Origin of the sequence: Cryobacterium shii (genome assembly GCF_004402595.1) — a bacterium.
GTDB classification, from domain to species: Bacteria; Actinomycetota; Actinomycetes; order Actinomycetales; family Microbacteriaceae; genus Cryobacterium; species Cryobacterium shii.
Map to the genome: position 1 here is coordinate 1 of NZ_SOFY01000060.1, position 56,478 is coordinate 56,478.

Below are 56,478 nucleotides of genomic sequence, written 5' to 3' on the forward strand. Positions count from 1 at the left end.
TATAAAGTTTCTTTCCTTGACAGTCAGAAACCTAGACAGGAAGCGGCGTGCGGCCGTTAAGGCGCTCCGAAAGACCCACAGATGCAGCAGGAGAGCCAGAATCTCCGTCGAATTGGTTAGGAGAGGGTGAGGAAGAGCTTCTCCAGCTCGTCGACCGTGAGGGAGTTCTGCCCATCCGGGTTGTCGAGGCATTCCCGCATCGCCGTCGACACGATCACGAACCCGGCCCGGTCGAGCGCGCTCGATACGGCGGCGAGCTGGGTGACGACGTCCTTGCAGCTGCCGCCGGCCTCGACCGCGGTGATGACCGCCCCGAGCTGGCCCTGGGCCCGGCGCAGCCGGTTGACGATCTTCTTCTGGTTCTGGTCGGGTTCCATGATCAGGCCTTTCGGGCGAAGGTGGCGGGGGTGAGGGTGGAGACGCCGGCCGTCCAGGTGCGGTAGCCGCCGTCGAGGTTCAGCACGTCCCGGCCGTTCTGGCTGAGGATGCGGGCCGCGGTGTGTCCGCGCTGCCCCACCTGGCAGTGCACGACCAGGGTTCCGGCGGGCAGTTCGCCGAGGCGCTCGCGCAGCTCGTCCAGGGGCACGTTGACGGCGCCCGGGATGCTGCCGGCGGCGAATTCGCCGGCCGTACGCACGTCCACCAGGGTGGCGCCGGCCGCCTGGGCGGCCTCCAGCTCGTGCCACTGCAGATTGCGGGTCGTTCCGGCGGCGAGGTTCGCGGCGACGTAGCCGAGCTGGTTGATCGGGTCCTTCGCCGAGCCGTACTGCGGCGCGTAGGCGAGTTCGAGGCGGGTCAGGGCGGATGCCGTCAGCCCGCCCGTCATCGCCGTCGCCAGGATGTCGATGCGCTTGTCGACGCCGCTGCCGCCGATGATCTGGGCGCCCAGGATGGCATCCGACTCCGGGTCCACCAGGAGCTTCATCGACATGGTCTCGGCACCCGGGTAATAGGTGGCGTGCGAGGCCGGGTGGGTGTGCACGACCCGGTGCGCGCGGCCCTGGGCGACGAGGCGTTTCTCGCTCCAGCCGACCATGGCCGCCGTGAGGCCGAAGACGCCGACGATGGCGGTGCCGAGGGCCGGCGACGCCGGCTCCGGCGTTCCGGCGATGCTGTCGGCGGTCGCCCGGCCGTGCCGGTTCGCGAGCCCGGCCATGGTGATCAGGGTGCCCTGGCCGCTGATGGCGTCGATCTTCTCGACCCCGTCGCCGACGGCCCAGATCGAGGGGTCGTTCGTCTGCTGGGTGTCGTCGACCTCGATTCCGCCGCTGGCGCCGATGGTGAGCCCGGCCCGGGAGGCGAGGGAGGTGTCGGGGACGACACCGACGGAGTCGATCACGAGGTCGGCGGGCACGATGGTGCCGTCGCTGAGCTCGACTCCCCCGTTCGCGGCGGCCACGACCGTGCTGTGCAGCCGCACGTCGACGCCGCGGGCGCGCAGCTCGTCGAGCACCGGCGCGGCCATTTCGACGTCGAGGGGGCCGAAGACCTGGGCGCCGAACTCCACCAGGGTCACGGCGACTCCGCGGTGCACGAGGTTCTCGACGGCCTCGAGGCCGATGAAGCCCGCACCGATCACCACGGCGGATGCCGGGCCGGTGATGTCGCGGAGCAGGGCGTCGATGTGGTCGACGTCGTCGACCGTGCGCAGGGTGCGTGTGGCGAGCCCGGCCGGGGTGATCCCCGTGCGGGCGGTCGCGCCGGCCGCGAGGATGAGCCGGTCGTAGGCCTCCACGGTTTCGACGCCGGTCTGGGTGTGGCGCACGGAGACGGTCTTCGCGTCGCGGTCGATGCCGGTCACCTCGTGGTCGACGCGCACGTCCAGGTTGAACCGGGCGGCCAGCGAGGCGGGGGTCTGGAGCAGCAGGTTCTGGCGGTCCTGGATCACGCCGCCGACGTAATACGGCAAACCGCAGTTCGCGAATGACACATAGTGCCCGCGTTCGAATACAATGATTTCACCCGTCTCGTCCAGCCGCCGCAATCGCGTAGCCGCCGACATACCGCCTGCAACTCCGCCAACAATGAGTGTTTTCACAAGTGCCTCCGGGATAAGCATACCCCCCGGGGTATTAAAAGTGACGAAAAGTGACCCCGCCTCGCCACTACCCTTAGTGTCATGCCCTCTGTCCAGAGCCGTTTCGTCGTTCGCACCTTCGCGACCCTCGTGTTCTTCTCCGTTCTGGCCGGGCAATTCTGGCGCAGCCTGCTCGGCTGGTGGGGCTACGGCGCGATCGTTCTGATCATCGGCGCCGGCATCCTCATCGGCCTCGTCCGCCTGAAGCCGGACTGGATGTGGCCCCGGTTCCCGAAGTCGCTGATCGCGTTTCTCGGGCTGGCCACCCTGTCGCTGGTCTGGACGAACTACCTGGGCGCGTCCCTGATCGGCATCACACTGCAGTGGGTGACCACCTTCGCCGCACTCTTCCTCGCCCTCTGCCTGACCTGGACCGAACTTCTGCGCACCCTCGGCGCGGCCCTGCGCTGGGCGCTCGGGCTGTCCCTGGTCTTCGAGGTGACCGTCGGGCTCTTCGTGCGGCAGCCCGTGCTCCCGTTCTGGGTCGACTACGGCACCGACACGGTGCCGCAGGCCTTCTACTGGTCACGCGGGCTCCTCTTCCACGGCGGGCCGATCGAGGGCATCGTCGCCAACCGCAACCTGCTCGGCTTCCTGGCCCTCCTCGCCGTGATCGTCTTCGCCCTGCAGCTGGCGGCCGGAACCGTGCGCCGCGGCTGGGGCGTGGCCTGGCTGTCCCTCGCCGTGCTGATCCTGGTGCTGACCCGGTCCGCGACCGTCAGCTTCGCCGCCGTCGTCGTGGCCGTGGTGCTCGGCCTCGCGCTCTGGGCCCGTCGCCGCGGCCCGGACCGGAGAGGCGTCGTCTACCTGACGGCCGCGGCATCCGTCGTCGCCGTGTCCGCGGCGTTGGCCGCCCTCGCCCCCCGGATCCTGCCGCTGCTGGGCAAGAGCGCGGACCTCACCGGCCGCCTGGACATCTGGCGGAGCGTGATCGACCTGGCCGGTCAGCGCCCGGTGCAGGGCTGGGGCTGGGTGAGCTACTGGGCGCCGTGGGCCGAGCCGTTCAAGGGTCTCGCGGTGCGCCGGGGCGTCGTCTACCTGCAGGCCCACAACGCCTGGCTCGACGTCTGGCTGCAACTGGGTATCCTCGGCCTGATCATCTTCATCGCCCTGGTGCTGTCGACGCTGTGGCGGTCCTGGCTCCTCGCCGTCGACCGGCCGCGCCGCACCGTTGCCGACACTGCGCCGTACACGGTCTCCTCGCTGCTGCCGCTGCTGCTGCTGACCGCTCTCCTCGCGCAGAGCGTCGCCGAGAGCCGGATGCTGATCGAGTCCGGCTGGGTTCTTCTGGTGGTGCTCGCCGTGACGACCAAGAGAGCCCAGTCATCCGTTCAGACGCTGCCGTGAGCGGTAGCGTGGAACAGCCATGACCTACCGCGCGAACCGACCCGCCGCTCCGGCCCCGTTCACGCGCCTGTTCGCGTCACCGAAGTTCGCGGCCGCACTGACCGTGCTCATCCTCGGCTTCGCGTTCGGCACCCACGCCGTGCGCAGCCTGATCGGCTGGCCCGGCCTGCTGGGCGTGCTGGTCGGGCTGGTGGCACTGGCGGCGTTCTCGCTCAGCGCCCGCTGGGCCAGCATCGACTGGCACGGGCTGCTGCCGATCTCGATCATGGTCTTCGTGGGCTGGTGCGCCCTGTCGTTGCTCTGGACGGGCTACCCGTTCGAGACCCTCAGCGCCGTGCTCTACCAGCTGGCCTTCACGTTCCTGGCCGTCTACATCGCCTTGGCCCGCGACACCATCCAGATCGTGCGCGCCACCGGGGACGTGCTGCGCTTTCTGCTCGTGGCGTCCCTGGCGCTGGAGGTGCTGTCCGGGCTCCTGCTCGACCTGCCCATCGCCTTCCTCGGCATCCAGGGCAATATCGCCACCCTGGGGCCGGTGCAGGGCCTCTTCGGCTCCCGCAACCTGTTCGGGCTCGTCTCGCTGATCGCCGGGGTCACCTTCGTGGTCGAGCTGCGGTCCCGGTCGGTCCCCCGGTCAATCGGCGTCGGCTCGATCGCCCTCGCCGGCTTCGCCCTGCTGCTCACCCGCTCCCCCGTCATGCTGGTCGTCGCGCTCTTCGTGGGGGTCGCGGCGCTGGCCCTGTACTGGCTGCGCCACACGCCGGCCGAGGGCCGGTGGATCCTGCAGATCGGGCTGCTCATCACCTCCGCGGTCGCCGGCATCGCGGGGTTCATCGCCCGGGCGCGCATCACCGAACTGCTGAACGCGGGCAGCGAATTCGAGGTGCGGTCGACGCTGTGGAGCGAAATGTGGCGTCTGGGCCGGCTGCATCCGTTGGAGGGATGGGGCTGGGCCGGGCTCTGGCCGGCCCAGGTGACCCCGTACGGCTGGCTGGACTTCGTGACCGGGCGGGAGCACGCCTCCGGGCTGAACGCCTTCCTCGACGTCTACTTCCAGGTCGGGCTGGTCGGCCTGCTCGCCTTCCTCGCCCTGGTCGGGCTCGCGTTCTGGCGGTCCTGGCTGCTCGCCTCGGACAAGCGCCCCGTGGTCTACGTGTGGTCGCCGCTGATCCTGGTGCTGCTGCTGGTCACTTCGGCGGCGGAGAGCACCGTGCTGGTCGAGTTCGGCTGGCTGCTCCTGCTGATCTGCGCGGTCAAGGCCGCGCAGGGCAAGAGCTGGCGCAGCCTGCTGCAGCCCAGCCCGCACCGCTACCACGAGTAGCGGGCCGCGCGCCCGGAAAACGGCAGCCGAGACCGCGACCGCCGCCGCAGCAGCCGCAGCCGCAGCCGCAGCGGCAGCGGCAGCGGCAGCTCAGACCGGCTGGGCCAGGTCGCGCAGCACGTCCTGCAGGCCGAGCCCGAACCGGACGTAGTCGCCGGCGCGCCAGCCCGCGAGCACGGGCGCCAGCCGGGCCGGACGCAGGGCCGGGAGGGTGCTGCGCCGGCGTTCGTGCGCCAGCTTGGCGTCGATCAGGGCGAGTGTGGCGGCCGACGGCGCCGGCTGCAGCAGCGCGGCCCGCTCCTGCAGGGCCTGGGCGCGGGCCAGCAGGCGGGCGTTGCGGGCCGTGCGCGGCGCCCGCAGCCGGCCCAGCTTGCCGGCGGCGTCGAGGCTGGAGGCGCCGATCTGGTTGCCCGCGTGCTGACGGTAGTCCAGCAAAGGGATTTCGAGCAGGTCGACCTCCCCGGTCGCGGCGGCCACGATCGCGAGCCACTCGTCGTGCACCCAGGCGGCCGGGAACGGGCGCGCCTGCTGCACGAGGTCGCGGCGCAGCATCGCCGTGGCGCCGGTGACGATGTTGCGGCACAGCAGCAGGTCGAGGGCGTGCCCCCGATGTTCCGCGGCCTGGTCGGCGGCGGACACCCCCAGGGTGGCGAGCAGGGTGCGGCCCGTCGGCCGGCCGGCCTCGTCGACGAGGCGGGCATCCGTGTGCAGCAGCTGCAGCGGCGGCCGGGACGCGAACTCGGCGGCCAGCAGGGCCAGCCGTTCCGGGGGCCACACGTCGTCCTGGTCGCTGAGGGCGATCAACTCGCCCGTGCACGCGGCGAGCGCCTGCTCGAAGTTCCAGGTGACGCCGAGCGGCGCCGGGTTGCGGATCATGCGCAGCGTCACGGCCTGCCCCGGATGCTCGCCCTGCCAGGCGGCGAAGACGCGCTCCACCTCGGCCGGGGTGTCGTCGGTGGAGCCGTCGTCGGACACGACGATCTCATCGGCGGGCGCGCTCTGGTCCAGGATGCTGCGCAGCTGTTCCTCGATGAATTCGGAGCCGTTGTAGGTGCAGAGCGCCACTGACACGCGGGGCACGGATGCCGCGGGCGCACGCGAGGCGGAACCGGTCGGGCGGGCCATCAGCGTCGCTTCAGACCGACCGAGAGCACCCCGAGGAACAGGCCGGCCATCACCGTCTGCGAGCCCAGCATCATCAGCAGGGCCGAGGGGATGGCCACCCGCACGGTGGCGCCGGCCTCCAGCGCGCCGTAGCCGCCGGCCGCCCAGCCGACCAGCTGGGTCAGGGCGATGCCCAGGCCGATCAGGAAGAGCACGACGCCGAGGATGGCGCCGCTCTCGAGGCTGATGCGTTTCTCGAGTCGCTCGAAGTTGCGGCTGCGCGGGATACGAAACCCCTCGTGCTGGGCGTAGATCTTGGTCAGCAGGGCGAACAGGAAGGCCTGGTAGCCGACCACCGCCAGCGCGGCCAGGTAGATCTGGCTGGCATAGGTGAAGCCCACTTCCCCCACCACGACGGGTCCGAAGCCGAGCAGGATGGTGCCGAGGAAGCCGATCAGGAACGCGACGCTGCCGGGGATCAGGAACAGCCAGCGCGGGCTGAAGATGAGCAGGAAGCGCAGGTGGCGCCAGCCGTCACGCCAGCTGCGCAGGTGGGGCGGACGGCTGCGGCCGTCTTTCTTGAGGGTGGTGGGCACTTCGCTCACCCGGGACCCGCCCAGGGTGGATTTGACGACCATCTCGCTGGCGAACTCCATCCCCGACGTCTGCAATTTCAGGGCGAGCATGGACTGGCGGTTGAAGCCGCGCAGCCCGCAGTGGAAGTCCTTGATCGGCGAGCGGAACAGGGAACGCCCGATCCAGGACAGCACCGGGTTGCCGAGGTACTTGTGCAGCGGCGGCATGGCACCGGCTGCGATGCCCCCGCGGAAGCGGTTGCCCATGACCAGTTCGTCGCCCGCGCGGAGCCGCTCGACGAAGCCGTCGAGCTCGCTGAAGTCGTAGCTGTCGTCGGCGTCGCCCATGATCACGTACGTGCCACGGGCGGCCTCGATTCCGCCGATCAGGGCGCTGCCGTAGCCCTTCTCCGCGACGTCCACCACCCGGGCCCCGTGGGCCTCGGAAATCTGCTGCGACCCGTCGGTGCTGCCGTTGTCGGCGATCAGGACCTCGCCGGCGATGCCGCTCCGCCGCAGGTACCCCTGGGCCTTGTCAATGCAGACCGCGAGCGTTTCTGCCTCGTTGAGGCACGGCATCAGGATCGAGAGTTCAATTGTTTCGGTGATTGTCATGCTCGGTGCGAGTCCTGTCATTGTTGGTCTGGCCCCCTCATCGTACAGAATGTGCTGTGTGGACTTAGGACTGGTGGTGTCGACGCTCGGCCGTGTCGAGAGCCTGAAGCGACTCTTTGATTCCCTGTCCGGGCAGCTTTCAGCGGGTGACACCCTCGTCGTGGTCGCCCAGCGCAACCTGCCCGCGGTGGAGGCACTCGCATCCGCCTACCGCTCGGACAGCATGCGGATCACCGTCACGACGTCGCCGCCCGGGGCGGCCCGCGGCCGGAACGCGGGCGTCGCCGCTCTGCCGGCGGGCCGCGACCTGCTGCTCAATTTTCCCAATGACACCACCTGGTACCCACCCGGCACGCTGCAACGGATGCGGCTCCTCCCCGAGGACTTCCGAGCGGGCGCCCTCACCGTGGTCGACGAGAACGGGCCCAAGTTCGTGCTGCCCGAGCCCGGTGCGACCCTGACCCGGTGGACGGTGTGGAGCGTGATCGAGATGGGCATCCTGATCCGGCGCACCGTGTTCGACCGGCTCGGCGGCTTCGACCCGGAGATCGGCACAGGAGCCCCGACACCCTGGCAGGCCGGGGAGGCCACGGACCTGCTCCTGAAGCTGATCCGCACCGGGCAGCACTCCGGGTTCGCGTGGCAGCCGGCCGCGCTCACCGTGGGCGGGGTCAGCGACCCGAGCGGGCTCAGCAGCGCGGAACGACGGCACAAGCTGCGCGGCTACGGCCGGGGGCTGGGTCGCCTCGTCACCCGCTGGCGGTATCCGCTCTGGTGGCGGTTCGCGTTCCTCGGCGGCGGCCTGTTCTTCGGACTGCGCAATCGCGGGACGAACGCCCTCATCGACGGCTGGTGGGTGTTCCTGGGTCGCCTCGAGGGAATGCTCGGTCGAACCCTCGGCGCCGCCGGCACGCTCACCGCGGTGACCCGGTGACGGCCGACCTGCCCTCGCCGCTCCGACTGCGGCGGGCCACCCTGAGCCTGATCACCCTGCTCGGCGGCGTATCCCTGGCCGTCATCCCCGCGGCGACGGTCGCGATCTCGTCCCGGCTGTTCAGCCGGCCGGAGCAGGGCGTGATTGCCGTGGCGGTAATGGTGGCCACCTTCGCCGGCCAGCTGACCTTCGCGGTCGTGCTCGAGTCCCGGCTCAGTTCGGCGGCCACCGAACGCCGGGTGGTGTTCCCGCTCTGGTTGGCCGGTCTGGCATTGGTCGCCGCCTCGGTGATCGCGCTTAACGCGACGAACCCGGTCGTGCTCTGCCTCGGCCTGCCGCTGCTGATCGCCGCCCTGGAAGTCGGGCGGGGCGTCTCGGTCGCCGAGCGTCTGGACCTGCGGGAGATCTGGGCATCCGTCGCGGTGGGGCTCGGCGCCCTCGGCGGCGTGGCGGCCGCGTTCACCGGCCAGGACTGGGCGCTGATCCCCCTGGTGGCCGGCATCGCGCTGGCGACGCTGGTGCGCTGCCTGCCGGTGACCCATCGGGCCAGCCGTCCGGAGCCGGCCGTGATGGGCTGGGTGGTGGCCGACACGGCGATCACCGGCGTGATCTACCCGCTCCTGAACGCCATGATCCTGACGCTGATCGGGCCCGGCGACGCGGTGCTGTTCACCGCGATCGCGACGGTGTCCGGCCTGCTCGCGATCCCCCTGAACTTCATGCGGCTGCGCCTGCTCAAGGAGCACTCCCGCCTCGACATCGTCGTGTCCGCCGGCGCGGTGCTCGCAGCAGTCGTGGTGCTGGTGGCGCTGGAGCGCACCGGGGTGCTCGGCTTTATCTTCGGCAGCGTCTGGACCAGCTCTGCCGCCATCCTGTCGCTCGTGCTCGCGTGCGGTTGGCGGGCCGCGTCACTCGCCACGACCATTCCGTTCGCCGCGCTGCGCCGGATGGGCGAGGTGCGGCTGCTCACCGGGCTGCGCGCAGCCGTCTCCGTGATGGCGTTCGCCCTCGCCGGGATCGGCCTGGCGCTGCACAGCCTGTCCGCCGTGTTCCTGGGTCTCCTCATCGCCGAGCTGGCGTCGGCCGTGCTCTACGAGCTCGCACGGCGCCGACGGGTGCGCGCCGCCGCACTGGTCGTGGCGGCCGCAGTATGAGCCGCGTCCTCGTCGACCTGCTCTTCTTCACCGGCCGCAAGGGCGGCATGGAGTCGTACGTGCGGGAGGTGTACAGCCGGATCGAGCCCGGTGCCGACGGGATCGAATTCGTCGGCCTCGCGTCGAGCGAGTTGGCGGTCGCGGGTGCCCCCTGGTTTCCGGGCGAGATCGTCGACTCGGGCATCAGCGGCGAGAACCGGATCGCCTGGGCCCGCGGCGAGCTCTTCTCCGTCGGCCGCGCGGCCCGGCGGCAGCGCGCCGATCTGGTGCACTGTCCGGCCAACCTCGGTCCGGCCTGGTCGCGGGTGCCCGTGGTGCTGACCGTGCACGACCTGCTGCCGTTCCGGCATCCGGAATACGTGCCCGGCGCGTACTCGCGCATTCTCCGCACCATGATCCGGGTGGCGGCGCACGGCGCACGCCGCGTTCTCACCGTCAGCGTCGCCTCGGCGGATGACATCGTCCGCTACCTCCGGGTGCCGCCCGCCCGCATCGACGTGGTGCCGCTCGCGGGCCAGGACGCGGACGCGGATTCCGGCACGGCAGCGGCGCCACTCCCCCGGCTGCCGCGCCGGTTGCTGGCCGTGGGCAACCGCATGCCGCACAAAAACTTCCCCCTGCTGCTGGAGGCCCTCGCCCTGGTGCCCGCCGAATCGCGGCCGCACCTCGTCGTCACCGGCAGCCACGGCGACGACCCCCTGACCCCCGTCGTGGCCCGGCTCGGCCTGGCCCCCTGGGTGACACTGCGGGGCTGGCTGAGCGCGGAGGAACTCGACCGGCTCTACGCCGAGTCGAGCCTGATCGTGTTCCCGACCCTGTTCGAGGGCTTCGGCCTGCCGGTGCTGGAGGCCATGTCCCGGGGCTGCCCGGTGGTCTGCTCCGACATCCCGGTGCTGCACGAGGTCGCCGGGGAGGCGGCCGTCTACGTGGCGCCGCAGGACGCCGAAGCCCTCGCCGCGACGCTGTCCGGCCTGCTCGACGACCCGGCCGAGCTGGCCCGCATGTCAGAACGAGGCCGGGACCGGGCCCGCACCTTTTCGTGGGGCCGGACCGCCCGGGACACCGTGGCGTCGCTTCAGCGGGTTCTCGCCGAGCGGTAGCGCGCCAGGATTTCGTCGACCGAGGCGCCCAGACCGTGGCTGACCCGCTCGCGCTGGAACCAGTCGAGGGTGGAGCGGCGCAGCGGCTCTCCGGCCTCGACCGCCCGCACGATGGCCGCGCCGAGTTCGACGGGGGCCACGGATGCGGCGACGTATCCGTTCACGCCGTCGACGACCAGTTCGGCGGCCGCGTTGTCGGGGCCGGCCACCACCACGCTGGGCGTGCCGAACGTGGCCGCCTCCACCACGACCAGGCCGAAGCCTTCGCGTCGGGATGGGTTGACCAGCACCCGGGCACCCTGCACGAGGCTTCTGAGGTCTTCGTCGCTGACCCGGCCTCGCACGTCGACCGCGGAGTCGAGGCCGAGTGCGCCGACCCGCGCGACCACCCGGGGCGTTTCGGGTCCCGTGCCCACGATGACCGCGCGCAGGGCCGGAATCCGGCTGCGAGCCTCCCGCAGGGCCGGCACCAGGTCGATCAGACGTTTGTCGGCGATGTGGCGGCCCACGAAGAGCAGGTACGGGTCGGCCGGTCGTTCGGTCGTGGCCCCGGGCTCGTCGCCGACGAGATCGACCAGGCCCAGAGTGACCGGCTGCGCGCGCCGCCGGTAGCGGCGCAGGCGGGCTCCGGTGAACTCGCTGTTGACGGTGTGCAGGTCACCGAGACGGATGCCCACCGACTGCAGCAGGAAGGCGATCGCTCCGGACATCGCGCCGGCGTACTGCCGCCATTTGGGCCACGGCCAGACCTCGAGCCAGTCGGCGACCACGAACGCGTGCGTGCCGAGGAGGGCCAGCCGCACCGCGAACAGGTTCAGCACCGGCAGCGTGCTCACGACGACGACGTCGTAGCTTCCGCGCTGGCGGAGGAAGTGGCGAAACAGTGCCCAGGCGAACGCGACCGCGCTCCGCGGGGTGCGGGTGCCGCCGGCGTCGTAGATGTCGCCCCGCCACACCGGAACGAGGGAGAAGGACGCCGCCGGGGGCGCCTCCGCCGCCCACTGCCGGCGGGTGACATAGTCGACGGGGCATCCTCGCTCCACGAAGAGTTCCGCCAGGCGGCGGTACACGCGTTCGCCGCCGCCAGTGTTGACCGGGAACAGGCAGTCGAACGCGACCGCGACTCGCGGTTCAGCCACGGACGGTCTCGGTCTCCGGTTCGGGGACCGCGGCCTCGTTGGCCTCGTTGGCCTCGTAGGCCTCGTAGGCCTCGTAGGCCTCGTAGGCCTCGGCTTCATCGTCGGCCCGGGCGGACCTCATGGCCAGCCGGCCCGACCACATCAGGAAGAGGAGTGAGACGAGGCCGTAGAGCACCACGAGCGTCGGCCAGCCGAGCGGCGGCTGCCAGGCAGGTTCCCTCCACATGGCGCTGACCGGCAGCTCCGTCCCAACGACGTAACGCTGCAGAACAATAAAGTAGGCCACCGTGCCATACAGCACGATGGAACCAAGCGCCACCCAGATGACCCGGGTCGACAGGAAGGCCAACCCGGCGCCCTCAGATCCGGAGAGAACCACGGCCGCGACGATGACCACCCCGAGATACAGGAAGAGTCCGTACCGGCCCTGCCAGATGATGCCGGTCTGGGAGACGCTGTACCCCTGCAGAAACGCCGGCACCAAGATAGAAGCGGCCGTAACCGAAGCCAAAGTGATCAGGTTCCTCCGCCGTGCCACCGCGAATGCCAGGACCACGAGAAGACTGATCGCGGAGACGAGCAGCCAATAGGCGTAGGCGGGAAGTGGCGCGTCGAACCAGCCGAAGTACCCCATTGCCTGCTTGACGAAATTCGGGGTGTTGCGCAGGACGTAGACGAACCCCTGCACGAACGACGCCCCCACGAGAGGGGCATCGGACTTGTCGGCTTGACTGGACAGACTTCCGCCGCCAAGGGTCCAAAGAATTGAGAACAGGGAACCCGCCGCAACCAGGGTGAGCCAAAGATAGCTGGACCCCGTCGTGAAGAGTCTTTTCACGGGCAGCCACCCACCCGCGAGGAAGCAGAGCCCGACGACGACGACCAGCCAGAGCGGTCCAAGGGCACGCGCCGTAGCAAGGACGATTGCGGAAATCGTCACGATGAACCACAGATATCCGCGACTCAAGGTGGATACCGTCCCCAGATTTCGCCCATCGAGCTGTTGAAGCAGCCTCAAAAGGGATACCCACAGGGCCAGCGTCGCAGCGATCTCGATCCCGTTTGGGTTTACGGCGCCAAAGAGATACACAACCATCGGCGCAGCGGCAAAGGCCAATCCGAGCGGCATCCACCGCGCGCGTCGGACCGACATGGCGGTCTGGAAGGCCCACGCGACGAACACAGAACAGAGCAGCCCGCTGACAATGCGCATCGCGTAGATTCCGGTTGAGCCGTCGAAGATCAGGCTGGGCCAGCCGACAGCGTAGTAATACAGCGGGTTGTAGGCACCCACCCAAGTGTTGAACCACAAGGCCCCACCCGGATCCCCGAGTTCCACCCCGCAATCCGCCGGCTGTGCAGACTGAAACACGAAGCACTGAATCTGCGGGTCGTACGAATACTCGGCCGGCAAATCCACGACTGTGTGTTTGATGCCCGGAACGTGATAGCCGATGACCTGCCCGCGAACCTGGGCGATTGCCTTCGTAGCATGAGCATTCTCGTCGGGAACAGAGAAAATTGGGCTGGCAAGCGCCCACAGGATCGAGAGGGCTGACATGATCACGAAGGCAAACCAGAAGACAGATCTGGGCATCAGGACACGGGGTGCGCCGGGAGCCATTGGACGCATCAGGCGGTCATTCCGAAGGCTCGTTTGACATGACGGCGGTAGGCCGCCGTGTACACGCTGGGCGCCGTCTTGAAGAGCAGCGCAGCAATTCCCAGTCGCGGTTCGGCCCGAAGGGTTGCCCACACGTCCGGAACTCGAACGGCACGTCGGCACTGTCGCACGGAATTGCGCGCCTCGGCAGAGGTGTGTCCCCTTGAGATGGCTGTCTGCGCGACCAGCAGCGAAATCAGCGTGCGCATCGAGCGCAAGGGATTCGCGTACATGCCGACGGTGAACTCGTGTCGAAGGTGGGTCGCCAGGTAGTCAAGTGCCACGGTTGTGTCGGCGAGGGTCGGCACTCTCCCCCAGGTGAGCGATTGACCGCTGATGAAATAGCGGTAGGTAGGTGTGGCAACCGCCTTGACCATTCGGGCGTGTGAATAGAGAACGATATTCGTGACCATATCCTCGAAGCGGGCGGCTCCTTCTGGAAAACGCACCGTGTCAAAGAGGCTGCGTCGAAACACCTTGTCCCACGGGAAGGGGGTGAGGCGGTCCAGCATGGCCTGGCGGACCGCTTCCCTGCCGGACCAGACTCCGATACCCCGGGACGCGGCATGGTCCACGGAACCGTCAGTCCTGACGATCTCGCGTCCACCGATAACGATGTCGATCTCCGGCGTAAGCTCCGCAGCAAAGATGGCGAGATGGTCATGCAAATACTCGTCATCGCTGTCGAGGAACGTGACATAGTCCCCCGTCGCGTGCGCGAGGCCCGCGTTGCGCGCCGCCGCCACCCCCCGGTTTTCCGTCTGAACGATGAGTCGGATTTGAGCCTCCGGTGAGGCGATCATCAGTTCACGCACCGCGTCGACCGTTCGATCCGTCGACGAGTCGTCGACGATCAGCAACTCCCAATCCATCTCGGTCTGTGCCAAGACGCTCCGAATCGCGCGGCCAATGGTCGCCACGGAGTTGAATGCGGGCATGACCACGCTGAATCGCACGGGGCGGGGTGCGTCGCTCACGTTACGTCCTCGATCCGAGGTGGTTGCCGCCTGCCGCCTGCGACGGGAATCCCAAGACCATGCACGAGAATCCCGATCAGAGGAGACACGCACAGGCTCAGGGTGACCCGAACATCCGACGAGGCCGGAATCATAAGAAGGACGAAGCTTGCGAACGTCGCCGCGATCCATCCGAGCGTGTAGACACGGTGGAGTCCTGAGGCCAGCGCGGCCGCTCCGGTCAGGGTAAGAACCGCCATGCCCCCGGCGCCGAGGGTCAACAGCGCGAGTACGGCACCTCCCACGACGTAGCCGGGACCAAAGATCAACATCAGCCACGGGCCAATCCACCACGCCAGAACCGCCCCTACGACGGAGATCCCGATGATGAGCCCAACCGGCCGCCCAAGGGCACGGAGGCCCCGGTCGCGCTGATTCACGAAGGACGCAATTGCCACCCCCTGAAAAGCTTGGAGGGGGATCATAATCGGAGCACGGGTGAGCTGAACGGCAAGCAGTAAACCGGCCGACGACGCGACGGCCGCTGGTGAGGACGTGAGGCTGAACATGATGGGAAATCCGACGATCAGCGCGGCTGTTGCCGCCGCGGAAACCAGCGCGTAGGAGTGCTGGCGAAGCAATGCGGGGAGCGCGACGTCCGATCTCGCTCGGATGGCCCCACGGGCTTCGCGGGAAATCACAAGGAAGACGATCCAGACGAGGGACGCCAAGGTGCAGGCCACTTCGACGCCCACGACAGTTGCGGTCGTGAGGGCCACAGCGACGACGCAGAGGAAGCGCACAAGCGACTCGCTGCCCATCAGCCAGGAGTAGAGGCGCCAATTCTGGCTTCCCGCCGCCGCGCCGGCCAGGGTGGCGTGGCCGGAGTACGCGAAGCCGGCCAGCGCCACCGCCATGATCACCCATGGGGATCCTGCGGGGAAGAGCTTCTCGGCCCACAGCGCGGATGAGGCGAGGAGTGCTGCGGACACCACCGCGCCGACGATGAGACCAGCGGGCAACACCCTCGTCGAGGTCCGGCCCCGTCCGACACGATCCGCGAGAACGGCACTGCGCACGGCACGCGTGGTCTCGCTCTGAATACCCGAAAGCGTGCCGAAGAGGCCGAAAAGGAGGCCCCAGAAGATCAGGAATTGCGCAGTGTCAGCTGGGGAAAGGGTGCGCGCGACGACCAGCGAGATGAGGAAACCGGCCGCAGCCGCAATCGCGGATGCCACACCGATCCCCGAGGCACCGCGGGCACCAATGGTTGTTTCGCTCGCTGGCATGGCCGTCTTCTCCTCGTCTGAGGTGCGCCATGGTTGCTTCATCATCCTGCTTTCACTGCGCTACCAAACCCGCCCGATTCTACTCTGGAGCGACCTGACCGGGATGACTCGAAGCCGCCCCGGGTCTTCTGGTCCCTGCCGGGGACCCCTTTCGTCCAGTGAACTGTGACACGATTGATGAACCACCGCCCGAGTCCAGCCGATAGAGACCCCCGTGAAATTCGACATCATGATGCCCTTCTATGGGCGCTTCGACCACTTCCAGCAAGCGGTCGAAAGCGTGCGCGCGCAGTCGGATCCGGACTGGAGGATGGTGATCGTGGACGACGTCTACCCGGACCTCGCCCCGGGCGAATGGGCCTGCGGTCTGGGCGACGATCGCATCACCTACATCCGCAATCAAGAGAACCTCGGGCCAAGCCGAAACTACCGCAAATGCGTATCGCTGATGCAGAGCGAATTCGCCGTCATCATGGGCTGCGACGACATCATGCTGCCGAACTTCGTCCGCCGCACCAAGGAGTTGATCGACGAATTCCCGGATTCGTCCATCATTCAGTGCGGTGTGTCCGTCATCGATACCGACGGCCGGCCGATCCTCCCGCTCGCGGACCGCGCCAAATCCTGGTATCAGTTCCGCGGCCGCGGCGCCCGCGAGTATTCGGGTCCAGCTTTGGCCACGAGCCTGATGCGTGGTAACTGGACTTATTTCCCCTCCTTGGTCTGGCGAGCCTCCGAGCTGCGGAAACATGGTTTCCGGGTTGATTTGGACGTCGTCCAGGACCTCGCCATGCTCGCCGAAATCGTAAAGGGAGGGGGCAGCCTGGTGCTCGACGACGAGGTCACCTTCAATTACCGGAGGCATTCGGCGAGCGTTTCGGCGATGACCGGCCCGGACGGGTCGAAATTCGCCCAGGAACGCACGCTCTTCACCGAATCGTCCCGCGATTTCAGCACGATGGGTTGGACCGGCGCTTCCCTCGCCGCGCGGATCCACTTCACTTCCCGGATGAACGCGCTCAGCGAGTTGCCGGCTGCGGTCCGCTCGGGGAACGCCCAGGGGCGCCAAGCACTCCTCCGTCACGTCTTCGGCAAGTAATCCGTGGCTCCGCCTCGAGCCGTTGACCACCGCGGGGACCGCCACCACCCGGCCTGTTGGATAGGATTTTGTTCATGACGACCCTTCTGAAGCACACGTTGATCGTGATGCCGGCCCTCAACGAAGAGGAGTCCGTGGCGGCCGTCGTCGACGAGGTCTATTCGAAACTCCCCGGCATCAGCGTTCTCGTCGTTGACGATGGCTCAACCGATCGAACAGCAGAGCGTGCCAGACTCGCCGGTGCCACGGTGATCAGTTTGCCCTTCAACCTTGGCGTGGGCGGCGCGATGCGGGTCGGCTTTAAGTACGCCTTGGCCCACGACTTCCAAAACGTCGTCCAGGTTGATTCGGACGGTCAGCACGACCCGTCCGGGGTAGCAATGCTCGTGGACGCTCTCGATTCCGCTGATGTGGTCGTCGGCGCGCGTTTCGCCGGTGAGGGCGACTATTCAGTCAAGGGTCCAAGAAGATGGGCGATGATCGTCCTGGCCACAATTATCAGTTCACTCGCGGCGACCAAACTCACCGACACAACGTCCGGTTTCCGCGCGACGGGTCCTCGGGCAGTGCGGCTTTTCGCCGAGCACTACCCGGCGGAGTATCTGGGCGACACCATCGAGTCGCTGGTGATCGCGGCCCGGGCGGGATGCACAATCCGCCAATTGCCCGTTTCGATGCGCCCTCGCGCCGGTGGCGTCCCCTCCCACAACCCGTTCAAGGCGGCGGCATACCTCGGTCGAGCCGGCATGGCCCTGATGATCGCTCTGATGCGACCGCGCGTCCCCCTAGCCACCGAGGTGACCAGTTCATGACCATTGCCAGTTACATCCTTGGAATCGCAGCTGCAATGCTCGCCCTCGGCGTGGTCACCGAGATGCTCCGCCGCCGTCGGTTGCGCGAGCGTCACGCTATCTGGTGGATCATCGCCGGTGTGCTTGCCCTCGTCATTGGGGTTTTTCCTCAGGTCCTCATTTGGACGGCAGCCGCTGTCGGGGTCGAGGTTCCGACAAACCTGGTCTTCTTCGTGAGTCTCTTCATTCTGTTCCTCGTGTGCATCCAGCAGAGTGCTGAGTTGACCGAGCTGGAGGGAAAGACCCGCGCGCTGGCCGAGTATTCCGCCCTATTAGCGAACCGGGTCACCCAACTGGAAACCGCCACCCATCGCGCCGATGCAGGTGACACGCCGTAACGACGGTTGCCGTCCGGGTGGCAGGCCAGGCATCTAATCCATTTTGACGACAACCTTCTTGGCATCCGCGGGGCAAGCCGCACCGAGATCCGCGGCGAGAGAGCTCTCTGCAGTGAGCACGACGGTGCCGGGCCCGGTCAGTTTGATGATCGAGCAGAGGGAGCCGATGTCCTTCTGATCGGCGGTGTAGGCCAGGTAACGCAAGGGGAATCCGTCTTCCGGCTGATCCTCGGACAGGATTTGAAGGAGCCAGAAATTAATCTGTCCCTCATTGTCGTCTCCCGAATGCCAGAGCACGGTCGGAGCAGGCTCGCCCGCGAGCTTGAGGAACCGCTCAGTAGCCGCGTCGCCCTGCCCGAATGAATCGCCCGTGAGGACTCGGGCGACAACGTTTTTGGCGTCGTAGCCCGAAACGAAGTTCGTGAGACTCAATGTGCTTGCAAATGCTCCGGCCAGGGCGGCAAATGCGATCCAACGCAAGGGTCCTGGACCCGTCGCGCGACCCATGAGATCTCCGGCGAATCCGGCCACCAGGATGAGCACCACCACGGCGAACAACCAGAGAAATTTCTGCGGGTAGTAGCCCCACAAAGTAGCCTGACTACGGTTCGAAAACAGGAGAACTCCCAAGCCTGCTCCCAGCCCGGCAATGAGGGCCATCGTCCCCCAGAATATATCTTGGCCGCCTCGAACTGCGGCTAGGCAGATGATCAGCAAGACGAGGGCCCCGAGGAGCGCCGGCGGGAAGGGGTAGATCCCGCCGACGGCAGCGAGGGATCCGCGTTCGCCAAGGAAAGTCGGCAAGGTCAGTGTGATGCCGTACACGGCCAACTGGAAAAAGGCCGCGACGAGGAGGACCAGCGCAATCCCACGCGTCGCGAGGATCGCCTTCCACTTCAGAATCACAACCATAAGCGCCAGTGCTGCCGGAACAACAACGAGGGGGCTCCACACCGCCAACACCAGCGTCCCTGCCACACACAGCAGCCCGAGAACCCAGTCAGGGTGTTCCCGGACATTGGAATAGGCAATCCACGCCGCTAGGACAACCGGCAGAAGGACGTTGACGTTGACGAAACCATACTCGAGGGAGATTCCGGAAATGAACCAGGACAAAGGAAGCAGTGAGGCTCCCGCGCCGACCAGGGCCACGATGACCGTACGTTGACGTTCAACGAGCGAAGCAGCGGCGATACCCGCCAGGAGACAGGACAGCGCGATCAGGAGCATCCACACCTGAGCGAAGGCCCCGACGTCGCTGCGAACCGTTGCCGCAAGAGAGACCCCATGACGGTTCGAAGCCATGACAAGCGCGAGGAGCCCAGCTGGCAGCGGCACGGGGTTCTCGGCAGCCCCCGTCGTGATGCCGTTATTCTCGACGATAAGGCGTGCGAATAGAAGATTGTTCGCGGAATCACCACGTGTGATCCAAGCGAGGGCTGAGGCCCCCGAAATTAGGTGACTCGCAATCAACGTCCCGAACCAGACTGCAGCACCGAGCCAGGGAGCCGCCCAGACCCCGAGGGTGGCACCTGATGGGAGCGTCAGCCGGCCACCCGTTCGGAGTATTCCACCAACTGCAAGGAAACCGCCTACCGCAAACACCGCTGCCAAAGTCAGGTCGAGCGGCAGCCCAAGAACGCGGGTAACCATCATCTCGTAAAGTGCGCAGAGGAGCGGCACCAGCACCAGGGTTGCCATCGTCAGAGCGCCCCCGACGCGGGCCCGCAGCACGATGGCCCATGGGAGAGCGCACGCAATCGCCTGGACCCAGATGGGGAGTCCGAATGCGATGGCCACGCTGGTGGCCAGGATGACCGCAGCCAGGACACCGGCAACGAGAACACCAGGAACTTGCCCAGATCTACGGCCGGACGTGAGGTCGGTTGGTGAGTGACCGTTCATACGAGATGTGGCTCCAGGTGCTTTGGGGTGATTCGTTTCGACTTCCGCCCTGTTTATCACGCGCGGCGCTTGAGTCGATTGACGATCTTTGTCGCGACCGCGCGTGGCCCGCTGTGCCTGAGGTGGTGAAGTGCCAGCTCCACATCGTGCCGGATACCGTAGGGCTTCCTCCGCATCGGAGCCCTTCCCGAAGCCCTCATCAGGCTCGTTTTCGGCACCTCCAACGCACGCCGGTCCGCTGCGTGACTGGGGTTACGAGCGAAGTCCACGAGAGGGGACAATGTCCGTTCCCAGAAGAACCGTTCCCGAACCCGTCGAATATTGGACACGGCCTCAGCGATGAATTCTTCATCGAAAAGGATGCGCTCCAGCGCGACAGAAAGGGCATCCGTGTCTGTCGCCGGAACCACAATTCCTAAGCCTTCTGCTGCGATCAGCTCAGCGAAGCTGTCCCCTTCAGTAACGACCATGGGCAGTTCCGCCCAGAGATAGTCCAGAATACGAGTCCGGAAAGAGAAGGTCGTCTCTACGTGGGAGAAATGAGTGCTCACTCCCGCGTCTGCTTCCAGAAGGAAATTCTGCCGAACCGAATATTCGACCCAGGACTCGTTGAAGAACACGGAGTGGTCGAGGGCACCCAAACTTCGGGCGAGCTCTCTGGACTGGCTCACGATTTCCATCTCGGGCACGCCCGGGTGAGGGTGCTTGGTCCCTTGGAAGAACAGTCGCACGTTCGGCCGGCGACCAGACAGGTCGGCGACAGCTTTGATCAGCGTCTTGGGATCGAACCAGTTGTAGAGTCCCCCGGCCCAGAGGAGCACCTTGTCATCGGCGCCGATGCCTGGCCTAACCCCCTTAAGCACCGAAACGACGTGTTCGGGAGGTGTGCTGCTCAGTCCGAACGGAGCGACGGCGATCAGGGACTCGAGATCGGGATCCGAGGCATAGGTGGCCGGGTTGATGCGACCCAGTGCGGCCAACTGCCCCAGGTAGAAGTGCCTCTGGCGCTCAGAGGCACAAAGGAAGAAATCCCCTTTGGTCATTTGCTCGTTCAGGACCGCCGTGGCGTCTGCAACCTGCTTCTGCCAGGTCGCGGGAGGCAGTTCTCTCCCCTGCTCGAGCTGCTCGAGATGCATCGGGTCATAGATGTCGACTACGACAATCTTGTCCGTGTGCTGGAGCGCGTCAAAGATCGCCATGGCGTGACCCTGGAAGACGATGATATCCGCCCAGCGTTCGAGCGTCTCGAAATTGCGGTTGTCACCGGGGCGCAGCTTCTTCAATGTGAAAGGTGCGTCCAGTTCCTCCAGTGTCGACAGGGTCACCAGTGTCACGTCGTGCTCCGAGGACAGCGCGAGCGCCATATTCCATGCACGGATCGCCGGGCCGGCCAGTTTCACACCCAGGGGATCGCCGGTCAAAATCAGGATGCGGGTCGCGCGGGGTGCGTCCAGCACTCCGAAAGCATGAATGAGACTCTCATAGCCCTCCAGGAAGCCGGGTCCACTGAAGCTCGGTGCATCGGTCTTGCGAAACAGTGGCAGCATGGATGCGTCAGATCGCACCCGGGAACCTTGAATCTCGTCTCGGGAGGCGGTCAGCGATGCGAGGTGTTCGACGAACTGGTCGAGCGCGAACAGACCCGCGAGGCTATCCTTTCCGATCGAAGCGGCACCTTCAGCGTCACCACCAGGGTTGCGGAAGTCGAACTCGCTCGATTCCAATCCTCCCCGGGACACCGCCCGGCGGGCCGCCAGCAACAACGCGGCCGGAAGCGCTTTGTCGAGCTGTTCCTGGCCCAGATTCTTGTACATCGCGAAGAGGGCATTGCGTTCGAGGAAGTAGGTTTCCTTGAACGAACCGAATTTACTGACGGACCCATGGTGCTTGTGAAAAGCAATGGAGGCCGGCGAGAAACGGTATCGCCATCCCCGCAGGTTCAAACGCCACCCCAGGTCCACGTCTTCGAAGAACATGAAGAAGCGTTCGTCGAACCCGCTGATTTCGTCAAATACGCTGCGGCGCACGAACATAGCCGACCCCGTGCCGAAGAGCACATCCTTGGCATCGGTTCCCTCGCCGTGCGCGGGCCAGCCGACCAATGGCTTATAGCCCATGCCGAACCAGGTGAGTCCCGCGTCAATGTAATCGACGAGGTCACCATCCCAATCGAGAACTTTGCTCGCCACGGCGCCGATCCGACTGTCTTCACCGAAAGTGTCGATGGCGGCGCGGATCCACTGGGAATCAGGTTTCGCATCACTATTGAGGAAGGCCACGAATTCACCCGAGGACGCGTTGACGCCAAAATTGCAGCCGCCGGCGAACCCCCGATTTTCGCTGGACTCCACCACGATGGCCCAGGGGGCCGCTTCGCGAATTCGCGCCGCGCTCCCGTCAGCGGAGCCGTTTTCCACGACAATGACTTCGAGACGTTCAGCGGGCCAGTCGACTTGTCGGAGGTGCTCAAGTGCCTCGATCGTGTCGTCTGCGCCTCGGAAGTTGACGAGAACGACGGAGACAACGCCCGTTCGGATGATCGGCATTTGGATCCTCTTTCATGTCACACGGTCCAGAGAAGCCTAACAACTGGCGCTACGAGTCTCGGCTACGAGGTGGCGATCGCCCGGCACCCGAGGGATGTCGCCGAACCCGCGCCAACGTTCTGCAGATAAACGCACACGGTGTGATTTCCAGCCTTTGCCGGAATGGTGCTGGCAAACCCATGGTTCGTACCAGATCCGGGTACCTGTGATTCTGCGGCGGGATTGGCCTGATCGGCCGTGAGCAGAACCCACTGGCTATCGATCTGAACATCCACCTTGACGGCCTGCGTCAGAATGTCGGGGTCAACGGCCCAGCCGGTCAGGCTGACACCACCTACGCCACCAGTCACCGATTGCAGGGCACCCTGCGGTGAACCTGCCATCCCTGCGGCAGCGGTCGTCGAGACCGACCGGCATCCGAGCGAAACCGCCGAACCCTGACCAACGTTCTGGAGGTAGACGCAAATCGTATGATTTCCGGCAGGGACAGGGATTGTGCCGCCGAACCCGTGGGCGGCTCCCGCGCCGGGAAACGCCGTGTCGGCTGTCGGGTAGTTCTGATCCGCGTTCCACATGAGCCATTGGCTGTCGACCTGGATATCGACCTTGACCGCCTGAGTCAGAACGTCCGGGTCAACCGCCCAGCCCGTGAGAGCAATCCCACCGGCACCACCCGAGGCTCCGAGAATCGCCCCCTTTGGCGGGCCACCCGCTACCGCAGCAGCCGTGCTTGCGACCGCCCGGCATCCAAGCGATATCGACGAGCCCTGGCCCACGTTCTGGACGTAGACGCAGACCGTGTGGTTGCCAGCCGGCACGGGAATGCTCCCCGTGAAACCGTGGTTAGGCCCCGCGCCCGGAACGGCAGCCTCGGCGGCCGCTGACGGCTGGTCGGCGGCCCACAGCAGCCACTGGCCGTCCAACTGCACATCGATCTTTGCCGGCTGCGTGAGAATATCGGGGTCGACCGCCCACCCGGTCAGCGTTACCGAACCTGGTCCGCCAGTGGCGGTAACGAGATCACCCTGGGGTGGTCCGCCAACAGTGCCTGGTGTTCCCGTCGTCGCAGTCTGCTTGCATCCGAGAGAGGCGGCGCTTCCCTGGCCGACGTTCTGCAGGTACACGCAGACGGTGTGAGTGCCGGCGGAGACGGGAATCGAACCGCTGAAGCCGTGGTTCAGGCCAACGCCCGCGAACTTGGACTGAGCCGTCGGATCGCTCTTATCGGCATTCCACAGGAGCCATTTACCATCCACCTGTATGTCGACTTTGACCGGCGCCGTTGGAGCGTCGCCGTCAATGGCCCAACCCGTGAGAGCCAGCGCGCCGGCTTCACCGGTGAGACTGGACACGGCTCCCTGCGGAGACCCCGGCCCGATGCTGAGCCCTCCGTCGACGGTCAACACCCGACAGCCCAGGGACGCATCCGGGCCTCCGCTGATCGCGTTCTTGACATAGACGCAGACGGTATTCGTTCCCGTGGCCGCCACGACGGTTCCGGCGAAGCCGTGGTTGGTCCCCGAGCCGGGGAACGCCGCCTCCGCGCCAGGGTTCGCTGACGATGCGGGCAACCGGTACCAGGCGGAGTTGACCTGCACGTCAACGTTCAGCGGCGCCGTGATGGCATCAGGATCGACGGCCCATCCCTTGAGGCTGATGCCTCCGGCCACCGCGGTGGCAGTTTCGAGCTTGCCCTGGGCAGCGGTGTCGGGCACATCGATCGTCCGGCATCCCAGCCCCGAGGACGAACCCAGGTTCAGATTGCGCATATAGATGCACACGGTGTGCGCACCGATGGTAGCCGGCACGCTCTGACTGAACCCGTGGCTGGTTCCAGCGCCCGGATAGGCGTCGGCACCTGCCTGTGAGCCTCGGTTGGCGGTCCAGGTGAACCATCGCGAGTCGACTTGCGCATCGAGGACAACGGGCTGGTCGAGCGCGTCGGGGTCCACGGCCCAACCGGATACGGTGAGCCCAGCGGCGATCGGGTCCAGGGACGTGATGGCTCCGGCCGGGGATTCATCCGGCACTACGATCGTGCGGCAGCCCAAACTAAGAGCCGACCCGAGTCCGACGTTCTGCACGTAGACGCACACCGTGTGCGCGCCCTTGGTCGCCACAATGCTTCCGCTAAAGCCGTGGTTTTGACCTGCTTGGGGAAACTGGACCGCCACGCTGGCAAGACTTTCATTAGCGGTGAGCCGGGTCCAGGATGAATCCACCTGAACGTCGACAACAAGCGCGGTTCCCCAAGCGTCCGGGTCAACGGCCCACCCTGAGAGCGTGATCCGCTTCGATACCGCGGACATTTTCGAGATTTGCCCAGCCGGAGTGCCCTGTGCGCTGGTTGGGTTCCCAAACCAGTCGTAGTACATTCGCCAGAAATTCCGATTGCCGTAGGCGCTGCAACCGTCCCCCGTGCCATACAGGTTCCCGAGGGCAGCGGCATTGGGGACATAAGGCGTGTAGAGGTACAAGTTCGCCGTGGCCTGGTTCAGGATGTTGACGTTCACGCCACCGCACGCCGAGTTCGGGTGGTACTGAATGTAGACGTTTCCGACGCGGTACTGCCTTGTGCCGCCCCCCGGGATACTCACGGGATAAAGGGTGTACTGACGAAATTGCCATGCGGACTTGTAGACCTGGTTGAACAACCCAAAGTAGTTTGCATCGCAGCTCGCACTGTAATTCGGGCCGCTGTCAGGGCAGCCCCAGCCCATAGCGCGCTCGTACCCGTAGGCACTGGGATTCGTCAGGAGCGACTGTTCCTTCTGCATAAGCACGATGAGAACGGCCGGGCTGATTCCGCAGGCCTGCGCCACCTTCCAAACGATTCGTGCTGCCGACTCCGCGGTCCCGCCGGTGTACTGCGCGCAGTGCCCCTGTTCAGGAGAGGCGATGGTTCGCGTCGTCGCGGAGTAGTCCTTGAGGCAGGGAACGCCGTCTCTGGGCGAGCAGCTCTTGGACGTGAAGAATGCCTGGACGTCTGCTTCGGACATGGAGCCAGCGTTATAGAAGTTCTGGTCGCTGATGATGTTCCCGGGCTGGAACTCTGAGCCGCTCATGGCGGCAGCACTATCAGTCGTCCGAACGACCGATAGTGCAGTCAGCAGGCTGCTGAGGAGGATGACGGCGGCAGCGCCGGTCAGGATACGAAACAGGCGTGTTTTCATCGACTGACCTCAAGGGAGTTGGACTCTCCTACGTATGCAGGAGAAGAGTAAGTTACGACCGCGGTCCACGATTCCCCGGAGAGTTCATCACCGGGAATTCTGAGCAGATCACAGTAGGTCAGCGTCGCATCCGGGTAGGCAGCAGCGACGGCCACGACCTTCTCGCCGGACGGTGACGTCAATGTCAGGGTGCATGTGCCGTCGTTATCGATCACATACGGGAGTAAAGCCCAGCCGTCGAACGATCCAGAATCCGGATTCCACGTCACTGAAGAGAGATCAACAGTGGTCGGCTGCGACGATCCCGGGGCCGTGTCCGCCGACGTCGGGAGGGGCAGCGGAGTTGGCGAGACCAACGGAACCCGGGTGACCGGGGGCATCGTGAACTCACTGGGCGGTGTCGAACCTTCGCCCCCTGAGGCGTTGATTGCGAGCGTCGTGATGCCGCCGATTGCGGCGATCCCCAAGGCTGTGCCACCCACCCAGAGAAGTACTTTGGTTCTTGTAGCCACACCTATCCCCGATTCGCCAGCCTACGCCCTCCAAAGTTACCGTACGGCGCAACAAGTCGCCGTGCATACCGGGCGTGTTGCTCGACATTCGGCCAGGCGGGGCCGCACACAGCCTAAGCAGACACCGAGTGCGGCCAAAGGGCGACTGGTAGTCTTACCTGATTGATACTCGACCGGCGCGCGAGCGCAGCATGAAGACGGAGCCCCCGTGGACCAGCCCAGTTTGATGCAGATCGTTGAAGACACCCTCGAGGTACCTGCCGGGACGGTCTCTCCCGAACAGAAGCTGTCTGAGCTCGATTGGGATTCCCTTGCCAACCTCAGTTTCATCGCGGCGGTCGATTCTCACTTCAACGTGCCCCTCGACGCCGAGGGGCTGGCTCGTTGCGAGACCGTACAGGACTTGCTAGCGCTGGTCGCCGACGCACAAACGGTGATGTAAACATCCGCTACCTTCTCGGAATCGAGGGCAAGCGCGTCCTGGTAACAGGCGCGAGCAGTGGCATCGGGCTCGCGACAGCGATCGAGATTGCCAATCATGGCGGCCGCGTGGTTGCTCTGGCCCGGGACTCCGCCCGTCTCGCGGACGCCATGGCCCGGCTTCGAGGGACAGGCCATTCGTCCGTGGAGTACGACCTTTCCGATCTGGAAGGAATCCCCGTCCTTGTGCAGGGAATCGCCCGGTCGATGGAAGGCCTCGACGCAATCGTGCACTGCGCCGGTCTCCACAGCGCACGGCCTTTGGCGTCAGTTGAACCCACGGATATTCGTCGAGTCATGGACGTCAATGTGAATGCCGCCATCATGTTGGCCAAGGGGTTCAGGCATCGGCAGGTTCAGAAGGTGGCCCCGAGCATCGTCCTACTCTCCTCAAGCCTCGGCCTTGTCGGTCAGGCCGGGACGAGCGTCTATTCGGCGTCCAAGGGCGCCTTGGTCTCATTGGCCAAATCCCTTGCTCTCGAACTGGCCCGGCAGGACATTCGCGTGAACGCGGTGTGCCCCGGAATCGTTGAGACCGAGATGACCGAGAACCTCGCGCGCACCATCGGGCCGCAGGCCTTTGAGAGCATCCGTCTGGCTCATCCCCTCGGTCTGGGTACGCCACAGGACGTTGCCGCCACGATTTTGTTCCTGCTTTCCGATGCCTCCCGGTGGATCACCGGATCGGTCATCGCTGTCGACGGAGGTTACACGGCGCAATGAGTACGCGATTGGTTATTGTCGGTGCCGGCGGCTTCGGCCGCGAGGTGCACACGTGGGTCGATTCGTCGCCCGCCTACCGCGAGCAGGAGGACATCGGCTCGATTGTCTTCCTAAACGACTACGAACCGGAGGTGCCGGTGCGCGCGCCCATCATCGCGACCTTCGACGGGTATGAGCCTGGCCAGGGCGACCTCGTCCTGTGCGCCATCGGAGATCCAGCGGCCCGCCGCGTCGTGGTTGAGCGGCTCGCTGCCCGGGGGGCACGATTCGCCACCTTCGTCCACGATCGGACCATCATTGGGGCTAACGTCACCGTGGGTCCGGGCTCAATCCTGTGCCCGGGGTCGATCTTTAGCAGTGACATCCGCCTGGGGTCCCACGTTCACGTGAACCTGAACTGCGTTGTCGGACACGATGTCACCATCGGCGATTTCGCAACGATCAGCCCGGCGTGCAACCTTCTCGGAGCCGCGACAGTCGAGAATTCGGCATTCCTGGGCACCGCGGTCACGATCCTCCCCGGAAAGCAGGTCGGTGCCGGCGCCGTCGTCGGCGCCGGATCACTGGTTCTCAAAAATGTTGCGACCGGATCGACGGTCTTCGGCAACCCCGCCCGGCCCATTGGGGAGCGCAGATAGATGCCAGCCAAAATTTCATGCGTCTCTTACTTCCTGCCGACGGGTACGCTGACCAATGAAGATCTGACCCGGGATTTCCCCGAGTGGAGCGTTGACAAGATCGCCAAGAAGACGGGAATCAACACCCGCCACATTGCCGCCGCAGACGAATTCGCCTCGGATCTCGCTGTCGGAGCAGGAGCAGCCCTCTTCGACGAACACGCCATCGACCGGGCAAGCGTTGACTATCTGATCGTCTGCACGCAAAGCCCTGACTATTTCCTGCCCACGACGGCCTGCGTCGTCCAGGATCGACTCGGTCTGGACACCAGAGTCGGCGCGATCGATGTCAATCTTGGCTGTTCGGGGTATATTTACTCGCTTGGGCTCGCGAAGGGACTGATCGAGTCCGGTCAGGCGGACCGGGTCATGATCATCACCGCCGACACGTACAGCAAGTTCATCAATGCGGACAATAAGTCCGTTCGGACCATTTTCGGGGACGGCGCCTCCGCCACCCTCGTAAGTAGCGACGGAGTGCCTGCGTCGCTCCAGGCGATTACCTACGGCACCGACGGTTCGGGAGCACGACACCTTATGGTTCCCCATGGAGGGCTCCGGACCGGCGCCGTGGGCCACGACGCTGCCCTCAGAGGTGACCAGACGAGCAACGGCTACGACCTGTTCATGGATGGCCCCGAAATCTTCAACTTCACTATCCGCGTCGTTCCGTCGTCCGTCGATCGGATCCTCGACAAGGCGGGTCTCGCGAAGGGCGATATCGACCTGTTCGTTTTCCATCAGGCGAATTCGTTCATGCTCGAACACCTGCGGAAGAAGCTCGAGATCGATGAAAACCGGTTCTTCGTGTCCATGGAAACGACGGGCAACACTGTGTCATCTTCGATCCCCATCGCCCTGGCCGAAGCCGTGCGGCAGGGCGCTCTCCGCGATGGCATGCGGGTCCTGCTGCTGGGCTTCGGCGTGGGATTGTCCTGGGGCGGCTTGATCCTGGAGTGGTAGGAGATTGCCGTCGCCTAGGTCTGGTCCGTCGGCTCCAAAGGCAGATCCTTGTGCGTGTACGGGATCATGTTCATTGTTGCCACGACGTCAGACGTCGCTGCCATCGAAACACCGGCCTGGGTCATCCGCCGGATGAGGTTCCAGTCCCCCGGCTCGTCCAGGAGCCAGGCATCAATGCTGTACTCAAAGACATCCGCTAGTTGGCGCAAGTAAAGCGCCCCCTGGAAACTGAACTGGCTGATCATCGGAGGCTCGCTCCAGATCCGCACCTCGTCACCGGTGACCAGGTTCTTCTGGACGAGGGCTCCGTACGCCAATTCGGCGTGCTGGGATCGCGCGAGAGACACCAGCTTCTCGATGTGGTCGGGAGTGAACTCGTCGTCGTCGTCCAACGGCGCAATCCACGACCCGGTCGACAATCGGGCCGCACGGTTAGCGGCAGGAGTCCCCGCCACCATCCAGCGACTGCGCGAATCTTCCGGGTACGAACCACGTTGCTCCAATTCGTGGAAGCTGATCCGGGAATCGCCGAGAGCCGCGATTGCACGGCGCGTGCGCTCGTTGGGGCCGTCATTGACCACGACGATCTCGAATCTCTCGTAGGTCTGCGCGAGGACTGAGGCCAACGCGACATCGATCAGTTCTTCGGTCTTGCTGTACGAAGCGATTCGGACGGAAACCAGGGGCTCCGGGTCCTGGAAAACCATTGCGTACTGCGGAGTCCGCCGAATTTGCGCCAGTTCGCTGCGAAGGCGCTCCAGGTCGTCCAGCTGCCGACGAAGAACCTCGGTCTGGGCAACCATGCGGCGCCGGAGATATTCGAATTCCTCGTGGGTTGCAGCCTTCATGTGCTCCAAGGGGGCACGCCATTCGCCGCGATGGAGTTCCTCGTACTCCAAATACTCGTGAAAAGCCGCCGTGGTCGTCCGCACGTTCACGCCGACCAGCTGGTTGACGATGGCGTCACGAATTTTGCCGATCCGCCGACTCATGACAGGCCTGCCAGAGCGCGAAGGGTCGAGATCACTAGGTCGACGTCAGCGGGATCCATGTCCTGGTGCACGGGCAGAGAAATACCCGTCGCCACAGCGTGCTCGGTGGCGGGCAGGGATCCGATGCGTGCTGAAGTCTTGAAGTAGTCCTGCCGGTGCACGGCCGGGGAATAGTAGCTCCTGGCCTCTACACCCGCGCTCTGGAGCAGGGCGAGCGCTCGCTTCTGGCTGGCAGTATCCGGCAGGCCAACCGTCGCGAAACACACCGACGAAAACTCGATCTGCTGGGGAAAGCGGAAAAAGGGCCGCGGCAACTCGTCACGGTATCGATTCACGACGGTTCGTCGCGTTGTCAGCGCGCGGTCGAGCGTGGACAATTGTCGCAGCCCGATCGCAGCGTTGATCTCCTGCAATTTGGCGTTCAGTCCAAGCGACGTCGCCCCACCCCCGGAAGCGTTGAAACCGAAGTTCTGGAACGAGCGTAGGCGGGACACCAGATCAACATCTGAAGAGACCACCGCGCCGCCCTCCCCCACTGCCAGGGGCTTCGTAGCGTGGAACGAGAACACCTCGCACACGCCCGCGCGCCCGACCTTCGAGCCGTCGGCATAGTCAGAACCGAATCCGGCCGCCGAATCGATGACCAGCGGAAGTCCAGTTTCCCGCGCCCAGCGGTCCCATTCGTCGACCCGGGAATTGCCGATCCCGAACGTGTTGCACAAGAGGATGCCCGCGACTTGATTCCCGAACTCGGCGTGCGCCGTCTGGGCAGCCACCAAGTCAGGCTGGAGCGTGTCCGCCTCGACGTCGATGAACAGTGGCTGGTAACCGCACCAGTCGATTGCCTGAGGACCTGCCGCGAAGGTGAAGGACGGCACGATGATGAACTTCGAGCCGTCGCCACGTCCGATGACCTCGGATAGGGCCGCCATAAGCCCCAATGTGGCATTGGCGAAGGTGGCCGCTTTGAATCCCGGGCCGACATAGGACGCGAGGGCCTCCGAGAATTCCCGTTCGTAGGGACCGAAGTTCGTGTACCAATTCGCCTCGACGATCCGGCCCATGTCGGCCGCGATGTCCTCTGCCCGAGGGAACGACGGCCGAATGAATGGAACCTTATATGACACGTAACCAGTCCTCACTGGCACGCACCCTGCGTGCCGGAATCCCCAGATAAACGGAATCGGGCTCGGCGTCTGTGAGCAATACCGCGCCCGCCCCGAGAATTGTCCCGGAGCCGACGGATACTCCGCTGGACACGACTGCCCCGATCCCCAGGAACACTCCATGCCCCAAGACACATCTCCCCGCAACGTGCACCCCCGGAGAGATGGTGACATAGTCACCGATGTCCGTACCGTGGCCGATCGTCGAGGCCGGATTGACAACGACGTGCCGGCCCAGCCGGACGAATGACGAGACAACAGAATGCGGCGCCACGATACAACCCCCCGCGAGCGAAGCGCTGGAAGCAACGTATGCGCTGGGGGCGATGATCGTGGTGTACTGGGTTCCCGCCCAAGCGTGGACCAGCTCCCGACGGAGGCCGGGGGCACCCACGGCCGCCGTCACCGGCAACACGTACAGGTCCGGACTCGATGCCTCGACGTCGACCTGCCATGGACGTGCGTCGTCGAGGTAGTGGCCAGTGACGGCCCGGTAGGCGGAGCTCACTGAGCCGCCGTATTCCAGAACCTCGGCCGCGAGTCCCCCATCACCGAGAAGTACCCGGGTCGGCCGGGCCGTGGCTTGAGCGTGACCACGTGGGACGTCAGCGCCCGGCCGTGTGGTGGGCGCGAGGCCGTCTACCACCTCACACGTCGCCGGGCCTTGCCGGCAAGGGCGCGTCCATATCGGACCGCACGTACGAAGCCCCGGAGGGGTCTCGCGAGCCTCCATGCCGGACTGTGGACCAATGCATTGAGCTCGTTGCGGGCTCCTCGACCCGCCAGAAGCCACCGCACATCCGTGACACTTCCAGACGGTAGCACCAGCGTCGACCCGTCGAGCTTCTCCCAGACCCGAGCCTCAGACCAGGCCCACGAGTCCTTCGAATGGTCGGTATAAGAGGACGCTCCGCCTTCCCAACGACGGTAAATGGCGGTGAGAGCATTGACGTCATCCACGCCGCACATGGTGGACCCTCGCAGAATCATGTCCCAGTCCTCACACACTGTGAGGTCCTCATCGAATTCCAGCCCGTAGGTGACGAAAAGGCTCCGGGGGAAGGCCCACGACATGAATGGGGAGTAGTTGACCTCAAAGTGAGCGAGCTGGTCAAACTCCCGCGGGTAGGCGGCCTTGGGCCAGGAGATGGTTCGAAAACCTTCCTGTGCCTGGGGCCATTTCTCAGGAGCGACGTTTTGGACGGCGACCACCCCACGCAGCAACCGGCCGCTGCTCGTCTCCGCAACACGCTCAAATTCGGCAACCCAATTCCCGAATAGGAGGTCGTCATCGTCAAAGACGGCGATGTAGCGTCCCGTCGCAGCGTGAATGCCCGCGTTGAGCGGCCGCGCGCGGTTCCCGCCTTTGACCTCCAGAATGCGGATCCGTCCGCCGAAGGACGCCGGCTGCGAGGCAATGATCTTCCGCACCGCTGCGGCGCCGACCGGGTCGGAGTCGTGGTCGATGACGATGACCTCGAAGTCCTGGCTCGTTTGCCCGGCAAGGCAGAGAAGGGCATCCTTGATGGGCTCCAGCCGGCGCCCCTGAGTTCTGAGCAGGACGCTCAGGAACGGCCCGTCGGCGACCGGCTCAGCGATCGCTTCCTGGACTGCGTGCAAGGCGCTCGCAAGGCGGGGGTCAATCGCAGGCTCGGAGAGCAGGTGATCTACCAGCCCGGAGATCGATGACGTGCGCACGGTGGCGACTGCCTCAGAAACGGTGGACGGCATAGTTGCCTCCGATAAATTGTGCAACTGTGTGGGAGGAATCCACCGGGAGCGGCAGTGTCCCCTCTGATCGTCTGCGTTCGAAGCTCTCGACCACTTTCCGAGCGACTTCGGTCCCCTCCGCGCGGAATTGGCGTACGAGCTTTGACACCAGATCTGGGCGCGAGTACTTGTGTGCCAGAAAGATAGCCGCCTCTGCCGAGAAGTAGACTTCCGCACTGCTGGCAGGCCAGTCGGCGGTCACTGTCAGGCGCTTGTCATGGAAGACCCGTGCCGCCGGTTCGTACACGACCCGATAGCCCGCGAGCCTCAGCTGCCACGAGTAGTCGACGTCGTCGCAATACAGGAAGAAGGTCTTCGAGTCGAAGCCGTGCACACGGTCGAACGCGAGCCGCGGCGTCAGAGCGCAGGCTGTCGAGGCCCAACTTGTGTTGCCTGTCGCCACCTCGTAATCCTTGGGGTGTTCCAGGGGGACCTGGCGAGCCTCGGCTATACCGACTGAGCCGACAACCACGCGCGCCAGAGCTTCAACGGCGTCGGGTGCGACCACAGCGTCCGGATTGAGGATAAGTATGAGATCTGAGACGGCCTTTGGCGCAAGCGCGTTGTGACCGGCGGCGGAACCCAGGTTCGCCCCAAAAACGTGGTACTCGAACGACCCACCCTGGTCGAGGACCAGAGACCGGATGTCCGCCTGGTGAGACGCGTCGAGAACTTCGACGTCACTGCAATCTCCGAGCAGCAGGGACCATTCGCCGATCAAACCCTCTGCCCGAGCCCACTTGACGGACGTTGCCACGGCCTCCGCCGCTCGCACGATTTCCCGAGGCGCGTTCCCGAAAAGAACGGACTGTACAACGAGACTGCGCACGTCAGGCACGAGCGATGCCCACCTTGGATTCCAGCTCTGACCCAATCCACGCCTGAAGTGCAGCGAGTCCGCGTTCCACGCTCCAACGTGGGGTCCACTCAAGTTCACGAAGCGTGTCATCGATGACGCAGGCAGCGAAACGCACGTCTCCATCTCGGTACGCGCCATTCACCACAGGAGCAGGGGCACCGTAGTAGTCCGCGATCGCCTGCGCCAGCTGCTCAATCGTCGTCGCAACTCCTGACCCGACATCGAGCACCGGCAGGGGGGCACCGGACTGGCGCTTGAGGACCGCGACGAAGGCATCAGCCACGTCCTCGATGTAGACCAGGTCGCGAACGATCTGACCGTCTTCGTACAGTGGGATCGTTTTGCCTTCCCGAGCCCACTGGGAGAACAGGGACACAATGCCCGTGTACGAGTTTATGAGGGACTGACCCGGTCCATATACGTTCTGGAGGCGAAGAATGGAGATGCGCACGTCGTGCGATCCGCCCCACGCAGAGAGGATGTTCTCCTGGGCGAGCTTCGTTGCTCCGTACACGCTCGTCGGAGCCGGAACGCTCTCTGCCGCAAGGCTCGCTAATCCCGTAGCGTCAGGGAAATCCCATTGTCCGGCCTCGAACTGGGCGTGAGAGCGCTGACCCGGACGGAAAACCGTTCCGTCGCTTTTCTCCCATCGGCCCTCCCCATAGACGGCGCGACTGCTGCTCAGAACGATGTGGGTCGGAAGGTGGTCCGTGCGACCCAGTGCGTCCAGCATCTCGGTCGTCCCGACCACGTTGACCAAGGCGTGTCGGCTGGCTTCATGCAGGGATTGAGCAGTCCCTGTTTCGGCGGCGAGGTGGATGATGATGTCCGGCTTCACGCCGGCCAGAGCCGAATCCCAGACCGCAGGGTCCGTCACGTCCCCCACGATCAGTTCGGCGGACTCATGGAGGTCGGCCGGCCGCGAACCGCTCGCGTGAACCTGAGGGTGCAGGGAATCGAGGACCACCCACCGGTCATATTGCTGTGCCAGTTTCTGAGACAAAGCGCTGCCGATAAAGCCCGCGCCGCCCGTCACCAATACTGTCGAGGAATTCTTTGCAGTCACTTTAATCTTCCTTCATTTGCGAAACAACGGGCACGGGGGCCACGGTAGACGTTACCGGTACTGGCTGTGCGGTACGGAGGGGCCGCAAGCTTCTCGCCTTGTCGAACCAGTGGCTCCAGCCTCTGCCGGGGCCCCAGTCTTTGAGAGCCATCGCGCGTTTCTCCACAAGATGCCAACTCAACCAGGCGCAGCCAAAGGTGAGTACCAGGGCGATCAGCGCATAGGGAAAGTATCCGAACTTGTACCATCCGAGATGGGCCGTGACTTGCTGTACCAAGAATCCGTAAATGTAGACCCCGTAGGAATAGTCGTTCTTCGATCCAACCCACTGCACCTGACGCGGGAGGCTGGCGGCGAGGTACAGCACGAAATACGTTCCCGCGATGACGCCGATCGTCATGAAACCGCCATAGCGAAGGCTCAGAAGCAGGACCAGGCCAGAAAGTATCCCGAGACCGTTTCCGTACACGATCTTTTTGGAGTAGACGGCGATGGAGGCGCCGAGCATGAATGTGAAGGTCAGCGTGATCCGCTGCGTGTCCGATAGGTAAGGCGCAATCGCCGCCAGACCGCTGGGGTTCGTCACGTTCACGATTTGGATCACGAAGAGAAGCATCGTCACGATCGGCACCAGGATCTTCGCTTTGTAGAAGACACCGAATGCCACTCCCGCGCCGATGAGCAGGTAGCACTGCCACTCGTAGATCAGCGTCCAGATTGAACCGTTGAAGACGCTCGCTCCCACCTCGCGTCCGTACGGAGTCGTCGTCGCAAAGATGTCATAGATGCCGTAGGTGCCAATGTTCAGCGTCCAGTTCGCCGTGAAATAGTTCAGCGGGTTGTTCGGGGCGAGGGTGAAGTAGTTCGAGATGGCGTGGCCCGTGGTGACCCAGACGATGGGTGCGATCACGAGGGCGGTCAGGAGGAGAACAGTCCAATACGCAGGAAAGATCCGGAGGACACGTCGCCACAGGAACTGAACGACGTCCGAGGACATCCCGCTCTTCGCGATCAGGTATCCGCTGATGGCAAAGAAGCCGGCGACCGCCAGGCTACCCAGCGACGCTTGGTCTCGGGTGAGCCGAAAAAAGGGGTCCGCGCCGTAGCCGCCGAGTGGGAAAGCATGGTCGAAGATCACCACCGACGCGAGGATCAGGCGGATCAGCCCCAGGGAGTTCCTGTGGCCGCCCAGAGCCTCGGAAATCGAGATCTGCACTTTTTCCTTCTCGCTCACTGGAGCCGCGGTGCCAGGAAGGGACGTCACAGGTTTCCTCCAAAGGAAAGCGAGTCGAGATAAGCGCTGATGGTGGGGGTGGCCTCGCCCGCCGTAACGAGTTCACCGTGATTGAGCCAAGCTGCGTGGTCACACATGTCCTGAACAGTCGACATGGAGTGACTGACGAGAATGACGGTCTTACCCGCCTCTTTGAAGTCGACGAACTTGAGCCTGCACTTCTCCTGGAATTCCGCGTCTCCGACGGCGAGAACCTCGTCCACGACCAAAACGTCCGGGTCGACGTTGATCGCGATCGCGAAGCCCAGGCGCACATACATCCCTGACGAGTAGTTCTTGACCGGCTGGTCAATGAACTGCTCGACCCCGGAGAAGTCGACGATCTCATCGAACTTACGGGTGATCTCCTTCTTGGACATGCCCAGAATCGAACCGTTAAGGAAAACATTGTCCCTTCCGGAAAGCTCGGGATGGAACCCGGAACCCACCTCCAGAAGTGCGGCGAGACGGCCTCTCGACGTGATCGTCCCCTTTTCCGGGTAGTAGATCTTCGCAAGGCACTTCAACAGCGTGGATTTGCCTGAACCGTTGCTTCCGATTAGTCCGAATGTCGAACCGGTGGGTACTTCAAATGAAATATCCTTCAGCGCCCAGAAATCCTCGTGGACGGAGCGTCGACCACGCATGATGGTCGACTTCAGGGACTGGTTTCGCTCGTGATAGAGGCGGAAGCTCTTGCTCAGCCCATCCACCTTCACAGCTATGTCACTCACAGTGCCTCAGCCAAACCTTTCTCATTGCGCCGGAATACCCAGAGGCCGACAGCCAAGGCGGCAACCGCGGATACGGCACAGAACAAGACATCGTTCACCTCTGGCCAACGATTGTCATAGAGCAGGTTCCGGAAGACCGCCACGAACCGCTCCATGGGATTCAATCGGTAGATATCAAGAACCGTGACGTTTGTGCCCATAAGGGGCCCAATACGCGCGGACTGCGCCTCCACCAGCGAGATGGGATAGATGATGGGCGTCATGTAGATCCATATCTGCATGAGAATACCGACGAAATATTGAGTATCCCTGAAATACACATTCGCGATCACCAGGACGAGCACCAGGCCTGCAGCGAAAACCGCCAGGATCACCATCATCAGCAGGACGAACGGCAACCAGGGCAGAACCCATGCACCGCAAATCAGAAGAACGGCGACCAGGACACCCATTTCGAACAGCCAGTTGAATCCAATCGAACCAACAGTCGAAAGCGGTAGAACGATTCTCGAGAAATGGACCTTCTGCACCAGGCCTGCATTAGCAAGGATGGAACCCATACCGGTTTGTACCGAGGCCGAGAAGAACGTGAAAGGGAGGAGCCCACACAAGAGCCAGACGGGAAAGATATTGAGCCCGGACGGGTCACCGGGGGGCGGCGTAACCCTCAGGATGAATGCAAAGACAATCGTGTAGACGAGCATCGTCGCAAGCGGGTTGACGAGAGACCACAGCTGCCCGAAGACAGTGCGCTTGTACTGGCCTCTGATCTCACGAAGAGTCAAGTTGGCCAGAAGTTCTCGCGAAGCGAGAACTTCCTTCAGGTATCGCATGTAACCTCACTGGGCGGCCGGTCGGTATGGCCGCAGATCAATCTAGCCTAGAACTATGATTGAGTCCCTATGGCCACCGAACCCCACACTCCCCTAGATTCCTCCCGTGTCGCAGTCGTAACCGTGAGCTATGGGTCGGAAGAAGTTCTCGGCCCGTTCCTCGCGTCTCTGGAAGCGGCAGCCGATGTCCCTCTGCGCGTGATCGTGGCGGATAACAAACCGTCCCAGGGTTCGAATGCCATCGCAACGATGACCGCTCTCGCCGGCGCTGAGTACCTGCCGCTGGCTTCGAATCGAGGTTATGGCCAGGCGATCAACGAGGCCGTCAAGGGACTTCCTGCGGAGATCGAATGGGTCGTGGTCAGCAATCCCGACGTCACGGCTGAACCAGGATCGATCGACGTGCTCCTCGCCGCGGTAACCGGCGATTCATCAATCGGTGCAGTGGGCCCGCGCATCCTCTCCGCGGCCGGCGACGTCTACCCGTCGGCGCGCACGATTCCCTCACTGAGGTCCGGAGTCGGGCACGCCCTCTTCGCGAATCTGTGGCAGGGGAACCCGTGGACGCGTCGCTACCGACGGGAAACGGGTGCCGAGCTGGTTCGGAGGGACGCCGGGTGGCTGTCTGGCGCATTCCTACTGGTGCGGCGATCCGTTTTCGACCAGTTGAACGGATTCGATGAGAGTTACTTCATGTACTTCGAAGACGTCGATCTCGGCTATCGGATCGGGAAGCTCGGTTTTCACAATGTCTACGAGCCGTCCGCTGTTGTCGTCCATACCGGCGCACACTCCACTCAGGGCGAGTCCGCACGCATGATCCGGGCTCATCACGACAGCGCGAAGAGGTTCCTCTTCAAGAAGTACCCCGGACCCGTGCTTTTCCCCCTGCGATTGGTGCTTTCCACCGGGCTATCCATCCGCGCCCGGATCGAAGAGCGACGAGTGCTCCGTTAGTTGCCCAGCAAACCCAAGAGGTAGCGTCCGTAACCGCTCTTGACGAGCGGGGCGGCCAACTCAGCGAGTCGAGCCTTGTCAATCCAGCCTGCCCGAAAGGCGATCTCCTCGATGCAGCCGACCTTGAAGCCCTGACGGTCTTCGATCACGCGCACGTACTCCGACGCCTGCATCATCGATTCGAACGTGCCCGTGTCGAGCCATGCGGTTCCGCGGTCGAGAACCTGCACATGCAGGTTGCCCTGGGCGAGGTAGCGCTCGTTGACGGTGCTGATCTCGAGCTCGCCGCGCGCGCTGGGCTCGATGGTCTTCGCGATCTCGACGACCGAGTTGTCGTAGAAGTAGAGGCCGGGCACCGCGTAATTGCTCTTCGGCTTCGTCGGCTTCTCCTCGATCGACAGCGCGGTCATGCTCTCGTCGAACTCCACCACGCCATAGGCGCTGGGGTTGCTCACGTGGTACGCGAAGATCCGCGCGCCCACCAGGTCCGCGTTGCCTCGCAGGGCTGAACCCAGGCCTGCGCCGTGGAAGATGTTGTCGCCGAGCACGAGAGCGACGCTCTCGTCCCCGATGAACTCCTCGCCGATGATGAACGCCTGGGCGAGCCCGTCCGGTGACGGCTGCGAGGCGTATTCGATCCGCAGGCCGAGGTGGGATCCGTCGCCGAGCAGTGCCCGGAACTGGTCGTTGTACTCGGGCGTGGTGATGATGAGGATCTCATTGATGTCCGCCATCATCAGCGTCGACAAGGGGTAGTAGACCATCGGCTTGTCATAGATGGGCATCAGCTGCTTGGAGATGGCCTTGGTGATCGGCCACAGCCGGGTGCCGGAGCCGCCGGCGAGGATGATTCCGCGCATTGTCACTTTCCTTCGTTCAGGGAGTCGTAGAACGCACGCGCGTCGGCCCAGGTGGGCAGCAGGCCGCTGGCGGCCACTTCGGCCAGGCTCGGCGCATCCGTGTCTTTCGGGGACAGCAGCAGTTCGCCGGCTTCGGGCGGGAAGACGAGGCCGATGTCGGCGTCGAGCGGGTTGATGCCGTGCTCGCGGCCCGGGTTGAAGGGCGCGGTGACGAGGTAGCTGACCGTGGCGTTGTCGGTGAGCGCGACGAAGCAGTGACCGAGGCCCTCGGCGATGTAGATCGCGCGCCGGTCGGTGTCGTCGAGCAGCACGCTGTCCCACTGGCCGAAGGTCGGGGAGCCCACGCGAATGTCGATGACGAAGTCGAGGACGGCGCCGTGCGTGGCCGTGACGTACTTGGCCTGGCTCGGCGGGATGTCGGCGAAGTGAATGCCGCGCACGGACCCGCGCTTGGACACCGACGTGTTGGCCTGAGCGATGTCGAGGCGGTGCCCGATCGTCTCTTCGAGGCGGTCGAAGCGGTACCACTCGAGGAAAACCCCCCGGTCGTCGCCGAACTGCTTCGGAGTGATTTCGTAGGAATCGGGGATGGAGAGTTCGCGGATCTTCACCGGGGAAGTCTACCAAGCGCTGTCCGGTAGAATCGCGGGGGCACTTTCATCAAACGGAACGGTTACCTCCATATGAAGATCCTCGTCACCGGCGGAGCCGGTTTCATCGGCTCGAACTTCGTTCGGCGCACCCTCGAAGACGCCTACCCCGGTCTGGAAGGCGCGGAGGTCGTCGTGCTCGACGCCCTCACCTACTCGGGCAACCTGGAGAATCTGGCCCCGTTCGCCGCGTCCCCGCGGTACTCGTTCGTGCACGGGGACATCCGTGACGCAGCGCTGCTCGACGAACTCTTCCCCTCCCTCGACGCCGTCGTGCACTTCGCCGCGGAGTCGCACGTGGACCGCTCGGTGCGCGACGCGTCGATCTTCGTCGAGACGAACGTGCTCGGCACGCAGCAGCTACTCGACGCGGCCCTGCGCCACGACCTGGGGCGTTTCGTGCACGTTTCCACCGACGAGGTCTACGGCTCCATCGCCGAGGGCTCGTGGAACGAAGAGCGCGCGCTCGAGCCGAACTCCCCCTACTCGGCCTCCAAGGCCGGCAGCGACCTGCTCGCCCGCAGCTACCACCGCACGCACGGTCTGAACATCTCGATCACGCGCTGCTCGAACAACTACGGGCCGTACCACTTCCCGGAAAAGGTCATCCCGCTGTTCGTGACGAACCTGATCGACGACAAGCACGTTCCCCTCTACGGCGAGGGCAACAACATCCGTGACTGGCTGCACGTGGACGACCACACCCGCGCCATCGCCATGGTGCTCGTCGGCGGCCGCGCCGGTGAGATCTACAACATCGGCGGCGGCATAGAGCTCACCAACAAGGAGCTCACCGAGATGCTGCTCGAGTCGACCGGCAAGGACTGGTCCTACGTCGACCGGGTCGCCGACCGTCTCGGCCACGACCTGCGCTACTCCGTGGACATCTCGAAGATCCAGGCCGAACTCGGCTACGCGCCCCTCGTTCCGTTCGAGCAGGGCCTCGCGGATGTCGTGCAGTGGTACCGGGACAACCGCCCCTGGTGGGAGCCGCTCAAGGCCCGTGCGGCATTGAGCTGATGACGCGGTACCTGATCACCGGCGCGGCCGGAATGCTCGGCCGCGACCTGCAGGCCGCCCTCGCGGGCCGCGACGTGACGGCCCTCGACCGCGCCGAGCTGGACATCACCGACCAGGACGCGGTCCTGGCTGCGGCCACCGGCTTCGACGTCATCATCAACGCCGCCGCGTACACCAAGGTGGACGATGCCGAGACCAACGAGGATGCCGCGTACGCCATCAACGCGACCGGCCCGCGCAACCTGGCGCTGGCCGCGGCCGCCACCGGGGCCAAGCTCGTGCAGGTGTCGACCGACTACGTGTTCGACGGCAGGGCCACCTCCCCATACCCGGAGGACACCTCGATCGACCCGATCTCCGCCTACGGCCGCACCAAGGCCGCCGGCGAAGCCTTCGTGCTGCAGGGACACCCGACGGGCAGCTACATCGTGCGCACCGCCTGGCTCTACGGCCAGCACGGCCCGAACTTCCCCAAGACCATGCTGAAGCTCGCCGCCGCGCGCGACACCCTCAGCGTCGTCGACGACCAGGTCGGCCAGCCCACCTGGACGGCCGACCTGGCCGCGCAGATCGTGGCCCTGCTCGACTCCGGCGCGCCCTCCGGCATCTACCACGGCACCAGCTCCGGCGTGACGAGCTGGTTCGGCTTCGCCCAGGCGGTCTTCGCCTCGGCCGGCCTCGACCCGGCGCGCGTCACCCCCACCGACAGCTCGCAGTTCGTGCGGCCGGCCCCCCGGCCGTCGTACTCGGTGCTCGGGCACGACGCCTGGGCCTCTGCCGGCCTGGCCCCCATCCGCGACTGGCGCGAGGCGCTCACCGCGGCGGCCCAGCAGGGGATCTTCGAAGACAAATGACCACCCTGCGTGTTGTCCTGGACCAGATGATCGCACCGGTCCCGGGCGGAATCGGACGCTACACCGAAGAACTGACCCGGGCCCTGATCGCCGCGGCCCCGGCCGAGTGCGACGTCGAGGGAATCGTGTCGTCCTCCCCGGCCGAGCACTACGCCCTGATCGAGGCTGCCCTGCCCGGCCTGGCCGGCCTGCACAAGACCACGCTTCCCCGCCGGGAGCTCGCCGCGGCCTGGCAGCTGGGCATCGCCAACACGTCCGGGTCCGGCATGATCCACGCCCCGTCGCTGCTGGCCCCATTGCGCCGCCACAGCATGGTCAAGGACGGCAGCCAGGTCGCGGTGACCATCCACGACGTGCTGGCGTGGACGCATCCGGAAGCCCTCACCCCCACCACCGTGGCCTGGACCAAGGCCATGGTGCGGCGCGCCCGCAAGCACGCGGATGCGGTCGTGGTGCCCAGCCACGCCGTGGCCCAGCAGCTGGCAGAGATCGCTGACTTCGGCGACCGGGTGCGCGTGATCGGCGGCGGGGTGGGAAGCGGCCTCCGGCTGCCGTCGAACTCCTCCGCGACCGAGATCATCGCGGAACGCCTGGGCCTGCCGTCCGAGTACATCGTCACCGTCGGCACGCTGGAACCGCGCAAGGCGATCACGGCCCTGATCGCCGGCCTCGGTTTGCCGGGATCCCCGGATCTTCCCCTGATCGTGCTCGGACCCGACACCTGGGGCGAACTCGACCTGGCCTCCGTCGCGGACGAGGCCGGCCTGCCCTGGGGCCGGGTGCGTGCGATGAACGGCCTGACCGACGAGGAACTCGCCGTGGTCATCTCCCGGGCCGCCGTGTTCGTCTACCCGAGCCTGGAGGAAGGCTTCGCCGGACCGATGATCCAGGCGTTCCACCTGGGCATCCCGGTCATCCACTCCGACGCGCCCGCCCTGCTCGAGGCCGCCGGCGACGCCGGACTGGCCGTGGAGCGTGAGGATGCCGCCGGTTACCCCGAGCGGCTCGCGGCGGCCCTGACCCGGGTGCTGACCGACACCGCGCTGGCCAACCGGCTGAGCATTTTCGGCAGCGACCGGGGCCGCGCGTTCAGCTGGCGCGACTCCGCCGAGCGGGTCTGGCTGCTGCACGCCGACCTGTAGGCCGGCGGCCCCTTACTGGGCCGGGGCGTCGGTCGCGGGCGGGGCCAGGGCTTCCTGGATCAGGCTGCGGATGACGTCGTAGTCGGGATTCTCCGGGTCGACGTTGTTGTCGGGAACCAGTTCGACCGACTTGATCGGCAGCTTCTTGGTCTTGGACGCGAGGTTCGTGAAGTAGCCGAGCATGCCCTGCGGGATGTCGGTCTTCACGACCTGGGACCCGGCCGATGCCACGGCCTGGAACTTCGACAGCACGTTGGCCGGGTTGGCCTGCGCGAGGATCGCCTCTTGCACCTGCCGCTGCCGCACCATCCGGTCATAGTCGCTCGTGTCGTGGCGTGAGCGGGCGTACCAGAGGGCGTGGTAGCCGTCCATGTGCTGCCTGCCGGGCTCGAACCAGAACGCGACTTTGGTGAAGGTGTCGTCGCTGTGCACCGGTACCCGGTGGTCGACGGTGATGTCGACCCCGCCGAGCGCGTCCACGAGGTCGGAGAAGCCCTGCATGTCGATCAGAACGTAGTACTGGATCGTCAGCCCGGTGACGCCCTGGGCGGCGTCGCGCATGCCTTCGATTCCGGGCTCGCTGCCCTGGTCGACCGCTTTGGGGTACATCTCCGGGCTCTTCAGCTCGACCTCGGTGAAAATGGAGTTCAGCATGCAGGCGTCGACCTCGCAGCCGTCGATGGCGCCGTACCCTTCCGGGTACAGGTCGGCCAGCGGCCCGGGCGAGAACGGGACGTCCTCGAGGTTGCGGGGCAAGCCGATCATGCTGGCCTGGCCGGTCTCGGCGTCGATGCTGACCACGGAGATGCTGTCGGGGCGCAGACCGTCGCGGTCGGGTCCGGCATCGCCGCCGAGCAGCAGGATGTTGTAACGGCCGTCGACGGGGGGTTCGGTCGGGCCGGCCATGAAGACCGACGACAGGAACCCGCTGGCCGTCGTCGCCAGGTAGGCGCCGTAGCCCGCCGTGCCGACCACGGCCACCATCAGCACGGTCGTGAGGGCCGCGATCACCGGGCGGGAACGGGGGACAGCCCGCACCAGCCGAACCAGCCGGAGGGTGTCGAGGGTGAGGACCAGCCAGACCACGGCGTAGACCGCGAGCAGCAACGCCGCCGCCCACAGGCCGATCGAGTTCGTGAAGACCGTGAGGACGACCGTCGGCCAGAGCACGTACACCACGCCGGCGATGACGGCGAGGGTGATCAGCGTGAACGTCATCCGCAGGCCGAACCGGCCCAGGCGGCGGCTGCCGGCCAACACCTGAACGGAGCCGGGCAGCACGAAATTGAGTACCACGAGCCACCAGGCCCGCTTGGTCATCACCTGGGGGGAACCGAGGTCCGGTCTCCGGATCGGGCTGCTGGCGCTCGTCATAGTCTCGCTTGGAGGGCCGCGTTCTTCTGCTCGACCTGGGCGGCGAGGGCCTCCGCGTAGTCGAGCAGTTTGACTCGGAGCGAGTCGTCTGCGGTGGCGAGCACCTTGACGGCGATCAGGCCCGCGTTGCGGGCGCCGCCGATGGAGACGGTGGCCACCGGAACGCCGGCCGGCATCTGAACGATGGACAGGAGCGAGTCGAGCCCGTCGAGGCGGCCGAGCGGCACGGGCACGCCGACGACCGGGAGGGTGGTCACGGCCGCGAGCATTCCGGGCAGGTGGGCGGCGCCGCCCGCGCCGGCGATGATCACCCGGAGACCGCGCGCGTGGGCGGTCTTGCCGTAGTCGATCATCTTCTCCGGGGTGCGGTGCGCCGAGACGACCTGCACCTCGAAGGGCACGCCGAAGTCGCGCAGCAGCTGCGCGGCGTCGCTCATCACGGGCCAATCGGAATCGGATCCCATGACCACGCCGACAAGGGGCGTCACGGATTCGTCCGACGAAGCGGTTTCGGGCACGGAAGTCTCAGGCACGGAGTCGATCTTATGGCTCAGTCCTGAAAGATCGCCGCAGTGGCACGCGTCTGGTAGACCACATCGTCCAGATCGGAGCCTCCCGCGGTGACGTGGCCGACCTTGCGGCCCGGGCGCGGGGCCTTCCCGTAAGTGTGCACTTTGACCGACGGATGCGCCGCGAACGCCGCCGGGAACCGCTCCGAGAGCGCCCCGACCCCCGGCCCGCCGATGATGTTGACCATGACCGTCCAGGGGTCGCGGGCATCCGTCGCCCCCAGCGGCAGGTCGAGCACGGCCCGGAGGTGCTGCTCGAACTGACTCGTCGTGGACCCCTCGATGGTCCAGTGGCCGCTGTTGTGGGGGCGCATCGCCAGTTCGTTGACCAGGAGCCGCCCGTCCGAGGTCTCGAAGAGCTCGACGGCCAGCATCCCGGTCACGCCGACACCCTCGGCGACCCGCACGGCGATGTCGGCCGCGAGCTGCTCCAGCCGGCCCTCCGACCCCGGCGCGGGGGCGATGACCTCCGCGCAGACGCCGCCCTTCTGCACGGTCTCCACGACCGGCCAGACCGCGATCTGGCCCGAGGGCCGCCGGGCGACGAGCTGGGCCAGCTCGCGCCGGAAGTCGACGAGTTCCTCGACCAGGAGGGCGCCCGCGTTGCCGTCCTCGGCGAGCGCGGCGAACCAGTCATCGGCCTCGTGCTCGTGGCTGACCAGCCGCACGCCCTTGCCGTCGTAACCGCCGCGGGCCGTCTTGACCACCGCGCGGCCACCGTGGCCGGCCAAAAACTCGCCCAGCTCGGCGGCGGTCTCCACCCGGGCCCAGTCGGGCACCGGCAGGCCGAGTTCGGTCAGTCGCTGCCGCATCAGTAGCTTGTCCTGGGCGTAGAGGAGCGCGTCCGGCCCCGGGTGCACGGCCACCCCGCGGGAGACGAGTTCGCGCAGGATCTCCTGCGGGACATGCTCGTGGTCGAACGTGATCACGTCGACGGACTCGGCGAATGCCAGCACGACGTCGCGGTCGCGGTAGTCGCCGACCTGCACGGCGGCCAGGCCGGCGCTCATCCCCTCGCCCTCGGCCAGCACCCGGAGCTCGATGCCGAGATTCACCGCGGCCGGAATCATCATCCGGGCCAACTGACCGCCGCCGATCACGCCAACAGTGGTATTCATCCGTGCCCCAATTCCTCCGCGACCGTTCACTGCCCGGTAAGTGTTTTCTCAGGCAACAGACTGGACCGCGCCGTAGACTGCGAGTTTCGCACCTCTATCTTTGCCCATCGACTGGACGGATGCATGCCCAGAGCAACGGGGACAAGATCGCGGCTGCTGGCCTTCGCCAGCCAGGTCGCCAAGTTCGGCGCGGTCGGGCTCGTCGGCTTCGTCGTGGACATCACGGTGTTCAATCTGCTCCGCGCGAGCGTTTTCAGCCCCGACCTGGTGCACGCCGGGCCGCTCTACGCGAAGATCGTGTCGACCATGCTCGCCATCGTCGCGAACTGGATCGGCAACCGGTACTGGACCTTCGGCGCGTCGCGCCAGTCGAAGACCATGCGCGAGGGGGCCGAGTTCTTCGCCGTCAGCCTGGCCGGCATGGGGATCGGCCTGGCCTGCCTCTGGGTCAGTCACTACCTGCTCGGGTATACCAGCGTGCTCGCCGACAACATCTCCTCGAACGTGGTGGGGCTGTTCCTGGGCTCGGTGTTCCGCTTCGTGCTCTACCGCTACTGGGTCTTCTCCCCCGTCCGCCAGGCGGGCCGGGGCGCCGCGACGGCCCTGAACGACGGCTCACGAACCGACGGCTCACGAACCGGCACCGCCCGTACCGACACCGCCCGTACCGACACCGGGAGCCTAGCGACGGCCCCACAGAGGTGATGGGTCGGCGGTGATCGACTGGTCGTGACCGACGGTGCCGACCCGGGCGCGGGACTGTTCCATCAGATCGTGCAGCACCTGCTGCACCAGCACGGGGTTAGGCACGTCCTTGAGCACGAGCGGATGCTCCGGGCCGGTTTTGATCACCACGTCGCCCGAGCGCACCAGCGACTGCAGCCAGGTCGTGCGCACGGTCACGTCATAGCCGCGGCTGTGCAGCAGCTCCTGGCGGGTGCGCACGAAGACCCCCCGGCGGAAGATGATGCGCCGGGTGGTGATCGTGTACCGATGGTTCAGCCAGGAGACGAGCGGGAGCAGCCAGAACAGCAGCACGACGGCCACCGCCCCGGCCAGCAGGGCAGTGTTCTGCCAGGGCTCAGGCAGCGAGCCGTAGTAGTAGCCGGTGGCACCGCAGGCGGCCAGCAGGAACAGGGTCGGCCAGAACAGCACGCGGGCGTGCGGACGCAACCGGGCCACGACCGATTCGGCCGGAGGCGTCACGCTGGCTGTGCCGGTCCCCGCTGACTTTGTCATAACCCATTAATACCGCAGGTGGGTGACATCTCCGGCGGCGACGGCCTGCAGCTCGCCATCCGCCTGGTCCTCGACGATCAGGCGGCCGCTGCGGTCGAGGGCGATCGCGGTGCCGACCAGGTCGGTGCCGCCCGGGAGCTGCACCCGCACGACGGAGCCGAGGGTGCCGCACAGCTCGGTGACCGCCTGCAGCAGCCCGCTTCGCACCGGGTCGCCATTCGCGGCGACGAACGCGGCCGTCAGGACCCGCAGTTCGGTCAGGTAGTGCGCAAGGACGGCGTCCGGGTCGGGCGGAGTGCCCGTGACCAGCTGCAACGAGGTGGAGGTGAGGGTGGGGAGGTCGTGTTCGTCGAGGGACACGTTCAGGCCGGTCCCGATCACCAGCCCGCGCGCATCCGGCAGGAGCTCGGAGAGGATGCCGGACACTTTGTACCCGTCGATCAATACGTCGTTGGGCCACTTCAGGGTGACCTCGTGCCGGGGGCTGTCCTCGTCCGGCGGCGCGGCCCGGGCGGCGAGCCCGGCTTCCACGGCCGCCCGCACGGCGCGCGTCATCGCCGCCCCCGCCAGCAGCGGGAACCAGCCGAAGTGGTCGACGGGCAGCGGGGCTCCCCCGACCCGGGGGCGGAGCAGCACGGAGACGGCCAGGGATTTGCCGGTGGGGGCCAGCCAGGTGCGACCCAATCGGCCGCGACCGCGAGTCTGGTTGTCGGTGACGACCGTCGACAGGTCGGGCCAGGCGGCGGCATCCGTGCCCGCCGCGTGGCCGACGAGCTCGTCGTTCGTCGACCCGGTCTCGGCCAGGTACTCGAAACGCGGTACGACCTCGCGGCTGAGCGGAAACTCCATGCGGCCCTCTTCTCGTGGCTAACTCAGGCTATTCTCCCGAATCCGGGCCTAATCATCCTCTTTTGGCCGCCCAGTGGGCGTTTCTCCTGAGTTGGCCGCGGGGAGAACACGGGGAGAAGGGGAAGCGACCAGCAAACCGACCGGTTTTTGTAGACAATCGTCAACGATCGGGGGCAGGGGCTGGCCGGTAGAGTGAACGGCGTGACTGAGAACTCGCCCGCTGCGGGCCCCGACCTGTACACCACGGCTGGAAAGCTCGCCGACCTCAAGCTGCGCTACCACGAAGCCGTGACGGCCAGCGGTGAGGCCGCGATCGAGAAACAGCATGCCAAGGGCAAGATGACCGCCCGGGAGCGCATCGCCATGCTGCTCGACCAGGGTTCTTTCGTCGAGCTGGACGAGTTCGTGCGCCACCGCACGCACGCGTTCGGGATGGAGAAGAAGCGACCGTACGGCGACGCCGTCGTCACCGGCACCGGAACCATCCACGGCCGCCAGGTGGCCGTGTACTCGCAGGACTTCACCATCTTCGGCGGATCGCTCGGCGAGGTCGCCGGCGAGAAGATCATCAAGGTGATGGACCTCGCCCTCAAGACCGGGGTGCCCATCATCGGCATCCTCGACTCCGGCGGAGCGCGCATCCAGGAGGGCGTCGTCGCCCTGGGCAAGTACGGCGAGATCTTCCGCCGCAACACGGCCGCGTCCGGCGTCATCCCCCAGATCTCCATCATCTGCGGCCCCGCGGCCGGCGGCGCCGTGTACTCCCCCGCCCTGACCGACTTCGTGATCATGGTCGACAAGACCAGCCAGATGTTCGTCACCGGCCCCGACGTGATCAAGACCGTCACCGGTGAAGACGTCGGCATGGAAGAACTCGGCGGCGCGCTCACCCACAACACGGTCTCCGGGGTGGCGCACTACCTGGCAAGCGACGAACCCGACGCCCTCGATTACGCCCGCACCCTGCTCAGCTTCCTGCCGGACAACAACCTGGCCGACCTGCCCGTGTACGACAGCGACATCGAGCTGGAGACGACGGATGCCGACCTCAAGCTGAACACGATCATCCCCGACTCCCCGAATCAGCCCTACGACGTGAAGACCGTGATCGAGCACATCGTCGACCACGGCGACTTCCTCGAGACGCAGCCGCTGTTCGCCCCGAACATCGTGGTCGGCTTCGCCCGGGTCGAGGGACGCTCGATCGGCATCGTCGCCAACCAGCCCAGCGCCATGGCCGGCACGCTCAACATCCCGGCCGGCGAGAAGGCCGCCCGGTTCGTGCGGTTCTGCGACGCGTTCTCGATCCCGATCCTCACCCTGGTCGACGTGCCCGGCTTCCTGCCCGGCACCGACCAGGAGTGGACCGGGATCATCCGCCGCGGCGCCAAGCTGCTCTACGCCTACGCGGAGGCGACCGTGCCGCTGGTCACGGTCATCCTGCGCAAGGCCTACGGCGGCGCGTACATCGTGATGGGTTCCAAGCAGCTCGGCGCGGACATCAACCTGGCCTGGCCGACCGCGGAGATCGCCGTCATGGGCGGCCAAGGTGCGGTGAACATCCTCTACCGGGCCGAGATCAAGAAGGCCGAGGCAGCCGATGAGGACGTCGCCGCCGTGCGCACCCGCCTGGCCAACGAGTACACCTACAACGTGGCGAGCCCGTTCCTGGCCGCCGAACGCGGCGAGCTGGACGGCATCATCGAGCCGGCCACAACCCGCGTCGCGATCACCAAGGCTTTGCGCGCCCTGCGCACCAAGCGCGCGAGCCTGCCGCCCAAGAAGCACGGGAACATTCCGCTGTAGGCGGGCACCATGACCGATCCAGCGAATTCCCCCGACCCGGCCGCCGAGATGCGCTTCCTGACCCGCGGCGTCACCCCGCACGAGGCCGCGGCCCTGTCGGCGGTGCTGCACGGCCTGATGCGGGAAGAGAACGACAGCCTGCGCCAGGCGCCGGCACGAGGCCAGAGCGCCTGGCAGCGCAGCCAGCGCGGCATCCGCACGCCGATGGTGCCCGGCGACGGCCGGTGGCGCGGCTTCTCCGCCTGAGAACGGATGCCGGCCCAGCCGGTCCCCCTAAATGCCGACTTTTTTCGTGGTTCCGGTTCAAGCATGATTGAACTTGCCGGTGAGGTTCTCAGAACTTCACAGCCAGATCTCGCCGACTAGGGTAAGCAGGCGAGTTGTGGGGGCGAGTCAGGGTGACATTCGGGTTGTCGCCCTGACACGGAATGTCGAAAGGGGATCAACCTCACGGTTGGTCCCCTTTCGCTTTGACCGGCCCTGCTTGAACCGGGCCCGCGGGCCGCTCGCTGTCAGCGCGGGATCTCCAGCCACAGGTCGACCTCGGGTTCGGGCGATTCCTGTCCGAGCGCGCTGAGTCGGGCATCCGCGCTGCTGAGTCCGACGACGGTGACCGCGGTGGCGGATCCGTCACCGGCGGTGCGCGCGATGATCGAGTCGGCCGTGGTGCCGCCGATCGCGGCCGCCAGCGTGTTGAGGACGGTTTCGAGCTCGGGGCCGCGGATGTCGTCGATGTTGCCCTCGTCGAGCAGGGTGACGATCGCACCCCGGCGGCGGGCGGCCATGACCTGGTCGCGCACGGCGTCGTTGAGCAGCTTGCGACCGCGGATCTCGTCGCGCACGGCGGCCTCGAGGTAGCGGCATTCCTGGCGCTGCTCGGCGGTCAGGTCGCCGCCCCGGTCGATGATGCGGCGCAGCATCGGCGCGGCCAGGCGGATGGTCTGGGCCAGGCGCACCTGGCGCTCGTAGAGGTGGGCCTCCTGGGCGGCCTGCCACTCGGTCGCCTCCCGTTCGGCCAGGGCGTACTGCCGGGCGTCCCGGCCCGCTTTGGCCAGCGCGCGGGCGAGAATGACGGCGACCGCGACCCAGACGACGCTTCCGATCACGCCCATCGACCCCAGGGCCGCCGGACCGGCCCAGACGACCGTGTGCACCACCAACGCCCCGGCGCCGACCCAGGCGAGCGCCGGCTGCCGCCGGGTGGCCGTGATGGTCATCAGGGTTCCGACCGCCGCGACGTACCAGGTGGCGTAACCGTTGTCCACGGACCCGTCCAGCTGGCTGACCACGAGCAGCGGGATCATGGCGCAGACCGCGACGTTGAAGAAGGCCAGCCACAGCGGCATCCGCATGGGGCTCGTGGGCCACAGGCTCAGCACGGTCGCGACGAAGTAGACGACGATCGCCAGGACTGCCGGCCCCGGCGTGCGCGGCTGGTTCAGAGAATAGATGCCGAGCAGGACATGGTAGGTGGAGAAGAGGGCGGCCAGGGAGAGCACGAGGCCGCGCGGCACGGTGATCATGACGCGTGCCTCGCGGGCGCGGGCGGCCATTCGATGGTGATGGTGGTGCCCCGGCCGATCTCGGAGCACACCGCAACCGACCCGCCGGCGCTGGCGACACGGTCCTGGATCGAGATGCGCAGGCCCAGCCGTTCGGCCGGCACCGCGGCCGGGTCGAAGCCCACGCCGGAATCCGCGATTGTGACGGTGCAGCCGCCCTGGGCGTTCGCGCTCAGGGTCAGCGTGCGATCGGGTGTGAACTCGGCCGTCCCCGCGTGCTGCACGCTGTTCACCATGGCCTGCACGCTCGCTGCGAGGATCGCTTCGCTCGCGTGCACCGGGAGGCGGAGCGACTCGATCTGGCACTCGGTGACGGCAAACGGGACAGGGAAACGCTCGGCCGCCGCACGGATCTGCGCTGCCAGCTCGCCGAACGGCACCAGACTGTCGTCACCGGCCGGCACCAGGGCCGCTTCATTGAGCCGGTTCAGGGCATCCGCCGCCATCCCGGAGGCCAGTTCCGACGCCTTCGGGCCGCCCGCCGCCGCGGCGGCGAGGAACGTGGCGAGCACGCTGTCGTGCACGATCGAGTCCACCTGCACGCGTTCGACTTCGGTGGCGTGCTGCCGCACAGCGTTCGCGTACTGGTGCAATGCGTTCGTCTGCGCCGCGTCCACGGCGCCCGCCGTCTGCCTGAGCATGAAGATGATGATCAGGATGACCTCGCCAAGGAGGATCGCGTACACGGCGTCGAGGGAGGACAGGAGCACGTCGGCGCCGCCGCCGGACGGCTGGGACCGGATGACTCCGTAGACGACCGGCACCGCGAGGGTGTACACGGCGGCCCAGGCCAGTGGGAACGCGACCGCCGCACAGGCGGTCGCGATGGTGCACATGTACCAGAGCCACGGCTTGCCGTCGAGCACCTGGTTCGGGTTGATCATGAGCAGGGGCCACGCGATGAGCGCGCCCAGGTAGAACACCGCGACGGTGCCGGTGGCCGCCCGGACCGCCGTCTTCGTGACGGCCGCCACGACGACGGCGGCGAGGGACAGGCCGAGCAGCACCGGCGCGAGGAAGCCCATGATCGGCAGCCGTTCGGGGGCCTGCGCGAACATGATGGGCATCGCCTGAAGCGCGAAAACCACCCCCACGCCGGCGAGGGCGCGGGAGACGACCACCTCGATCCGGGTGCGACTGATCGGGTTGCGCGGCTGACGGGGGCCGGCGATCAGGTCGGAGCCGTGGGGGTCGAGTTCTGTGGGAGGCACGGGAGCGTGCCCGAGCCCGCCCGCAGTGTCAGCCGCGAGCATCCCCGCCGTCCGGGTCGAGGCCCGGCAGGATTCCGTCTTCGACGGCTCGGCGGAGCAGGTCCACCTTCGTGGGCGCCGGCCGGCCGACCTCGATGTACTTCACGCGGATGCGGTCGAGGTATTCGCGGGCGGTCGAGTGCGCGATGCCGAGTTGCATCGCGACCATCTTCAGCGGCAGGCCGGAGGCGTAGAGGTGCAGCACGTCGCGCTCCCGTCGACCCAACTGCGCCTTCGCGAAGTCACGGTCTGCGTCGATGGCCGTGGCCCATTCGAGGTTGTTGAGCACGTCGCCGCGGGCGACGGATGCCACCGCCGCCATCACGGTCGTCGTGGGCGAGGATTTGGGGATCACCCCGGCCGCTCCGGCCGCGAGCGCCTCCCTGACCAGTGCGACCCGGTCCGCGATGCTGTGCACCAGCACGGATGCCCCGGTGCTCTGGGCCCGATGCACATTGTCGGTGACGCGCGAGCCGTCGCCCAGCGACAGGTCGAGCACGATGACGTCGACCGGGCGGCCGTTGATCCCGTCGATGAGTTCCTGCACGGTGGGAGCGGTGAAGATGACCTCGAAGCCGACGTTCTCGCAGGCGGCCTTGATGCCCAGGCGCACCGACTCGTGGTCGTCGGCGATCCCGACCCGCACGGGGTGGTCGAGGACGATGCCGCCCTCGGGCAGGGTGGCCGCGGTCACGGGTGTGGTCGGGTCGGTCATGGGTCCTACATCCTCACGTTGTCGTACAGGTCAACGTCATACAGGTCAACGATAGCTATCTGGACAGCAGCGCGATGCTCTCAACATGGTGGGTGTTGGGAAACAGGTCGAAGGCGCGCAGGGTGCGCAGGGTGTATCCGTGCCCGGCGAGGAGCGCGATGTCTCGGGCCAGCGCGACCGGGTCGCAGGCCACGTAGACGATCTGACGCGGGCCGAGCGCCCCGAGCTGGTCGATGATCTCCTTGCCCGCACCGGCGCGCGGCGGGTCGAGGATGACCGTGGCCGCGTTCTGCCTGGCCCGTTCGGCGGCGCTGGAATCGCGCACCAGGCCGCTGAGGAACCGGTCGACCCGGGAGGTCTGCACACTGGCGCCGACCCATTCGGCCAGGTTCTCGGCGGCGAAGTCGGTGGCCTGGGCGTCGCTCTCGACCGAGGTGATGCGCAAGTCGTGGCCGAACCGGTCGCCGACCGCGGCGGCGAGCAGGCCGACCCCGCCGTAGAGGTCGAGGTTCGCGGCCCGCGGGTCGAACTCGTCGGGGTCGATGGTGTCCTGCACCGCCCGGTAGAGGGTCTCGGCCGCGCTGGTGTGCACCTGCCAGAAGCCGGCGGCGTCGAGTCGGAACTCGCGCTCCCCGACGACCTCGCGAATGAGCGTGCGTGGGGTGGGGCGGCGCTTGCCCGCCGCGTCCTGCTCGGCCACGAGCACCTGCACGGAACCCAGGCTGGGCGCGACGACATCGACGGATGCGGCGCCCTTGAAACGCTGGTCGAGCGGCGCGGCCGCCTCCAGCAGCCGGTCGGCGAGCGGCAGGTCCCCGACCGGGATCACCCGGTGGGAGCGGGCGGCGTAGGGGCCGACGAAGCCGTCCTCGTCGACGTGCAGGCGCACGCGCGTGCGCCAGCCCGTGCCGTCGGCGGCGTCGCCGGGGGACGCGTTGCGGCCCACCTGGACGGGCTCGACCGTGACCTCGGACTCGATGCCGGCCATCCGTTTGAGGGCGTCGGCCAGCACCTGGCGCTTGAGCTCGCGCTGGTGGCCGAGCTCGATGTGGCCGAACTCCGCGCCGCCGGCACGGTCGTCCGGGTCGCGCTCGAGCGCGGCGGACGCCCAGATGTGCGGCTGGCGCTCGGGCGCCTCGGTCAGGACCTCGACCGTTTCGGCCCGCCAGAAGCTCTTGTGGCTGGCCGAGGTCAGCCGGGCGCGCACACGCTCCCCCGGCATGGTGTCGCTGACGAAGACCACGCGACCCTCATGCCGGGCGATGAAGATGCCGCCGTGAGCTACGTTTGTGACGTCGAGTTCGAGTTCCGCGCCCACTTCTGCGGAGTGCCCGCTCTGGTCTGCCTGGTTGTCGTTGCTGGTGCCCATTCATCGATGATCCCACACCGCTTATCCCCTGCACGAGCCTCACCCCCACGCACGAAGGGAAACCATGCGCCTCTACCTGGCGTCCACGTCTCCGGCACGGCTCATGCTGCTGCGCTCGGCGGGCGTCGAACCCGTAACCCTGGCCCCCGACGTGGACGAGGATGCCGTGGCGGCCGAAGCCGCCCGGCACAGCGGCGCGCCCCTCACCCCGCACAGGGTGGTGGAGCTGCTGTCCCGGGCGAAGGCGGAGGCCGTGTCCCTCGCGCTGACCCGGGCGGGCGACATCGGGGACGGCCTCGTGCTCGGCGGCGATTCGGTTTTCGTGATCGACGACGTCATCTACGGCAAGCCGCACACGAGCGAGAAGGCCCGTGAACGCTGGCAGCTGCAGCGCGGCCGCACCGGGCAGCTGTTTTCCGGCCACTGGCTGATCGACCACACGAACGGCGTGGCCGGGCAGGCCGTCGGGGCCGTCGCGGTCGCCGACGTCACCTTCGCCGACGATATCGGGGATGCCGAGCTCGACGCCTACATCGCGACCGGCGAGCCCCTGTTCGTGGCCGGCGCGTTCACGATCGACAGCCTCGGCGCGCCCTTCATCACCCACATCGACGGGGACCCCTCCACCGTCGTGGGGCTTTCCCTCCCGACGCTGCGGCGGCTCGTGAACCGGCTCGGTCACTCCTGGCCGAGCCTGTGGAACCGCCCCTCGAACTGACCTGCGGCACCCGTTTGGCACCCGATTGTAGGCATCCGCACTTTTATCGCCCCTCTTTTTGTGGGAGAGAACCAAAACCGAGGGGGCCGAGCGCCATAAGCTAGGGCACTGTGCCCCCAATAACGAAGGTCCTCATCGCAAACCGGGGCGAAATCGCCGTCCGGGTGATCCGCGCCGCCAAGGACAGCGGGATCCTCTCGGTCGCCGTCTATGCCGACCAGGATCGCGACTCGATGCATTCGCACCTCGCCGACGAGGCCTACGGGCTCGACGGCACCACGAGCGCGGAAACGTACCTCGTGATCGAGAAGCTCCTCTCGGTGGCCAGGCGGTCCGGCGCCGACGCCGTGCACCCCGGCTACGGGTTCCTCGCCGAGAACGCCGACTTCGCCCGCGCCGTCATCGGCGCCGGCCTGATCTGGATCGGCCCCTCCCCCGAGGCGATCGAGAAGCTCGGCGACAAGGTGTCCGCCCGGCACGTCGCCGAGAGGGTGCACGCACCGATGGCGCCCGGCACCCTCAACCCGGTCGTGGATGCCTCCGAGGTCCTCGACTTCGTTGACCTGCACGGCCTGCCGGTCGCGATCAAGGCCGCCTTCGGCGGCGGCGGCCGCGGCCTGAAGGTCGCCCGCACCCGGGAAGAGGTTCCCGAACTCTTCGACTCCGCCACCCGCGAGGCCGTCGCCGCGTTCGGCCGCGGCGAATGCTTCGTCGAGAAATACCTGGACAAGCCCCGCCACGTCGAGACCCAGTGTCTCGCCGACGCCCACGGCACCGTCGTGGTGGTCTCCACCCGCGACTGCTCACTGCAGCGCCGCCACCAGAAGCTGGTCGAGGAGGCGCCCGCGCCGTTCCTCACCGACGCGCAACGCGACGAGATGTACCGCGCCTCCAAGGCGATCCTCGCCGAGGTCGGCTACGTCGGCGCCGGCACCTGCGAATTCCTGATCGGCCAGGACGGGACGGTGTCCTTCCTCGAGGTCAACACCCGGCTGCAGGTCGAGCACCCCGTGTCGGAGGAAGTGACCGGCATCGACCTGGTGCGCGAGCAGTTCCGTCTCGCCGAGGGCGGGCACCTCACCTACGGCGACCCGGAACCGATCGGGCACTCCTTCGAATTCCGGATCAACGGCGAGGATGCCGGCCGCGGCTTCATGCCCGCCCCCGGCCCCGTGCACGTGTTCAAGCCATC

General features: G+C 66.1%; 53 protein-coding genes (1 of these 53 only partly in view). 21 read left to right on the forward strand and 32 right to left on the reverse strand.

Going from position 1 to position 56,478, the window contains the following annotated elements; translation table 11 throughout:
- Window positions 1-116: 116 nt before the first annotated feature.
- Together E3O49_RS10860 and E3O49_RS10865 are read right to left on the reverse strand one after the other, a co-directional pair.
- Window positions 117-377 (reverse strand): metal-sensitive transcriptional regulator, encoded by a 261-nt coding sequence (locus E3O49_RS10860; RefSeq protein ID WP_134367589.1) that lies wholly within the window; start codon window positions 375-377, stop codon window positions 117-119.
- 2 nt (window positions 378-379) lie between these two features.
- A complete protein-coding gene (locus E3O49_RS10865; protein ID WP_134367591.1) occupies window positions 380-2,038 on the reverse strand; it encodes an FAD-dependent oxidoreductase in 1,659 nt (552 codons plus the stop codon).
- Window positions 2,039-2,119: 81 nt separating this feature from the next.
- Here E3O49_RS10865 and E3O49_RS10870 point away from each other — a divergent pair, with 81 nt between their 5' ends.
- Window positions 2,120-3,424: an O-antigen ligase family protein gene (locus E3O49_RS10870; protein WP_134451566.1), complete on the forward strand. Its 1,305-nt coding sequence runs from the start codon at window positions 2,120-2,122 to the stop codon at window positions 3,422-3,424.
- Window positions 3,425-3,443: 19 nt separating this feature from the next.
- On the forward strand, window positions 3,444-4,745 hold the full coding sequence (locus E3O49_RS10875) for an O-antigen ligase family protein (protein ID WP_134410393.1): 1,302 nt from the start codon (window positions 3,444-3,446) through the stop codon (window positions 4,743-4,745).
- Window positions 4,746-4,835: 90 nt separating this feature from the next.
- Here the strand turns inward: E3O49_RS10875 and E3O49_RS10880 are convergent, their stop codons facing one another.
- Entirely contained in the window at window positions 4,836-5,870 is a 1,035-nt protein-coding gene (locus tag E3O49_RS10880; protein ID WP_134451567.1) for a glycosyltransferase family 2 protein, read from the reverse strand.
- The gene (locus E3O49_RS10885) at window positions 5,870-7,039 is read right to left on the reverse strand and encodes a glycosyltransferase family 2 protein (RefSeq protein WP_241976241.1); all 1,170 of its coding nucleotides are present in this window, start codon (window positions 7,037-7,039) and stop codon (window positions 5,870-5,872) included. The genes E3O49_RS10880 and E3O49_RS10885 overlap by 1 nt, the downstream gene beginning before the upstream one ends.
- A gap of 58 nt (window positions 7,040-7,097) precedes the next feature.
- Between E3O49_RS10885 and E3O49_RS10890 the strand changes: the two genes are divergently transcribed.
- The 3 genes from E3O49_RS10890 to E3O49_RS10900 are packed head-to-tail and all read left to right on the forward strand — an operon-like array spanning window position 7,098 to window position 10,227.
- On the forward strand, window positions 7,098-7,973 hold the full coding sequence (locus E3O49_RS10890) for a glycosyltransferase family 2 protein (RefSeq protein ID WP_134403343.1): 876 nt from the start codon (window positions 7,098-7,100) through the stop codon (window positions 7,971-7,973).
- Window positions 7,970-9,127 carry a hypothetical protein gene (locus tag E3O49_RS10895; protein WP_134403342.1) on the forward strand — a complete coding sequence of 386 codons (1,158 nt, stop codon included), beginning with the start codon at window positions 7,970-7,972 and terminating at the stop codon, window positions 9,125-9,127. The genes E3O49_RS10890 and E3O49_RS10895 overlap by 4 nt, the downstream gene beginning before the upstream one ends.
- Window positions 9,124-10,227 carry a glycosyltransferase family 4 protein gene (locus E3O49_RS10900; RefSeq protein ID WP_134403341.1) on the forward strand — a complete coding sequence of 368 codons (1,104 nt, stop codon included), beginning with the start codon at window positions 9,124-9,126 and terminating at the stop codon, window positions 10,225-10,227. The genes E3O49_RS10895 and E3O49_RS10900 overlap by 4 nt, the downstream gene beginning before the upstream one ends.
- Here E3O49_RS10900 and E3O49_RS10905 read toward each other — a convergent pair.
- Genes E3O49_RS10905 through E3O49_RS16585 form a run of 4 tightly spaced genes read right to left on the reverse strand, consistent with a single transcriptional unit; the run spans window position 10,203 to window position 15,319 of the window.
- Window positions 10,203-11,366 carry a glycosyltransferase family 4 protein gene (locus tag E3O49_RS10905; protein WP_160141086.1) on the reverse strand — a complete coding sequence of 388 codons (1,164 nt, stop codon included), beginning with the start codon at window positions 11,364-11,366 and terminating at the stop codon, window positions 10,203-10,205. The two genes, E3O49_RS10900 and E3O49_RS10905, sit on opposite strands and share 25 nt — an antisense overlap.
- Window positions 11,359-12,963: a DUF2142 domain-containing protein gene (locus tag E3O49_RS10910; protein WP_160141087.1), complete on the reverse strand. Its 1,605-nt coding sequence runs from the start codon at window positions 12,961-12,963 to the stop codon at window positions 11,359-11,361. The genes E3O49_RS10905 and E3O49_RS10910 overlap by 8 nt, the downstream gene beginning before the upstream one ends.
- A 35-nt stretch (window positions 12,964-12,998) precedes the next feature.
- Complete coding sequence (locus E3O49_RS16580; RefSeq protein ID WP_160141088.1) at window positions 12,999-14,006, reverse strand: glycosyltransferase family 2 protein; 1,008 nt, start codon at window positions 14,004-14,006, stop codon at window positions 12,999-13,001.
- On the reverse strand, window positions 14,003-15,319 hold the full coding sequence (locus tag E3O49_RS16585) for a polysaccharide biosynthesis protein (RefSeq protein ID WP_160141089.1): 1,317 nt from the start codon (window positions 15,317-15,319) through the stop codon (window positions 14,003-14,005). Before E3O49_RS16585 ends, E3O49_RS16580 begins: the two co-directional genes overlap by 4 nt.
- A gap of 169 nt (window positions 15,320-15,488) precedes the next feature.
- Here E3O49_RS16585 and E3O49_RS10920 point away from each other — a divergent pair, with 169 nt between their 5' ends.
- From E3O49_RS10920 to E3O49_RS10930, 3 genes are all read left to right on the forward strand, one after another.
- A complete protein-coding gene (locus E3O49_RS10920; RefSeq protein ID WP_198417487.1) occupies window positions 15,489-16,373 on the forward strand; it encodes a glycosyltransferase family 2 protein in 885 nt (294 codons plus the stop codon).
- A gap of 74 nt (window positions 16,374-16,447) precedes the next feature.
- Window positions 16,448-17,185 carry a glycosyltransferase family 2 protein gene (locus E3O49_RS10925; RefSeq protein ID WP_134403348.1) on the forward strand — a complete coding sequence of 246 codons (738 nt, stop codon included), beginning with the start codon at window positions 16,448-16,450 and terminating at the stop codon, window positions 17,183-17,185.
- Entirely contained in the window at window positions 17,182-17,562 is a 381-nt protein-coding gene (locus tag E3O49_RS10930; protein ID WP_134403337.1) for a DUF2304 domain-containing protein, read from the forward strand. The genes E3O49_RS10925 and E3O49_RS10930 overlap by 4 nt, the downstream gene beginning before the upstream one ends.
- A gap of 33 nt (window positions 17,563-17,595) precedes the next feature.
- Here E3O49_RS10930 and E3O49_RS10935 read toward each other — a convergent pair whose 3' ends face one another.
- The 4 genes from E3O49_RS10935 to E3O49_RS16590 form a co-directional block, all read right to left on the reverse strand.
- A complete protein-coding gene (locus tag E3O49_RS10935) occupies window positions 17,596-19,263 on the reverse strand; it encodes a hypothetical protein (RefSeq protein ID WP_134403336.1) in 1,668 nt (555 codons plus the stop codon).
- 260 nt (window positions 19,264-19,523) lie between these two features.
- On the reverse strand, window positions 19,524-22,013 hold the full coding sequence (locus E3O49_RS10940) for a glycosyltransferase (protein ID WP_134410048.1): 2,490 nt from the start codon (window positions 22,011-22,013) through the stop codon (window positions 19,524-19,526).
- 62 nt (window positions 22,014-22,075) lie between these two features.
- A complete protein-coding gene (locus tag E3O49_RS10945) occupies window positions 22,076-25,186 on the reverse strand; it encodes a hypothetical protein (protein ID WP_134403334.1) in 3,111 nt (1,036 codons plus the stop codon).
- On the reverse strand, window positions 25,183-25,401 hold the full coding sequence (locus E3O49_RS16590) for a hypothetical protein (protein WP_134410050.1): 219 nt from the start codon (window positions 25,399-25,401) through the stop codon (window positions 25,183-25,185). Before E3O49_RS16590 ends, E3O49_RS10945 begins: the two co-directional genes overlap by 4 nt.
- 505 nt (window positions 25,402-25,906) lie before the next feature.
- Here E3O49_RS16590 and E3O49_RS10950 point away from each other — a divergent pair.
- From E3O49_RS10950 to E3O49_RS10965, 4 genes are read left to right on the forward strand one after another with little or no spacing between them, the layout of a single operon-like run.
- Complete coding sequence (locus E3O49_RS10950) at window positions 25,907-26,140, forward strand: acyl carrier protein (RefSeq protein WP_134403333.1); 234 nt, start codon at window positions 25,907-25,909, stop codon at window positions 26,138-26,140.
- Window positions 26,083-26,901: an SDR family NAD(P)-dependent oxidoreductase gene (locus tag E3O49_RS10955; RefSeq protein WP_241976239.1), complete on the forward strand. Its 819-nt coding sequence runs from the start codon at window positions 26,083-26,085 to the stop codon at window positions 26,899-26,901. Before E3O49_RS10950 ends, E3O49_RS10955 begins: the two co-directional genes overlap by 58 nt.
- Window positions 26,898-27,539, forward strand: a complete 642-nt coding sequence (locus E3O49_RS10960) for a NeuD/PglB/VioB family sugar acetyltransferase (RefSeq protein ID WP_134403332.1) — start codon at window positions 26,898-26,900, stop codon at window positions 27,537-27,539. Before E3O49_RS10955 ends, E3O49_RS10960 begins: the two co-directional genes overlap by 4 nt.
- Entirely contained in the window at window positions 27,540-28,541 is a 1,002-nt protein-coding gene (locus E3O49_RS10965; RefSeq protein WP_134434162.1) for a 3-oxoacyl-ACP synthase III family protein, read from the forward strand.
- Between the two features lie 14 nt (window positions 28,542-28,555).
- Here the strand turns inward: E3O49_RS10965 and E3O49_RS10970 are convergent, their stop codons facing one another.
- The 9 genes from E3O49_RS10970 to E3O49_RS11010 form a co-directional block, all read right to left on the reverse strand.
- Complete coding sequence (locus E3O49_RS10970; RefSeq protein ID WP_134434163.1) at window positions 28,556-29,533, reverse strand: glycosyltransferase family 2 protein; 978 nt, start codon at window positions 29,531-29,533, stop codon at window positions 28,556-28,558.
- Complete coding sequence (locus E3O49_RS10975) at window positions 29,530-30,681, reverse strand: DegT/DnrJ/EryC1/StrS family aminotransferase (RefSeq protein WP_256359921.1); 1,152 nt, start codon at window positions 30,679-30,681, stop codon at window positions 29,530-29,532. The genes E3O49_RS10970 and E3O49_RS10975 overlap by 4 nt, the downstream gene beginning before the upstream one ends.
- The gene (locus tag E3O49_RS10980; protein ID WP_160141091.1) at window positions 30,650-31,207 is read right to left on the reverse strand and encodes an LbetaH domain-containing protein; all 558 of its coding nucleotides are present in this window, start codon (window positions 31,205-31,207) and stop codon (window positions 30,650-30,652) included. Before E3O49_RS10980 ends, E3O49_RS10975 begins: the two co-directional genes overlap by 32 nt.
- 131 nt (window positions 31,208-31,338) lie before the next feature.
- On the reverse strand, window positions 31,339-32,430 hold the full coding sequence (locus E3O49_RS10985) for a glycosyltransferase family 2 protein (RefSeq protein WP_134403327.1): 1,092 nt from the start codon (window positions 32,428-32,430) through the stop codon (window positions 31,339-31,341).
- The gene (locus tag E3O49_RS10990; RefSeq protein ID WP_134403326.1) at window positions 32,411-33,307 is read right to left on the reverse strand and encodes a glycosyltransferase family 2 protein; all 897 of its coding nucleotides are present in this window, start codon (window positions 33,305-33,307) and stop codon (window positions 32,411-32,413) included. The genes E3O49_RS10985 and E3O49_RS10990 overlap by 20 nt, the downstream gene beginning before the upstream one ends.
- A complete protein-coding gene (locus tag E3O49_RS10995; protein ID WP_134403325.1) occupies window positions 33,300-34,394 on the reverse strand; it encodes an NAD-dependent epimerase/dehydratase family protein in 1,095 nt (364 codons plus the stop codon). The genes E3O49_RS10990 and E3O49_RS10995 overlap by 8 nt, the downstream gene beginning before the upstream one ends.
- Window position 34,395: 1 nt before the next feature.
- Window positions 34,396-35,628, reverse strand: coding sequence for an acyltransferase family protein (locus tag E3O49_RS11000; RefSeq protein ID WP_160141092.1), 1,233 nt, complete (start codon window positions 35,626-35,628; stop codon window positions 34,396-34,398).
- A 26-nt stretch (window positions 35,629-35,654) separates the two neighbouring features.
- Window positions 35,655-36,401 carry an ABC transporter ATP-binding protein gene (locus tag E3O49_RS11005; RefSeq protein ID WP_241976237.1) on the reverse strand — a complete coding sequence of 249 codons (747 nt, stop codon included), beginning with the start codon at window positions 36,399-36,401 and terminating at the stop codon, window positions 35,655-35,657.
- The gene (locus E3O49_RS11010) at window positions 36,398-37,234 is read right to left on the reverse strand and encodes an ABC transporter permease (protein WP_134403323.1); all 837 of its coding nucleotides are present in this window, start codon (window positions 37,232-37,234) and stop codon (window positions 36,398-36,400) included. The genes E3O49_RS11005 and E3O49_RS11010 overlap by 4 nt, the downstream gene beginning before the upstream one ends.
- Window positions 37,235-37,303: 69 nt before the next feature.
- On the opposite strand from E3O49_RS11010, the gene E3O49_RS11015 reads away from it, so the two are divergent.
- Window positions 37,304-38,191, forward strand: a complete 888-nt coding sequence (locus tag E3O49_RS11015) for a glycosyltransferase family 2 protein (protein WP_134403322.1) — start codon at window positions 37,304-37,306, stop codon at window positions 38,189-38,191.
- Here the strand turns inward: E3O49_RS11015 and rfbA are convergent.
- Together rfbA and E3O49_RS11025 are read right to left on the reverse strand one after the other, a co-directional pair.
- A complete protein-coding gene (gene rfbA / locus E3O49_RS11020) occupies window positions 38,188-39,051 on the reverse strand; it encodes a glucose-1-phosphate thymidylyltransferase RfbA (RefSeq protein WP_134434165.1) in 864 nt (287 codons plus the stop codon). The genes E3O49_RS11015 and rfbA overlap by 4 nt on opposite strands.
- Before the next feature lie 2 nt (window positions 39,052-39,053).
- Window positions 39,054-39,662, reverse strand: coding sequence for a dTDP-4-dehydrorhamnose 3,5-epimerase family protein (locus tag E3O49_RS11025; protein ID WP_134434166.1), 609 nt, complete (start codon window positions 39,660-39,662; stop codon window positions 39,054-39,056).
- Between the two features lie 72 nt (window positions 39,663-39,734).
- Between E3O49_RS11025 and rfbB the strand changes: the two genes are divergently transcribed.
- From rfbB to E3O49_RS11040, 3 genes are read left to right on the forward strand one after another with little or no spacing between them, the layout of a single operon-like run.
- Window positions 39,735-40,721 carry a dTDP-glucose 4,6-dehydratase gene (gene rfbB, locus E3O49_RS11030; protein WP_134451571.1) on the forward strand — a complete coding sequence of 329 codons (987 nt, stop codon included), beginning with the start codon at window positions 39,735-39,737 and terminating at the stop codon, window positions 40,719-40,721.
- Window positions 40,721-41,575 (forward strand): dTDP-4-dehydrorhamnose reductase, encoded by an 855-nt coding sequence (gene rfbD, locus E3O49_RS11035; RefSeq protein WP_134451573.1) that lies wholly within the window; start codon window positions 40,721-40,723, stop codon window positions 41,573-41,575. Before rfbB ends, rfbD begins: the two co-directional genes overlap by 1 nt.
- Complete coding sequence (locus E3O49_RS11040) at window positions 41,572-42,717, forward strand: glycosyltransferase family 4 protein (RefSeq protein ID WP_134403318.1); 1,146 nt, start codon at window positions 41,572-41,574, stop codon at window positions 42,715-42,717. Before rfbD ends, E3O49_RS11040 begins: the two co-directional genes overlap by 4 nt.
- 12 nt (window positions 42,718-42,729) lie before the next feature.
- Here E3O49_RS11040 and E3O49_RS11045 read toward each other — a convergent pair whose 3' ends face one another.
- From E3O49_RS11045 to E3O49_RS11055, 3 genes are all read right to left on the reverse strand, one after another.
- Entirely contained in the window at window positions 42,730-44,091 is a 1,362-nt protein-coding gene (locus tag E3O49_RS11045) for an LCP family protein (protein WP_134364838.1), read from the reverse strand.
- Window positions 44,088-44,555: a 5-(carboxyamino)imidazole ribonucleotide mutase gene (gene purE, locus E3O49_RS11050; protein WP_134364860.1), complete on the reverse strand. Its 468-nt coding sequence runs from the start codon at window positions 44,553-44,555 to the stop codon at window positions 44,088-44,090. The genes E3O49_RS11045 and purE overlap by 4 nt, the downstream gene beginning before the upstream one ends.
- 86 nt (window positions 44,556-44,641) lie before the next feature.
- Window positions 44,642-45,778 (reverse strand): 5-(carboxyamino)imidazole ribonucleotide synthase, encoded by a 1,137-nt coding sequence (locus E3O49_RS11055; protein ID WP_134404598.1) that lies wholly within the window; start codon window positions 45,776-45,778, stop codon window positions 44,642-44,644.
- Window positions 45,779-45,901: 123 nt separating this feature from the next.
- Here E3O49_RS11055 and E3O49_RS11060 point away from each other — a divergent pair, with 123 nt between their 5' ends.
- Complete coding sequence (locus E3O49_RS11060) at window positions 45,902-46,483, forward strand: GtrA family protein (RefSeq protein WP_134451575.1); 582 nt, start codon at window positions 45,902-45,904, stop codon at window positions 46,481-46,483.
- On the opposite strand, the gene E3O49_RS11065 is transcribed toward E3O49_RS11060, so the two are convergent.
- Together E3O49_RS11065 and E3O49_RS11070 are read right to left on the reverse strand one after the other, a co-directional pair.
- Window positions 46,460-47,017, reverse strand: a complete 558-nt coding sequence (locus E3O49_RS11065; protein ID WP_241976233.1) for a PH domain-containing protein — start codon at window positions 47,015-47,017, stop codon at window positions 46,460-46,462. The genes E3O49_RS11060 and E3O49_RS11065 overlap by 24 nt on opposite strands.
- Before the next feature lie 6 nt (window positions 47,018-47,023).
- On the reverse strand, window positions 47,024-47,866 hold the full coding sequence (locus tag E3O49_RS11070) for a biotin--[acetyl-CoA-carboxylase] ligase (protein ID WP_134403315.1): 843 nt from the start codon (window positions 47,864-47,866) through the stop codon (window positions 47,024-47,026).
- A 192-nt stretch (window positions 47,867-48,058) separates the two neighbouring features.
- Between E3O49_RS11070 and E3O49_RS11075 the strand changes: the two genes are divergently transcribed.
- Together E3O49_RS11075 and E3O49_RS11080 are read left to right on the forward strand one after the other, a co-directional pair.
- Window positions 48,059-49,672 (forward strand): acyl-CoA carboxylase subunit beta, encoded by a 1,614-nt coding sequence (locus E3O49_RS11075; RefSeq protein WP_370262634.1) that lies wholly within the window; start codon window positions 48,059-48,061, stop codon window positions 49,670-49,672.
- 9 nt (window positions 49,673-49,681) lie between these two features.
- A complete protein-coding gene (locus tag E3O49_RS11080) occupies window positions 49,682-49,918 on the forward strand; it encodes an acyl-CoA carboxylase epsilon subunit (RefSeq protein ID WP_134364833.1) in 237 nt (78 codons plus the stop codon).
- A gap of 266 nt (window positions 49,919-50,184) precedes the next feature.
- Here the strand turns inward: E3O49_RS11080 and E3O49_RS11085 are convergent, their stop codons facing one another.
- The 4 genes from E3O49_RS11085 to E3O49_RS11100 are packed head-to-tail and all read right to left on the reverse strand — an operon-like array spanning window position 50,185 to window position 54,568.
- Window positions 50,185-51,195 carry a hypothetical protein gene (locus E3O49_RS11085; RefSeq protein WP_134364832.1) on the reverse strand — a complete coding sequence of 337 codons (1,011 nt, stop codon included), beginning with the start codon at window positions 51,193-51,195 and terminating at the stop codon, window positions 50,185-50,187.
- On the reverse strand, window positions 51,192-52,445 hold the full coding sequence (locus E3O49_RS11090) for a sensor histidine kinase (RefSeq protein ID WP_160141093.1): 1,254 nt from the start codon (window positions 52,443-52,445) through the stop codon (window positions 51,192-51,194). Before E3O49_RS11090 ends, E3O49_RS11085 begins: the two co-directional genes overlap by 4 nt.
- 28 nt (window positions 52,446-52,473) lie before the next feature.
- The gene (locus E3O49_RS11095) at window positions 52,474-53,199 is read right to left on the reverse strand and encodes a response regulator transcription factor (RefSeq protein ID WP_134364830.1); all 726 of its coding nucleotides are present in this window, start codon (window positions 53,197-53,199) and stop codon (window positions 52,474-52,476) included.
- Window positions 53,200-53,254: 55 nt separating this feature from the next.
- Window positions 53,255-54,568, reverse strand: a complete 1,314-nt coding sequence (locus E3O49_RS11100) for a class I SAM-dependent RNA methyltransferase (RefSeq protein WP_134403314.1) — start codon at window positions 54,566-54,568, stop codon at window positions 53,255-53,257.
- A 64-nt stretch (window positions 54,569-54,632) separates the two neighbouring features.
- On the opposite strand from E3O49_RS11100, the gene E3O49_RS11105 reads away from it, so the two are divergent.
- A complete protein-coding gene (locus E3O49_RS11105) occupies window positions 54,633-55,286 on the forward strand; it encodes a Maf family protein (RefSeq protein ID WP_134364828.1) in 654 nt (217 codons plus the stop codon).
- A 110-nt stretch (window positions 55,287-55,396) separates the two neighbouring features.
- Window positions 55,397-56,478 carry the 5' portion of an acetyl/propionyl/methylcrotonyl-CoA carboxylase subunit alpha gene (locus E3O49_RS11110; RefSeq protein ID WP_134451576.1) on the forward strand. 688 nt of this gene lie beyond the right edge of the window, so only the first 1,082 of its 1,770 coding nucleotides appear in the window; the start codon lies at window positions 55,397-55,399; its stop codon lies off the right edge, out of view.

What these genes read in the sequence shown, in the direction of transcription:
- E3O49_RS11080 (WP_134364833.1), top strand. Translation starts at nt 49,682, where the DNA reads ATGACCGATCCAGCGAATTCCCCCGACCCGGCCGCCGAGATGCGCTTC.
- E3O49_RS11040 (WP_134403318.1), top strand. Translation starts at nt 41,572, where the DNA reads ATGACCACCCTGCGTGTTGTCCTGGACCAGATGATCGCACCGGTCCCG.
- rfbA (WP_134434165.1), bottom strand. Translation starts at nt 39,051, where the DNA reads ATGCGCGGAATCATCCTCGCCGGCGGCTCCGGCACCCGGCTGTGGCCG.
- E3O49_RS10960 (WP_134403332.1), top strand. Translation starts at nt 26,898, where the DNA reads ATGAGTACGCGATTGGTTATTGTCGGTGCCGGCGGCTTCGGCCGCGAG.
- E3O49_RS10875 (WP_134410393.1), top strand. Translation starts at nt 3,444, where the DNA reads ATGACCTACCGCGCGAACCGACCCGCCGCTCCGGCCCCGTTCACGCGC.
- rfbD (WP_134451573.1), top strand. Translation starts at nt 40,721, where the DNA reads ATGACGCGGTACCTGATCACCGGCGCGGCCGGAATGCTCGGCCGCGAC.
- E3O49_RS10935 (WP_134403336.1), bottom strand. Translation starts at nt 19,263, where the DNA reads ATGGCAACCCTGGTGCTGGTGCCGCTCCTCTGCGCACTTTACGAGATG.
- E3O49_RS10880 (WP_134451567.1), bottom strand. Translation starts at nt 5,870, where the DNA reads ATGGCCCGCCCGACCGGTTCCGCCTCGCGTGCGCCCGCGGCATCCGTG.
- E3O49_RS10970 (WP_134434163.1), bottom strand. Translation starts at nt 29,533, where the DNA reads ATGAGTCGGCGGATCGGCAAAATTCGTGACGCCATCGTCAACCAGCTG.
- E3O49_RS11045 (WP_134364838.1), bottom strand. Translation starts at nt 44,091, where the DNA reads ATGACGAGCGCCAGCAGCCCGATCCGGAGACCGGACCTCGGTTCCCCC.
- rfbB (WP_134451571.1), top strand. Translation starts at nt 39,735, where the DNA reads ATGAAGATCCTCGTCACCGGCGGAGCCGGTTTCATCGGCTCGAACTTC.
- E3O49_RS10870 (WP_134451566.1), top strand. Translation starts at nt 2,120, where the DNA reads ATGCCCTCTGTCCAGAGCCGTTTCGTCGTTCGCACCTTCGCGACCCTC.
- E3O49_RS11095 (WP_134364830.1), bottom strand. Translation starts at nt 53,199, where the DNA reads ATGACCGACCCGACCACACCCGTGACCGCGGCCACCCTGCCCGAGGGC.
- E3O49_RS11055 (WP_134404598.1), bottom strand. Translation starts at nt 45,778, where the DNA reads ATGAATACCACTGTTGGCGTGATCGGCGGCGGTCAGTTGGCCCGGATG.
- E3O49_RS10985 (WP_134403327.1), bottom strand. Translation starts at nt 32,430, where the DNA reads ATGCCGTCCACCGTTTCTGAGGCAGTCGCCACCGTGCGCACGTCATCG.
- E3O49_RS10945 (WP_134403334.1), bottom strand. Translation starts at nt 25,186, where the DNA reads ATGAAAACACGCCTGTTTCGTATCCTGACCGGCGCTGCCGCCGTCATC.
- E3O49_RS16585 (WP_160141089.1), bottom strand. Translation starts at nt 15,319, where the DNA reads ATGATGAAGCAACCATGGCGCACCTCAGACGAGGAGAAGACGGCCATG.
- E3O49_RS11065 (WP_241976233.1), bottom strand. Translation starts at nt 47,017, where the DNA reads ATGACAAAGTCAGCGGGGACCGGCACAGCCAGCGTGACGCCTCCGGCC.
- E3O49_RS11085 (WP_134364832.1), bottom strand. Translation starts at nt 51,195, where the DNA reads ATGATCACCGTGCCGCGCGGCCTCGTGCTCTCCCTGGCCGCCCTCTTC.
- E3O49_RS10885 (WP_241976241.1), bottom strand. Translation starts at nt 7,039, where the DNA reads ATGACAATCACCGAAACAATTGAACTCTCGATCCTGATGCCGTGCCTC.
- E3O49_RS10930 (WP_134403337.1), top strand. Translation starts at nt 17,182, where the DNA reads ATGACCATTGCCAGTTACATCCTTGGAATCGCAGCTGCAATGCTCGCC.
- E3O49_RS11015 (WP_134403322.1), top strand. Translation starts at nt 37,304, where the DNA reads ATGGCCACCGAACCCCACACTCCCCTAGATTCCTCCCGTGTCGCAGTC.
- E3O49_RS10940 (WP_134410048.1), bottom strand. Translation starts at nt 22,013, where the DNA reads ATGCCGATCATCCGAACGGGCGTTGTCTCCGTCGTTCTCGTCAACTTC.
- E3O49_RS11060 (WP_134451575.1), top strand. Translation starts at nt 45,902, where the DNA reads ATGCCCAGAGCAACGGGGACAAGATCGCGGCTGCTGGCCTTCGCCAGC.
- E3O49_RS11105 (WP_134364828.1), top strand. Translation starts at nt 54,633, where the DNA reads ATGCGCCTCTACCTGGCGTCCACGTCTCCGGCACGGCTCATGCTGCTG.
- E3O49_RS10965 (WP_134434162.1), top strand. Translation starts at nt 27,540, where the DNA reads ATGCCAGCCAAAATTTCATGCGTCTCTTACTTCCTGCCGACGGGTACG.
- purE (WP_134364860.1), bottom strand. Translation starts at nt 44,555, where the DNA reads ATGGGATCCGATTCCGATTGGCCCGTGATGAGCGACGCCGCGCAGCTG.
- E3O49_RS11070 (WP_134403315.1), bottom strand. Translation starts at nt 47,866, where the DNA reads ATGGAGTTTCCGCTCAGCCGCGAGGTCGTACCGCGTTTCGAGTACCTG.
- E3O49_RS10860 (WP_134367589.1), bottom strand. Translation starts at nt 377, where the DNA reads ATGGAACCCGACCAGAACCAGAAGAAGATCGTCAACCGGCTGCGCCGG.
- E3O49_RS11100 (WP_134403314.1), bottom strand. Translation starts at nt 54,568, where the DNA reads ATGGGCACCAGCAACGACAACCAGGCAGACCAGAGCGGGCACTCCGCA.
- E3O49_RS10925 (WP_134403348.1), top strand. Translation starts at nt 16,448, where the DNA reads ATGACGACCCTTCTGAAGCACACGTTGATCGTGATGCCGGCCCTCAAC.
- E3O49_RS11010 (WP_134403323.1), bottom strand. Translation starts at nt 37,234, where the DNA reads ATGCGATACCTGAAGGAAGTTCTCGCTTCGCGAGAACTTCTGGCCAAC.
- E3O49_RS10910 (WP_160141087.1), bottom strand. Translation starts at nt 12,963, where the DNA reads ATGCCCAGATCTGTCTTCTGGTTTGCCTTCGTGATCATGTCAGCCCTC.
- E3O49_RS10900 (WP_134403341.1), top strand. Translation starts at nt 9,124, where the DNA reads ATGAGCCGCGTCCTCGTCGACCTGCTCTTCTTCACCGGCCGCAAGGGC.